39 protein-coding genes, 3 pseudogenes and 1 riboswitch (1 of these 43 running past the window's edge) are annotated in these 57,671 nt (G+C 28.8%); of the genes and pseudogenes, 31 read left to right on the top strand and 11 right to left on the bottom strand.

Annotated elements, in window-relative coordinates:
• On the bottom strand, positions 1–728 hold the 5' portion of the coding sequence (locus BLS77_RS07665; protein ID WP_175490817.1) for a class I SAM-dependent methyltransferase. It extends 142 nt beyond the left edge of the window; only the first 728 of its 870 coding nucleotides appear in the window; its start codon is at positions 726–728; its stop codon lies off the left edge, out of view.
• Positions 729–957: 229 nt separating this feature from the next.
• On the opposite strand from BLS77_RS07665, the gene BLS77_RS07660 reads away from it, so the two are divergent.
• On the top strand, positions 958–1,470 hold the full coding sequence (locus BLS77_RS07660) for a hypothetical protein (RefSeq protein WP_089967716.1): 513 nt from the start codon (positions 958–960) through the stop codon (positions 1,468–1,470).
• A gap of 191 nt (positions 1,471–1,661) precedes the next feature.
• Here BLS77_RS07660 and BLS77_RS07655 read toward each other — a convergent pair whose 3' ends face one another.
• Positions 1,662–2,441 carry a histidinol-phosphatase gene (locus BLS77_RS07655; RefSeq protein WP_089967714.1) on the bottom strand — a complete coding sequence of 260 codons (780 nt, stop codon included), beginning with the start codon at positions 2,439–2,441 and terminating at the stop codon, positions 1,662–1,664.
• 340 nt (positions 2,442–2,781) lie between these two features.
• A pseudogene (locus BLS77_RS07650) lies at positions 2,782–3,057 on the bottom strand (coenzyme F420-0:L-glutamate ligase); the annotation flags it as partial.
• A gap of 175 nt (positions 3,058–3,232) precedes the next feature.
• Between BLS77_RS07650 and BLS77_RS19495 the strand changes: the two are divergent.
• Positions 3,233–3,355: pseudogene (locus tag BLS77_RS19495) on the top strand (helix-turn-helix domain-containing protein); the annotation flags it as partial.
• 141 nt (positions 3,356–3,496) lie between these two features.
• Positions 3,497–4,210 carry a HEAT repeat domain-containing protein gene (locus tag BLS77_RS07645; protein WP_089967711.1) on the top strand — a complete coding sequence of 238 codons (714 nt, stop codon included), beginning with the start codon at positions 3,497–3,499 and terminating at the stop codon, positions 4,208–4,210.
• A gap of 545 nt (positions 4,211–4,755) precedes the next feature.
• Here BLS77_RS07645 and BLS77_RS19865 read toward each other — a convergent pair.
• Together BLS77_RS19865 and BLS77_RS20760 are read right to left on the bottom strand one after the other, a co-directional pair.
• Complete coding sequence (locus tag BLS77_RS19865; protein ID WP_207648684.1) at positions 4,756–5,382, bottom strand: hypothetical protein; 627 nt, start codon at positions 5,380–5,382, stop codon at positions 4,756–4,758.
• A 78-nt stretch (positions 5,383–5,460) separates the two neighbouring features.
• Positions 5,461–5,646 (bottom strand): annotated as a pseudogene (locus BLS77_RS20760) (IS1/IS1595 family N-terminal zinc-binding domain-containing protein); the annotation flags it as partial.
• 317 nt (positions 5,647–5,963) lie between these two features.
• Between BLS77_RS20760 and BLS77_RS07635 the strand changes: the two are divergent.
• Positions 5,964–8,051: an ABC transporter ATP-binding protein/permease gene (locus BLS77_RS07635; RefSeq protein WP_089967705.1), complete on the top strand. Its 2,088-nt coding sequence runs from the start codon at positions 5,964–5,966 to the stop codon at positions 8,049–8,051.
• 16 nt (positions 8,052–8,067) lie between these two features.
• Positions 8,068–10,140: an ABC transporter ATP-binding protein/permease gene (locus BLS77_RS07630; RefSeq protein ID WP_175490815.1), complete on the top strand. Its 2,073-nt coding sequence runs from the start codon at positions 8,068–8,070 to the stop codon at positions 10,138–10,140.
• Positions 10,141–10,296: 156 nt separating this feature from the next.
• Here the strand turns inward: BLS77_RS07630 and BLS77_RS07625 are convergent, their stop codons facing one another.
• The gene (locus BLS77_RS07625; RefSeq protein ID WP_089967699.1) at positions 10,297–11,274 is read right to left on the bottom strand and encodes a tocopherol cyclase family protein; all 978 of its coding nucleotides are present in this window, start codon (positions 11,272–11,274) and stop codon (positions 10,297–10,299) included.
• Positions 11,275–11,605: 331 nt separating this feature from the next.
• Between BLS77_RS07625 and BLS77_RS07620 the strand changes: the two genes are divergently transcribed.
• Together BLS77_RS07620 and BLS77_RS07615 are read left to right on the top strand one after the other, a co-directional pair.
• On the top strand, positions 11,606–13,705 hold the full coding sequence (locus BLS77_RS07620) for a sodium-translocating pyrophosphatase (protein WP_089967696.1): 2,100 nt from the start codon (positions 11,606–11,608) through the stop codon (positions 13,703–13,705).
• 234 nt (positions 13,706–13,939) lie between these two features.
• The gene (locus BLS77_RS07615) at positions 13,940–14,395 is read left to right on the top strand and encodes a hypothetical protein (protein WP_089967693.1); all 456 of its coding nucleotides are present in this window, start codon (positions 13,940–13,942) and stop codon (positions 14,393–14,395) included.
• A 102-nt stretch (positions 14,396–14,497) separates the two neighbouring features.
• Here the strand turns inward: BLS77_RS07615 and BLS77_RS07610 are convergent, their stop codons facing one another.
• The gene (locus BLS77_RS07610) at positions 14,498–16,192 is read right to left on the bottom strand and encodes an ABC transporter ATP-binding protein (protein ID WP_089967690.1); all 1,695 of its coding nucleotides are present in this window, start codon (positions 16,190–16,192) and stop codon (positions 14,498–14,500) included.
• Positions 16,193–16,692: 500 nt separating this feature from the next.
• Here BLS77_RS07610 and BLS77_RS07605 point away from each other — a divergent pair, with 500 nt between their 5' ends.
• Entirely contained in the window at positions 16,693–17,610 is a 918-nt protein-coding gene (locus BLS77_RS07605) for an aldo/keto reductase (protein WP_089967687.1), read from the top strand.
• Between the two features lie 236 nt (positions 17,611–17,846).
• Here the strand turns inward: BLS77_RS07605 and BLS77_RS07600 are convergent, their stop codons facing one another.
• Positions 17,847–20,024, bottom strand: coding sequence for a HelD family protein (locus BLS77_RS07600; protein ID WP_089967684.1), 2,178 nt, complete (start codon positions 20,022–20,024; stop codon positions 17,847–17,849).
• A gap of 286 nt (positions 20,025–20,310) precedes the next feature.
• On the opposite strand from BLS77_RS07600, the gene BLS77_RS07595 reads away from it, so the two are divergent.
• The 10 genes from BLS77_RS07595 (at position 20,311) to BLS77_RS07555 (ending at position 30,787) form a co-directional block, all read left to right on the top strand.
• Entirely contained in the window at positions 20,311–20,802 is a 492-nt protein-coding gene (locus tag BLS77_RS07595) for a DUF1097 domain-containing protein (protein WP_089967681.1), read from the top strand.
• Positions 20,803–21,020: 218 nt separating this feature from the next.
• Positions 21,021–22,196, top strand: a complete 1,176-nt coding sequence (locus BLS77_RS07590) for a glycoside hydrolase family 3 protein (RefSeq protein WP_175490814.1) — start codon at positions 21,021–21,023, stop codon at positions 22,194–22,196.
• A 16-nt stretch (positions 22,197–22,212) separates the two neighbouring features.
• A complete protein-coding gene (locus tag BLS77_RS07585) occupies positions 22,213–23,007 on the top strand; it encodes an EcsC family protein (RefSeq protein ID WP_089967674.1) in 795 nt (264 codons plus the stop codon).
• 73 nt (positions 23,008–23,080) lie between these two features.
• Positions 23,081–23,238: riboswitch (M-box (ykoK) riboswitch) on the top strand.
• Between the two features lie 92 nt (positions 23,239–23,330).
• Entirely contained in the window at positions 23,331–23,486 is a 156-nt protein-coding gene (locus tag BLS77_RS19860) for a hypothetical protein (RefSeq protein ID WP_167865572.1), read from the top strand.
• 128 nt (positions 23,487–23,614) lie between these two features.
• Complete coding sequence (gene mgtA, locus BLS77_RS07580; RefSeq protein ID WP_089967671.1) at positions 23,615–26,326, top strand: magnesium-translocating P-type ATPase; 2,712 nt, start codon at positions 23,615–23,617, stop codon at positions 26,324–26,326.
• A gap of 195 nt (positions 26,327–26,521) precedes the next feature.
• The gene (locus BLS77_RS07575; protein ID WP_089967668.1) at positions 26,522–27,277 is read left to right on the top strand and encodes a YoaP domain-containing protein; all 756 of its coding nucleotides are present in this window, start codon (positions 26,522–26,524) and stop codon (positions 27,275–27,277) included.
• Positions 27,278–27,365: 88 nt separating this feature from the next.
• Positions 27,366–28,121: a hypothetical protein gene (locus BLS77_RS07570; protein ID WP_089967665.1), complete on the top strand. Its 756-nt coding sequence runs from the start codon at positions 27,366–27,368 to the stop codon at positions 28,119–28,121.
• A 21-nt stretch (positions 28,122–28,142) separates the two neighbouring features.
• Positions 28,143–28,769, top strand: a complete 627-nt coding sequence (locus BLS77_RS07565) for a cyclase family protein (protein WP_089967662.1) — start codon at positions 28,143–28,145, stop codon at positions 28,767–28,769.
• Positions 28,770–28,917: 148 nt separating this feature from the next.
• On the top strand, positions 28,918–29,847 hold the full coding sequence (locus BLS77_RS07560) for a DMT family transporter (protein WP_089967659.1): 930 nt from the start codon (positions 28,918–28,920) through the stop codon (positions 29,845–29,847).
• 241 nt (positions 29,848–30,088) lie between these two features.
• On the top strand, positions 30,089–30,787 hold the full coding sequence (locus BLS77_RS07555; protein ID WP_089967656.1) for a TraX family protein: 699 nt from the start codon (positions 30,089–30,091) through the stop codon (positions 30,785–30,787).
• A gap of 677 nt (positions 30,788–31,464) precedes the next feature.
• Here BLS77_RS07555 and BLS77_RS07545 read toward each other — a convergent pair.
• Positions 31,465–32,073 carry a DUF1847 domain-containing protein gene (locus tag BLS77_RS07545; RefSeq protein WP_089967653.1) on the bottom strand — a complete coding sequence of 203 codons (609 nt, stop codon included), beginning with the start codon at positions 32,071–32,073 and terminating at the stop codon, positions 31,465–31,467.
• A 361-nt stretch (positions 32,074–32,434) separates the two neighbouring features.
• On the opposite strand from BLS77_RS07545, the gene BLS77_RS07540 reads away from it, so the two are divergent.
• The 11 genes from BLS77_RS07540 (at position 32,435) to BLS77_RS07490 (ending at position 54,631) form a co-directional block, all read left to right on the top strand.
• Positions 32,435–32,671, top strand: coding sequence for a PadR family transcriptional regulator (locus BLS77_RS07540; protein ID WP_423231028.1), 237 nt, complete (start codon positions 32,435–32,437; stop codon positions 32,669–32,671).
• Positions 32,655–33,053: a hypothetical protein gene (locus tag BLS77_RS07535; RefSeq protein WP_089967647.1), complete on the top strand. Its 399-nt coding sequence runs from the start codon at positions 32,655–32,657 to the stop codon at positions 33,051–33,053. The genes BLS77_RS07540 and BLS77_RS07535 overlap by 17 nt, the downstream gene beginning before the upstream one ends.
• 3 nt (positions 33,054–33,056) lie before the next feature.
• Positions 33,057–33,527, top strand: coding sequence for a GNAT family N-acetyltransferase (locus BLS77_RS07530; protein WP_089967644.1), 471 nt, complete (start codon positions 33,057–33,059; stop codon positions 33,525–33,527).
• A gap of 198 nt (positions 33,528–33,725) precedes the next feature.
• Complete coding sequence (locus BLS77_RS07525; protein WP_089967641.1) at positions 33,726–35,216, top strand: TIGR02677 family protein; 1,491 nt, start codon at positions 33,726–33,728, stop codon at positions 35,214–35,216.
• 30 nt (positions 35,217–35,246) lie between these two features.
• Positions 35,247–36,383: a TIGR02678 family protein gene (locus tag BLS77_RS07520; protein WP_089967638.1), complete on the top strand. Its 1,137-nt coding sequence runs from the start codon at positions 35,247–35,249 to the stop codon at positions 36,381–36,383.
• Positions 36,376–39,957 carry an SbcC/MukB-like Walker B domain-containing protein gene (locus BLS77_RS07515; protein ID WP_089967635.1) on the top strand — a complete coding sequence of 1,194 codons (3,582 nt, stop codon included), beginning with the start codon at positions 36,376–36,378 and terminating at the stop codon, positions 39,955–39,957. The genes BLS77_RS07520 and BLS77_RS07515 overlap by 8 nt, the downstream gene beginning before the upstream one ends.
• Positions 39,958–40,304: 347 nt before the next feature.
• Positions 40,305–45,836, top strand: coding sequence for a S8 family serine peptidase (locus tag BLS77_RS07510; protein ID WP_278336655.1), 5,532 nt, complete (start codon positions 40,305–40,307; stop codon positions 45,834–45,836).
• A gap of 361 nt (positions 45,837–46,197) precedes the next feature.
• Positions 46,198–47,943: a S8 family peptidase gene (locus BLS77_RS07505; RefSeq protein ID WP_089967628.1), complete on the top strand. Its 1,746-nt coding sequence runs from the start codon at positions 46,198–46,200 to the stop codon at positions 47,941–47,943.
• A gap of 151 nt (positions 47,944–48,094) precedes the next feature.
• Positions 48,095–53,284, top strand: coding sequence for a S8 family peptidase (locus BLS77_RS07500; RefSeq protein ID WP_139164829.1), 5,190 nt, complete (start codon positions 48,095–48,097; stop codon positions 53,282–53,284).
• Positions 53,285–53,563: 279 nt separating this feature from the next.
• Positions 53,564–53,899, top strand: a complete 336-nt coding sequence (locus tag BLS77_RS07495) for a PadR family transcriptional regulator (protein WP_089967625.1) — start codon at positions 53,564–53,566, stop codon at positions 53,897–53,899.
• Positions 53,900–53,902: 3 nt separating this feature from the next.
• Positions 53,903–54,631, top strand: coding sequence for a hypothetical protein (locus BLS77_RS07490; protein ID WP_139164828.1), 729 nt, complete (start codon positions 53,903–53,905; stop codon positions 54,629–54,631).
• A gap of 59 nt (positions 54,632–54,690) precedes the next feature.
• Here BLS77_RS07490 and BLS77_RS07485 read toward each other — a convergent pair whose 3' ends face one another.
• Complete coding sequence (locus BLS77_RS07485) at positions 54,691–55,770, bottom strand: sugar ABC transporter substrate-binding protein (protein WP_089967621.1); 1,080 nt, start codon at positions 55,768–55,770, stop codon at positions 54,691–54,693.
• A 191-nt stretch (positions 55,771–55,961) separates the two neighbouring features.
• Here BLS77_RS07485 and namA point away from each other — a divergent pair, with 191 nt between their 5' ends.
• Both namA and BLS77_RS07475 read left to right on the top strand, forming a co-directional pair.
• A complete protein-coding gene (namA, locus tag BLS77_RS07480; RefSeq protein WP_089967619.1) occupies positions 55,962–56,993 on the top strand; it encodes an NADPH dehydrogenase NamA in 1,032 nt (343 codons plus the stop codon).
• 65 nt (positions 56,994–57,058) lie between these two features.
• On the top strand, positions 57,059–57,262 hold the full coding sequence (locus BLS77_RS07475; RefSeq protein ID WP_242873960.1) for a DUF4177 domain-containing protein: 204 nt from the start codon (positions 57,059–57,061) through the stop codon (positions 57,260–57,262).
• A 217-nt stretch (positions 57,263–57,479) separates the two neighbouring features.
• Here the strand turns inward: BLS77_RS07475 and BLS77_RS07470 are convergent.
• Positions 57,480–57,671: IS3 family transposase (locus BLS77_RS07470; protein ID WP_139164827.1), on the bottom strand; the 192-nt coding region annotated here is incomplete at its 5' end.

Genomic DNA, 57,671 nt, shown 5'->3' with positions numbered 1-57,671 from the left:
GATGTACAAAGGAAATCGCATAGGATAGTCTTATTATTGAAATTAAGCATATGTGAGTCAGATTTTAAATTTATTCTATTAAATCTATTATCAACAAACATTTTTTCAAAGAAATATTCATTTCTAGAGTAAGGTAATTTAACAATAAGCTTATTTACTAAATCTTGATGATTAACAAGCAATTTAGGATAAAGTTTTTTAAGTTCAGGTAAAGTTCCTTTTAAATTATCAATTACTCCAAAGAAGCCACCATTTTTAAGAACTCGGCAACATTCTTTAATTATTTTTTTAGGACAGTTATAGCTAATGGCATAGGAACAAATTATTACATCCATAGAATTATCAGAACATTTATTTAAATAAGCTAACATATCACTTTCTACAAAAACACAGTTAAAATCACAATTTGATTTAGCGTTATTTAGCATGCCTTTGGAAATATCAACTAAGATATAGGTGCCGGTTTTTAATTTGCTATAAATATAGTTACTATTAAAACCAGTGGCACAACCAAGATCCAAAATATTCAAATCTTCTTTAGTATTGGATTGCAACTTATTTATTATTTCATCAAGCATAGGAGTACTAGAATTAATAATTTGTTTTAAATATATAGAATCATAATTATTACTTATCCTATCAAAAGATTTCCCAATATCTTTTGAGCTTATAATGTTATTAGTTAAATAATATATAATGAATTTAAAATAAAATTTTAAGTTTTTCATAATTTTCATCCTTTACTAGGCTGTAATATTACCTCATATTACTTATTAGTTTAACAATATTTTACCATAATATACTGTGTCTAGTTAGATTATAAAAATAAAAGAATAAAAAATATAATTTCCCTTTCTTTTTATTAAAAGATATGGCAAAATTATTATTATATAAAGTTTAAATTAAAGACTCAATTAGATGATATATTCAATAGTTTTAAGTAAAGGGAGATTTATTATGGAAAATGATATAGTTAAAAATACAAAAGAAATAAGTGTATGGTTTAAAATTAATCCGGAGGAAGAAGAATATTTAGGTGAAGAGTGGTTAGAAGAACTTAATTATTTCTTTTCAGAAGGAATAGTATCTTCAAAAGAAAAGGAAAATGTGCATGGAACAGGTTATGGAACTGGAGAAGAGTACATTAAATGTAATGATCATAAAAAGTTCTATGAATTCTTAAACTTCATAAATGATAATAGAGAAACGCTTACAGTAATAAAAGTTGTTTCATTAGATAAAGAAATAGGAAATATAACTTATATTGAAGATAAAAAATATGCAGAGTACATAGATATGAATTCTGTAGATGGAATTAAAATAGTTTCGCAATACTTTGGTAAAGATAAAAATTCACTAATAGAATTATATAAAGTTAATGAACTTGATGAATTGCAAAATGTAATTAAAGTAAATGAAGAAAACAATTATGAATTTATAGACTTTATAGATTCTTTAAAAGAAAGATAAGAATAGAAAAGAGCTTTTAAACCTATTAAAAGTTATTAACAATATAAATAATTAAAAGAGAGTAATTTAGTATTTTAAAGAATACTAAATTACTCTCTTAGTTTTTATGTAAAATACTAGAATTAGTAGCATAAGGGATATTTAAAAAATAACTAGTCAGATTAGATTATTATTTTTAGGTGTGGGTTGTCCTAAAATATTAGTCTATCTATTACTGATATTCCTAGAGATTTAGCAAATTTATGACCCATATCTAAATCATTCATTTCACTAGGGTTATGAGCATCAATCCCTATAATTATATCAACATCATATTCATTAGAAAGACTCCAGAAGTCTTTATGAGGATAGGGATGTCTTTCTCCTTTGTTATATAGAATTGTTGATCTTCTTAGTCCATTTATATTTATTTCTAAAGGGATATTAAGGTCTTGTGCTTTTTGCAAAATTCTTCTTGAAGCTTTTTCTGAATGCTCATCCCAATTCAAATATTGCATTCCAAAAAGATCTGGGTGAGCTAAGTAATTAAAATTACCAGAATCCATTGAGGTAATAACATAATTAACATAATCCTCTAATAATTCAGGGGTTAAATCTACTTTGCCTATATATGTCATTTCACCTTTATAAGGAAAAAAATGAGCTCCAAGTATCAAGTAATCTACTTTATATTTTTCTCTAAGTTCATCATAAAGCCATTGATATTCTTCGAAATATTCACATTCTATAGATTTTTTTATAGATATTTTATCACCATATATTTTAATTGCTTCATCTATATCATTAAAATAATTATTTAGATCATCATAGGACATTCTACTTTTTGAAGCAAAATCTTTACCAGGATGTGGTAAGTGATCAGATATACCTATTTCATCAAGGCCGGCATTAAGTGCTTCTAAAACATACTCCAAAACAGTACCTTTTGCATGATTACATCTATAGTTGTGAGTGTGATAATTAGTTTTCATTAATATTCCTCCATTTAACGCATTTGTAAAAAATAACAAGGCAAGGTGCAAAATAAACTAGCAGATTGAAGTGTTATTTTTTAAATATGCCTAAGCTAAGTATTTTCCTATGTTATATATTTAATTTCATTAATAATAAAATTAATAAATACTTAGTATATTATAACATGAGTATCTATAAATAGACTATTTTTGCAATATGTATAATACAACTAATAAAATTATGAACAATTAGTTTTTCAAAGAACCTTAATTAAAAAGCAATTTGATCAGAATGAACTATAAAAAATAAGCAGTCTAAATAATCATTTAGACTGCTTATTTAGTTTAAGTTATTTCAAATATTATTTTGTATAGCTAAGATAGTTTTTGGATTGTTTGAAAATATAACTTTACAATCAACACCATATTCTTTAATTAAAGATTTATAATCAACACATGTAAAAGTATGCTTTTCATATCCGAAATAATCACGAAATTGTTTTTCAGTTAAAACATCTGTTCAAGGATTAACACCTTTTTCATCAAGCATATCTATATCTACTAACTTATTACCAACTTCATCAGATGGATAGCTAAGCATTAAGACTATTTTTTTAGAAATGCCCTTTGCTATTATTTCCACAGTTTATAATTGGGAAACGAAGACCCCTAACACAGTTCAAACTAATCTTTACAATATAATATCTCCTTAATACTTTTAAAATTTATTGTCTATACTTGTAATATATACTAAATTAATTATATAAGTAAAATAAATAAATTGAATAATAGGTATAAGGAGAAGTTATATGATAACAAAACTAGACTTATATAAAGTATTTTGCAGGGTAGGTAAATGCAAGAGTTGTTCTAAAGTAGCAAAAGAGATTTATATGACACAACATTCAGTTAGCCAATCAATTATGAAACTGAATTAGGATTACAGGATTTATTATTAGAATTTGCGAAAATAAATTTAGGAATAGCCTGTGTTGTTAAAAAATAATAATTTCAATTTTAATAATGAATATATATAATCTAGGAATGTAGTAGGTATAAAGGCGGTAAGGTATATGAAAAGTAGCAAATATGATTTAAGAAACAGAGGGTATATAGAAGATATGGATATAGATAAATCTTGCTTAGTGGGAAATCCAGACTTGTTTGAAATAATAGAATCTAAAAAGGCTTATGTAAGGACCTTGGCTATAAGGCTTTTATCTAAGGATAATAATATTAATAAATTAGAATTTCATAAGTTAATATTAGATATATTAGTTAGAGAAAAGAGTCTATATACAAAGATAGAGATATGTAATGTATTAGATAGGGGAGGCGATGAGACTTTAATTGAAATGTTTAAGTATGTAGGTAGAATAGGCAAAAACCAGCATAAGGAATTACCAAAGGCAGTTTCAAAGAAAAATAGTTATCCATTGCCAAGAGATATTATAGCAAGAACTATTGGCAAAATGAATATTTCAGTATTATCTACATTATTAAAAGAACTTAATGAATGTGATGTAATAGAAGCTAGAGAATTAGTTGATGCCATAGGCTTTTTATGCTTTTATAATAAAGAAGCAGATAATGAAATAGCTATTAAGGAACTTATAAACTGTTATGAAAAGTATAAAGAAGATAATATTATTCGTTGGAAAATAGTAATGTCGTTTTCAGCTTTTAATAATAAAACTGTAATTTCAAAACTAAAAGAAATAATTAAAATTGAAAGCATAGATATTGTTAAAAAAGAAGCAGAGAGATCATTGAACTTGATAAAATAACCACTCTAAATGGAATAATATTGTTGAAATTAAGTTTAGAATTAATAAGGTTTATAAAAGTTAATATATGTAGGAATTTAATTGTAAAAATAGAATAATAACTATAGTAATAATAATAGTAATTGCGATAAGAGTTAATGCAACATATAAATAGAGGTAATATAGCTATTGGTAACTAATCGTAGTTATTAGCGATAAATGTTGTTAAATATAATAGTAAAATATCACCATTGATAATCAAAGGACAAGTTCGCAGTAATAATTAGTAGAATAAGTATTATTAATTATATTTAACTAAAAAAAGCTGATAGGGATTTACATAAATTTTAATGTGAGATATTAAAGTTTAAATATTTTATATTAGTATTTTATATTAGTTATTTTATATTAGTTATTTTATATAACAACATTTATAGCTAATAAATAAGAAACTGAAAAATAGTAAGAGTATAAATATATTAACAATATAGCGTAAATATATTTAGTATTCTCAAAATTTACGTTGCAATATAAGTTTATATAATATACTTGATTGATAGTGAATATCAATTAAGAGAAAGATTAAATGATTTGAAATCAATAAATCTAGTAAATGAATTTTCAAGAGTCAAATCAATAATAAACTTCATAAAGTTATTATAATATTTCTTGAAATTCAAAATATACCAAGTTAAATAAGAATTTAAGTATTTAGTTGCTATTCCTTTAAATCTATTAAGCCAAGGTGCTATGAATTTACTAAAAGACCTAACAAGTTCCTTATCCTTTGGATGAGGAGTTGTTAGGTTTTTATTATGAATTATTTCTATTGCTCTCAAGTGAGTATCTGCAGAAGATAGTAGATAAGCATCTTTAGGGATTTTTTTATAAATAGAATTTTTGATTATAGGTACGCTAATAGGGCCCACTGAAACTAGTTCTGATAAAATAGTATTATTTATATCAACAGCCGATATAAGCCAAATATATTTTCTTTCATCAGTAACTATATTTCTAGATCCTTTAAAATTTTCTTTGAAACGAAATTTATTTATTTCTATAAATTCTTTAAGAGGCTGAGGCTTAAAGAATAATTTCATTGCAACTAGAATTTTATGGCGCCAGTAAAATGCAGTTGTGTTATGTATATCTAAAGTGGTGGAGCATTCAATCAGTGTTTTGTTTTCAAACATTAGTTTAAAATAATCTTTCCATAAGTCGAAACTTTTCTTAGAATAACTCCATGGGGATTTAGTAGTTGCACAAAAGGTTTTATTACAGATTTTATTGCTACATTTAAAGCGTTGAAGAGTTTTATAATAGCCATGTTTAATAAAACTAGTGCAGTTGCAGTGAGGACAGGTTTTAATATTATTTTGGCGTTTATAAAGTAAGTCTAGAATATTTAGACTATCAAGATTTAGTGATATATTAGGTACAGTATTGTAAATATTCATTTTAATCACCTCTATTGAAGTATTGCCATAAATGGAAAATTTTAAAATTTTAATAGAATTTGTATTGTTAATTAGGATTTAATATACGTAGAAATGACAATAATAGGTAGTGATTGAGAGTTTAAGGGAGACATTTGTTTTATATGTTGACTAATAACAGCGAATAGATTATTATGAATTCATAATCATTATATATTTATAACAATAATGAGAAGTACTAATTAATAAAGAATAAAATTAGATAATCATTTAAGATAGACTAGAGTATTAACTAGCTATTTTTTTGTTACTAAGGTGGAATTAGAAAGGAGAAATTTATGCTTTTAAATTTAGATAAGATTACTAAAACATATTCTATACAAAAGAAAGAAACTTTTAATGCACTTAAAGAAGTGTCGCTTAATTTTGAAAAAGGTGAATTTGTTTCTATTTTAGGACCTTCAGGATGTGGTAAATCTACATTGTTAAATATTATTGCGGGGCTTGATCAGCCTACAACCGGCGATTTAATTGTTGAAGGTAAATCAACAATTAAATATAAAAAGAAAGATTGGGATTTATATCGTAAAAATAATATTGGGTTTGTGTTTCAATCTTTTAACTTAATTGAACATTTAACAGCATTAGAAAATATAGAAATGGTCATGAACTTAATTGGATTACCTAAAGCGATTCGTATTGAACGTGCAAAAATGCTTCTTGTAAAAGTTGGGCTTGAAAAACATATGAATCATAAACCAGGAGAATTATCTGGAGGACAAAAACAAAGGGTAGCAATTGCAAGAGCACTTGCAAATGATCCAGATATTATTTTAGCTGATGAGCCAACAGGAGCATTAGATAAAAAAACAGGAATACAAATAATGAATTTATTAAAGGAAGTTGCAAATGATAAACTAATTATTATGGTAACTCACAATAGAAAATTAGCTCATGAATATTCAACAAGAGTTGTGTCTATTTTAGATGGGGAGATTCAAAATGATGAGGTGATTATTAAAGCAGATACAAACCATTTGAAATCAAAACTTAAAAAGAAAAATGGAAGTATGTCTTTTGGAGATTCATTAAAACTATCATTTAGAAACATTAAGCAAAAAATTGGACGTATAGCTATAACAACTATTGCAGGTTCTATAGGAATTGGAGGGATACTACTGGTTGTCGGGCTTGGGAGTGGAGCTAATGATTATATTGATCGTCAAACCAATTCTTTTGTAAGTGCAAATGTGATACAAGTTGGAATGAAGTTTAAAGATGAAGAAAGACAACTTAAGGAATATCCAAAAGATATTAAAGAATTTGATAAGATTAAAGAAAATCCAAATGTAGTTGAGGTAAGAGAGGCTTTAAATATTAATAACATAACAACTTATGAAGTTAATAATGAAATTATAGAAGAGGCTTCATTTAATGCCTTAGCTGGTGAAAATAATTTAGCTAATATAACTCATGTGCTAGATGGTAGGTTGCCAAAAGAGAATGAGAATGAGTTACTAGTAAATAAAAATATGGCAAAAAAGATTATCAAAGAGTATGGAATGGATCCAGAAAAAGATGATTATAAAAAAGCTATAGATAAAGAGATAAATGTAATAATCCAAGAAACTAGTAAGAGTCCATTAACAGGAGAAGAAGTACTTGGAAATAAATATACTAAAGATTTTAGGATTGTTGGAGTTGCAAATGAAATTGCTCTAGATTCAGGATCTGTATATTATACATATGATTCAGTATATAGTTGGCTTAACGAAGAGGGATACTTTGCTTTAAAAGATAATGTGCAAGTAACCGCTGAAGTTGTAGTTAATGAAGTAAAAAATAATCACGAAGTATTAAATTGGATAAATAGTCAAGAGAATGGTGGTAGTGGGGATAAGTTAAATAGTGTAGATAAAGGATTTTATGCAACATCACAAGTCATTATGGTGAAGGATGCATTAAAAACACTAATTAATTTAGCTCAAGCAGTTATGATTGTATTTGTATCTGTAGCATTAGTAGTTTCATCTATTTTAATAGGAATTGTTGTATTCTCAAGTGTTCTTGAACGTAAAAAAGAAATTGGAATTTTAAAGGCAGTAGGTGCAAGAAATAAAGATATTGCACGTATATTTAAAACTGAATCTGCGTTAATAGGATTATTTGCAGGGGTAACAGGAATAGCAGTAGCATTCTTATTACAACCAATAGCAAATAAAGTAATAACTGATGTTCTTAAAGTTGATGCTGATAAGTTGATTAATATTCCAATATCCGGAATTCCATTTACAGATATTAAAGTTCCATTTGCAACAATTATAGGATTAATAGTTATAAGTGTATTTGTAGCAATTATGGCGGGGCATTTTCCATCAAAAAGAGCAACTAAAATTCAAGTTGTAGATGCTTTAAGAGATGAGTAGAGAGGAGGGAATAGGAATGTTACAAATTAAAAATTTAAAGAAAAGTTATAAAATTGGAGAACATGAAATTAAAGCATTAGATGATGTGACTTTTGAATTAGCAAGTGGTAAATTAGTAGCGATTGTTGGTCCTTCAGGATGTGGGAAAACAACTTTAATGAATATTTTAGGGGCATTAGATGGTGATTTTGAAGGTGATGTAATTATTAATGGTAAATCATTAAAGGAAGCTGGGACAAAGGATTTAGATTCCTATCGTAAAAATACAATAGGATTTATATTTCAACAGTTTAACTTACTTAATTCACAAACATCTAAGCAAAATGTTGAATTAGCCTTAGATTTATCAGGAATTTCTAAAAAAGATAGATCAGAAAAAGTAAAATATTTATTAGAGCGAGTAGGTCTTTTGGATCAAATAAAAAAACGAGTAAATTTATTATCCGGGGGACAACGCCAACGTGTGGCAATTGCAAGAGCACTTGCAAATGATCCGGATATCATTTTAGCAGATGAACCAACAGGAGCATTAGATGCAAAAACTGGTGAAAAAGTTATGGATTTACTTAAAGAGATATCAAAGGAAAGATTGATTTTAATGGTAACTCATTCGCCAGAAATCGCAGAGGCCTATGCGGATTTAATTATAAATATGGAAGATGGAAAGATAATTTCCATAGATGAAAATTTAGCTAAGGGTAGGGAAATGGAAATTATTCCAATTAAAAAAGAAGAAACGAAATCTAAAATGTCTGTATTAACTGCATTAAAACTATCACTCAGAAATGCTTGGATTAAAAAGGGACGTACACTGGCAACAGCTATTGGAACATCAATTGGAATAGCGGGAATAGCTCTTGCAATTGCAATTACATCTGGAACAACTAATTCGGTTAATACACAGGTTAGAGGGGTTTTTCCTACGAACTCGGTGATGGTTGGATATAAAGAAAATATAGATAAAAATCCAAATGATATTAAAAAATTAGGATATGAAGATATAGAAGAAATTAATTCATTAGATAATGAATTTTATGCTTATCAATTTCCACTTAAAGGTGAGGACATACCAATGATGTCATTTTACTCTTTAGAAGAAGATTTATTAAAGGCGGAAGACTTCTTTAATAAATTATCAGAAGAGGATACAATAAAAAGATTAATTGATATGATGTCACCAGGAATAATTGAAGATGTTAAGGATGATATTCAATATGGAACAGTACCAAATGAAGGTGAATTAAATGAATTTGTAATTTCACTTTCAACTGCAAAAAATATAATAAAAGATGACGAAAAATTAGAAGATCTAATAGGGAAAAATATATATGTTTCTTTTGTGAAACAAACAAGTCATTCAGATAAGATGAGGGGTCAAGGAAAACCTCCAGAAATAATAGTAAAGCCTCTTAAAATATCTGGGATTGCAAATACAACAACGCTTATGAATACATATTATGTTTCAAGTGATTGGAATATTAAATATTATGAAAAGGAATTTAATTTAGATAAGAAAAAAATGGAAGCTTCTAGCATGATAGTTTATGGTAAAAGTGCAGAATCTATTGAAGCAAGTGTAGAGAGATTAGATGGAAATCAAGATAAATATCAATTTGAAATGGCAGGTAAAACTATAACAAAGCAAATTGAGAGTACAATGAAACAAGTAAGAATGGGTTTAATGGGGTTTGCAGGAGTGTCTATTGTAGTTGCGGTATTAATGATATCAATAGTTATATATATTTCAGTTCTTGAAAGAACTAATGAAATAGGTATACTGCGTGCAATTGGAGCCCGTAGCAAAGATATAATGAATATATTTGTTGCAGAATCATTTATTATAGGAATACTATCTGCAATAATAGGAATAGGAATTTCTATAGGAATTTCTAATGTAATTAATAATTTAGTTTATAAATTCTTAGGAACCTTTGCAAACAATGCTCCATATATGGAAGTAGCTAAATTACCGCTTAAAGATGCAGGGTTAATATTATTATTCTGTGCGACATTAAGTATTATTTCAGGATTATATCCATCATTAAAAGCATCAAAAATGGATCCAATAGATGCATTAAAACGTAGATAATCAAATTATTATTAGATTTGGTTGAAATGTAAATAATGTTTAAAGAACTTTATGTGAAAGGTAATTAAATATTAGCATTTGTAAAAGTAATTGAGTTCCACTAAGTAGATACAGTTTAAATACTGTTAAAGGCTGCTTAGTGGAGCTCTTTTATAATTAATTATCTATTATATTTAATAATTCACCACCATACTCAATTCCTGCACTTTCTCCAATTCCCTTATATATTATAGCGTTAGTTTTAGTATCTTCTAAAATCATTAAAACTTTACCACATAAGGTTTCATTAACTAAGGGAATCATTTTACCATTAAGGGGACCTTTGCAAAGCATATATGTATCTTTATAACTAAAAGTTTTTAATGTGAGTTTTAGATTCTTATTATAAACAGTTATTTCTACATCGGTGCCACATTGTTTAAGGTTTAGTTTGCTTCTATTAATAGTAGTAAAACTATAAAAATAATCATCTATAGTTACTCCAATTAAAAATCCACGAAAATCTTTTATTGGAAATGGGATTGTAGCTAAAGAACATGTAACACTGGCTCTATTATCACTAAAGCTATTACTTTGAATCCATACCCATGATTTTGGAAAACTATTTCCCCAGTTTTTTTCAATATAAACGGTGCCCCCAGTAAAATCTATTAATTCACCATTTACACATAAGACTCCCTCAATATCCCCATCTAAAACACAAACTTGGGCATAACATTTCATAAACCATAAGTAATTATAAAAGCCCATACTGCCAGGATTTATATTAGAATCAGGCCATTTTATAGTGTTGTTAAATTTTAGATTACCTTTTAATGATTTATTATTGCAAGAGATATCTAATTTTAAACGATCTAAGGCAAAAAGACTTTTATCTATGTTAATTTTAAAATTATCATTATTATAACGGAAGCACTTTTCATTATATTTATAATATGTATAATTACGATTTTCACTATTTAATACTTGGATAAAAGAATGGTTATGTTTCGCTTTAATGCTTTTGGAAATACCTGGAATAAAAGCAAGTTGATTTTCATTATTCTTATCTACAATTTTGAAATACCAACCTTCAAAAAAATTCTTTTTTTTATGTTTACCATGATATAAATCAGGGTTAATAAGCTTCTTCATATAAGCTCCTCCTAATGCATCTTCAAAAAAATGCTACTTTAGACTAATATTTTTAAGACTCCTTATATATGTATATTTTCTATAATAAATATAAAATATACACATTTATTATAAATATAAAAACTAATTAGTAGTAATTAAAATAATAAACATTAGGATAAGTGAGATGAAAGAAAATATACAATAATAGGACTAGCTACTTTTTGAAGGTATAAATCCATTAAGATTAGAAATATAGAAGATATAATAACAAAATTAGATTCATAGTATATAAAGAGTGAAAATTATAAAGGCAGAACACTAAAATAAATATAAAGAGGGAGGAATCATAATGGATTTAATTGTTTTTGTTCCAATTGGTGCTACACTTGCATTATTATTTGCAGCCTATTTAACATTTACTATTTTTAAGTTAGATGAAGGTGATGATGCTATGAAGCGTATAGCTGAAAGTATCAGAGAAGGTGCTAATGCATATTTAATTCGTCAATATAAAGGTGTTTCAATATTCTTTTTAGGGATGTTTATAATATTTTTTATATTAAGTAGGATGGGGTACGTATCTATATTTGTACCTTTTGCATTTATTACAGGAGGATTTTTTTCGGGGCTTAGTGGTTTTTTAGGAATGAAAGTTTCAACCAATTCTAATGCTAGAACTACTAATGCAGCTAAGAAAAGTTTAAACGGTGCTTTGAAAGTAGCTTTTGCAAGTGGCTCTGTAATGGGCCTTGTTGTTGTTGGCCTTGCACTTCTAGATTTAGGAATATGGTACTATATTCTAGATTGGTATTATAATGCACTACCAGAAATAGAACGTATAGCTCAAATAACATCAAATATGCTAACTTTTGGTATGGGAGCTTCATCTATGGCACTATTTGCTAGAGTTGGAGGGGGAATATTTACAAAGGCTGCAGATGTAGGGGCAGATTTAGTTGGGAAAATTGAAATTGGGATTCCAGAAGATGATCCAAGGAATCCAGCAGTTATTGCAGATAATGTAGGAGATAATGTAGGAGATGTTGCAGGGCTTGGAGCAGATCTTTATGAATCTTATGTAGGATCATTAGTATCATCAAGTGCACTGGCAGTTGCAGCAGGTCTTGGAATTAAAGGTGTTACAATACCATTACTTGTAGCATCACTTGGGGTAATTGCATCTATAATAGCTACATTTTTTGTAAAAGCTAAAGAGGATGCTACTCAAAAAAATCTATTAAGGGCACTTAGAAGAGGGATATATGTATCATCTATAATTGTCGCAATTGGAGCTTTCTTTATTGTTAGAAATGTACTAGGATCTAATTATATGGGAGTGTATTACAGTATATTATCAGGACTTATAGCAGGTGTTTTAATTGGATTCTTTACAGAATATTATACAAGTGATAACTATAAACCAACAAAGAAGCTTGCAGAATCTACAAAAACAGGAGCAGCAACAACTATAATAAGTGGGCTATCTCTTGGAATGGCATCAACTGCAATGCCAGTAATTATAGTAGGAATTTCTATTTTTGTTAGCTTTACATTATCAGGAGGACAAAATGATTTTAGTTTAGGCCTGTATGGAATAGCAATATCAGCAGTTGGTATGTTATCAACACTTGGAATAACTCTTGCAACAGATGCCTATGGACCAGTAGCGGATAACGCAGGCGGCATAGCAGAAATGTCAAACCAAGATCCAATAGTAAGAAAAAGAACTGATGCGTTAGATTCACTAGGAAATACAACAGCAGCAACAGGAAAGGGGTTTGCTATAGGATCAGCAGCATTAACGGCACTAGCATTTATTGCAGCATACAAAGACTCAATTGAAACATTAGTTAAAAATGGAGGAAGAGCTTTTGAATTTAACTTATCAGTACTTAATCCCCAAGTGCTAATAGGATTATTTCTCGGAGGAATGGTTACATTTTTATTTGCATCAAGAACTATGGATGCTGTTGGACGGGCAGCAGGTAAAATAGTTGTAGAAGTAAGAAGACAATTCAAAGAAATAAAAGGGCTCATGGAAGGAACAGAAGAACCAGATTATGCAGCTTGTGTAGATATATGTACAAAATCATCTCAAAAAGAATTAATAGGAATAGCATTAATAGCAATACTAACACCAATTATAGTTGGGTTGCTACTTGGACCAAATGGAGTGGCAGGATTACTTGTAGGAGCTACAGTAACCGGGTTTGTGTTAGCTATTATGATGGCTAATTCAGGAGGTGCTTGGGATAATGCTAAAAAATACATTGAATCTGGAGTGCTAGGTGGAAAAGGATCAGAGGCACATAAAGCAGCAGTAGTTGGAGATACAGTTGGAGATCCATTTAAGGACACAACAGGACCATCACTAAATATACTAATAAAACTAATGTCAATGGTATCAATAGTATTTGCAACGCTTATATTAACATTTGGAATACTATAAAAAATGAATTAAAACCTCTCATGGTAGTAAATCCACTATGAGAGGTTTTTGTAATATGAAAGTAATCACATATTAAATTTTAATACATAAAATAGAAGTATAAGAAAAAAATCCTTAATATAAAATAGTATTTTTGTGAAGATGAATAAAATTTAGAAAATAAATTAGAATTTATATTTAGAACTTATATATAGGAAGCAGGCTACTTAATAATTTTAAGGAGGTAACATAGAGTTGAGAATTGAAAGGAGGTATAAAAGAAGATTTAGAAGAGGGTTTAGAAGAAATTTAATGCCAAGTTATAGACATTATAGAAAACCACCAATTAGAATTAATAATTTAACAAGTTTAATAGGATCAATTATAGTATTAATAGGAATTCTTATAGTATTTAAAAATACAATGATATATTCGGGACTTGGATTTTCAAAAGGAATAACACTAGGAACACCTTGTGGAGTAGCTTTTATTTTATTAATGATAGGAATTATAATTATACTATGTAATAAAAATTCATTTGCTGGATGGGCATTAGTTTCAATCGGGATTATATGGTTCTTTATAGGTATATTAATGAACTTTAGAATGGTATTTATGCCTATTAATCTACTTAAAGCTATTATGTTATTTGGATTTACTGCAGTAGGAATAGCTATAATAATTAGAGGAATATTTTGCAAGAGAAGGTAGACTAAAAAGCTGTTGAATGATATCAATCCATTTAAATAATGCAATGTAATTTATAAATTACATTGCATTATAAAATATCCAAGCTAATGCAATAATCAAAATCTATCTTTGATTTTCCATTGTCGCATTCCATAACTGTCCGAAATATTCATTATGATATAATAGTTCATTAAAGTCACTCATACCAACAATTTCACCATCTTTAAATACATAGATTTTATCAACATTTTTTATTGTATTCAGACGATGAGCAATAGTGATAATTGTTTTGTTTTTTAAGAATTGCATAATATTTTTCATTACCAATTCTTCAGTAATATTATCCATGGCTGAAGTAGCTTCATCCAATATAACAATTTTTGCATCCCCAAAGAACACTCTGGCTAATGCCAATCTTTGACGTTCTCCACCTGAAAGAATGACACCTCTTTCACCAACTTCTGTATCAAGTCCTTTTGGTAAAGAAGAATAAAATGATGTTAGGCTAACACGTTCTAATACTTCAATAATTATATGGTCTGAAATATCCTTGTCGAAAACAATATTCTCTCGTAAGGTTCCATCAAAAATAGGGGATTCCTGTGAAGTATAAGAAACGTGATTGTAAAAATGAGTTAAGTTAAGCTCTGATAAATCATTTCTATCAATATAAATATTTCCTGCATCTGGTTTAACCAAACCCATGATTTGCTTAACAATTGTTGATTTTCCTGAACCACTTTCTCCCACAAATGCAACTGAACTCCCAGCAGGAATATCAAAGGATAAATCCTTAAAGATGTTCTTCTCATCATAGGAAAAGCACACGTTCTTAAAATATATATTACCCTCTATGGAATTTACTATCTTTCCAGAATTCAATTTAAGATCATCTGGCATATCCAATAAATCCGTATATCGCCTAAAGGCACTCTTATCCAATTTACATTGTACAAACAATACATTAAATATAGCAATTGGCGAATATGCCTTATCAATCAAGGTAAGTAACGCAACTACTGAACCTACGGACAATGCATTGTTTTTCCAACTAATGAATATAATAATTACTTTTATAAGTGTAATAAACAATCCGAAAATTGCAAAAAATGCTTCATGAATCATCTTCATTTTAGTCTTTGATTTTATAATTTCTTCAGATGCATTTGATGTTTTGCTTATCTCATGCTCAAATTTTTTATTAGTTCTAAATATAATCAATTCCATAAAGCAACGAACTACATATTTATTAAAGATTTCTTCATTATTTAAAATATGTGCTTTAATTTTATATAAGTATTTCAGCAAAATATTGGTTACCGCAAAGACAAGTACATAACCAATTGCAATAAAAATCATAATATGCTTGTCAATATTGGCAATAAAAATCAAACTGAAAACTATACTTGGAATTAATTCACTAAATAATCTAAAGTAAAAATCAAATAATATGCTTTTACCTGCATTAGCTCCGTTTTCTATTTTTTGAACCAAATTACCGGTGCCTAATGATCGATAGTGTCGATAATCTATGGTACTCATTTTTTTCAATGCCTTTAATTTAAAATCCAAGTATATACTTTGGGACAATTTGCAACTTGGATATTCATTGAAATAGTTAAAGCCACAGATGAGTACTAAAATAAATGCATAAATACATATTGTCGTGAAAGAAAGGGCCTTATCTCCAAAATCATCTAATACCTTTTGAAAATAGCGGGCACTAAAAGCATTAAGCAAAGCCAATACTATTCCCAATAATATATAACCAATAACCAGTAATTTCTTCTTGTTTAAAATATCTAAATAGTGTTTCATAACTGTACTCCTTTTAATTTTTAATATGAAATCAAAAATTAGTACAGTTGATACTGTTAGCAAATAAATTTAACCTCAGCACAATCTGCTTACAGATTATTTCAACTGTACCGAGTAGTTAATTCGTTCAATTCTCATTAAGAGGACACTTCCTTTCAATATTTTGTAAATAAGTAATAATGTACTTCTTAATCTCGCTTTACAAGATAATTAAAATAATTTTACTTTGTATAAATACTACAATTATGTAGTGATTTAACATAATAATTATAACATAAAACTTATGTACAATATAATTATTTATAGCTAGCATAATCTTATATTAAAACAAAATCTTCAAGTGATTAAGAAAACATAGGTGATTTATATCTGTGTTCCATTACTTGAATAGTAAATTAGTAACCTGAAAAATAATTATAAATTGCAAATAGTAATAAAGTATAGCTATTAAATATATTTAGTATATAATTAAGATAACGTTTAAAAAGGTGGCGATTAAAATGAAAAATATTAATATTGGCAATGGTGCAATAAAGGCTTCAGAAATATCTTTAGGGTGTATGAGGATGGCAGATATTTCTAAAGAAAAGGCATCAAAATTAATTAATACTGCTTTAGATGAAGGCATTAATTTCTTTGATCATGCCGATATTTATGGAGCAGGGAAATCTGAAGAGATTTTTGCTGAGGCAATAGATATGAATCCTACTATAAGAGAAAAAATGATTATTCAAAGCAAATGTGGAATAAGACCAGGCTTTTTTGATTTTTCAAAGGAGCATATTATAAATTCAGTAGATGCTAGTTTAAAAAGATTAAAAACTGATTATCTTGATACTTTTTTATTACATAGACCAGATACACTTATGGAGCCAGAAGAAGTTTCAGAAGCTTTTGCAGAGCTCTATGCAAGTGGTAAAGTTAGACACTTTGGTGTAAGCAATCAAAATCCAATGCAAATTGAACTTTTAAATAAGTATTTAAATAATAAAATTATTATTAATCAATTACAATTAAGTATAATGAATACTGGTATGATTGATTCAGGCTTAAATGTTAATATGAAAATAAATTCATCTATTGATAGAGATGGAAGTATATTAGAATATTGTCGTCTAAAAGATATTACAATTCAAGCATGGTCACCTTTCCAATATGGAATGTTTGAAGGTGTATTTTTAGATAATGATAAGTTCCCAGAAGTAAATGCAAAAATTAATGAAATTGCAGCGCTTAAAGGTGTATCTAACACGGTAATAGCAACGGCTTGGATATTAAGACATCCAGCAAAAATTCAAACAATAGTTGGAACAACTAATGCTGCTCGTCTTAAAGATATTTGCAAAGCTTCAGATGTGAATCTAACAAGACAAGAATGGTATGAAATATATAGAGCAGCTGGAAATAAATTACCTTAGAATTAAGATTTTATAAAATATCAATATTACAAGTATCAGTATGAATAAGGGAGCTGAAAGAAAATAGACTAGAATCTGACTAGTTATTTTTTTGAAGTTCACTAACATAAATAAAAGGTATTAGAAGTTAATTTATGCTTCCAATACCTCTTTTTAATTGATAATATATATTTTTAAAATAACTAATTAAACTGTAGAACATTGGATTATTATTTTTAAAAGTTCCTAAGTTTAAATTAATAAGTTAATAATGAATATAAGCTTTTATCTTTAGGAAGAACAGGATCTAATGGTTTAGTAGAGAATACATGAAGTTCATGTAAAGCTCTTGTACAAACTGTATAGAATAAGTTCTTATCTAAATCAAATAAATAATTTTCTCCATCAGCTACAATAACACCATCAAATTCTAGTCCTTTTGCTAAATAGGAAGATATAACATTAATTCCAAGTTTGAATTCAGAAGCGTCGCTATCTATAATATTAACAGAAGGATCCTTCGCTTTTAGCTTGTTATATATAAATTCACAATTAGCTTTGTTTTTACAAATTACAGCTATTGATGTATAATTCTTAGCTTTCATTTCATTAATAATATTTGTGATATTTAACTCTAAGTTATCAGTTGTAATGTGAATAGTTGGGTTGTCACCTTTTCTATCAACTGCTTCAATAGGTTCATGAGTATCTAAAATATCTTTTGTAAAATTAGTTATATTATATGTAGAACGATAACACTTAGTTAAAGCTACTGTTTTAATATTTGGGAATACACCTAATATATCCTCTTTATTGTTAACATTAGAATGCTTATCAATTCTTTGGTTAAGGTCTCCCATAATTGTAATTGATGCATTTGAAAATGATTTTTTAATTATTTCATAAAAAAGAGGACTATAATCTTGTGCCTCATCAATAAGTATATGTCTTACATTACTGTAATTTCTAAAGCCTTCCATTGATGCTCGTATATAAATTATTGGAGTAATATCTTCATATTTTACTTTTCCACAATTTAAATATTCTAATGTAATATCTTTTACAGATATTAAATCTTTATTTGTGAACTTTTTAATATTATCCCAAAGTATTTTATAAATTTCTACATGATTTAATGTCTTAATCATTTCATCTACTTGAATATCAACCTGCTCTTTGCAATAATCGTAAAAATTCCTTTTATCTTCTACATAGTCAAAGTGAGAATTATCATCTGATGATAAATATTTAGTTTCGACTTGAGAAAATAAACTTTGTTTAACAACTTCAATTCTACTTAAGAAAGGAATATTATTAAACCTCTCTAAGAAAGCTTTAGAGACATTTTGCTTGCTTACTATTTGTTTATCATCTATAAATATAGGCTTAAAGTCAGTTATAAGTTCAGGTATACTTGGAGCAAATTTATTTAATACTGTCATAAATTCATTAGTATTCTTATATTCCATAGATTTAGCCTCTAAATTTAATAAATCTATATCTTCACATTTTGAATAAATATAATCTAAATGCTCATTTTTACTTTCATATATATAATTTGAAGGTAAGAATGTTTTTGAATATAACTCAAATGTAGTTTGAAGAATATTAGTTTCGCCAAGTTCAGGTAATACATCAGAAATATATTCCGAAAACACTTGGTTTGGACTAAAGATTAAAATATTATCAGCTTTAAGATCTTTTCTATGTTTATATAAAAGATAAGCAGATCTATGCAATGCAATAGATGTTTTACCAGAACCTGCAGCCCCTTGAATAAATAATATTCTACTATCATCATTTCTAATAATATCATTTTGTTCTTTTTGGATAGTAGCTACTATATTTTTCATTTTATCAGTAGCATTTCCTCCAAGCATTGAGGTTAATGAGTCATCGCATAATGATTCATTAGAGCTATGCATAAATACTATTTCACCATTTTTTATATTAAATTGTCTGCTAAATTCAATTTCACCATTTATTCGTCTACCAGGAGCCTCATAAAAAGCAGGGCCAACTTCAAAATCATAAAACATAGTTGAAACTGGTGAACGCCAATCAAATACTAAAAAGTTATAGTCTTTTTCATCTTCAACACTTGATAAACCAATATAGAAACTTTCTATATCTTCTCCATTTTGTCTGAAATCTAATCTAGAGAAATAAGGTGACTTAAGTTGTTTTTCAAGAGTTCTCATTCTAGTTATTTTATTAGAATACATTTGTTCTTGAAGGGCTACTTGGCCACAGTTTTCATTAATTTCAATTTCATCTAGTTCGCTTCTATTATCCCAAAGAAATTTTCTATGTTTAATTATTTCCTTGTCTTGCACTTCGCTTGAATCAACATATTTATTTAACAATTCTTTAACAGTATCAATAGTTGATTCTAAGTATTTTTCTTCATCTAAAATGTCTTTACCAATAAGCATGTTTATACCTCACTTTTATAATCGTCATTAGATTTTAAAGTTTATAATTTAATATGTCAAGAAAAAAGAGTTATACTAGTTAATATTAGTACTTATAATTATAGACGTTGTTAAAAGCAAGTGATATAATATCTATTGTAAACGAAATCAAAAAATATAGTATAAAGTTATTATATTTACTATAGAGTAAGGGAACTAAAAGAAAATAGATCAAAATCTGATTAGTTATTTTTTTGGAGCTACCTAAATACAATTGTATTATTATAAGATTTAAGAGGAGAATATAATGAGCAGATCAACTATTACAGCTATTAGTGTAGGTATATTTTCAGGTATTTGGGCATGGATAAGTAATTCTACAGGTTTAATTACTTGGATAGGATTTATAGGGTGTACAAGCTATTTTGCTTCTGGTGGAAGCTTAAGTGGATTTAAAAAATCAATTTATTCTAATATTAGTGGGATAATATGGGCTATGGCAATTATAATATGTTCATCTTATTTTAAGGGCTCGCAATGGTCTTATTTATTTACTGGATTTTTTTCTTTTATAATGTGCATACAAGCAAAGTTTAAAACATTAGAATTTATACCAGGCGCTTTTTGTGGGTGCTGTTGTATATTTGCTACATCGGGAAACTGGAGGGCGGTGTTGCCTGCCTTAATATGTGGCGGAATATTGGGATTCGTATCAGATAGAGGCGGCTTCCACTTACATAATTTATTAGATAAAAGATATGTTAGGGAAATAAAAAAAAATACACCAAAATCTTATTAGTTATTTTGTTGAAAATGTCTTAATAATTAAACTAATGCTAAGCATCTTTTATAGGTGCTTATTTTAGTTGAAAAGAATATATTAAAAGTCTAAGGTCATTGAGATAAATAGATTCTATTAGTAAAATTATATTAGGTGAAAGCTTGAAGTTAAAGCTTGAAAAAGAATTTTTAGGGAATACTAATACTAAGAATATGATAGTAAAGGAAGTATTATATATGAATAAAAGAAACATCCTATTATTAGCAACTTTAGTATTAGTTTTATGTTTTGGTGGATTTATGATTATGGATGTAGTAGCATGGGAATCAAGTACAAAAAAAGAAGATGCACAAATATTATTAGATAGTATGTCATTAGAAGAAAAATTAGAACAAATGATTATTATTGATATTCCATATATTTATGAAGATAATAACCAAGTTAATTTTACAAAGGTTACTGAAAGTGTTAAAGAATTCTTTAAGACAAGAAAACCAGGTGGAATTATTCTATCTAAAAACAATATGATAAATAAAGAGCAAACAACTATGATGATAAGTGAAATTCAAAATATGAAGGATAAAGTTCCATTCTTTATTACAGTAGATGAAGAGGGTGGAAGGGTTTCAAGAATACCAATAAAATTGAATATACAAGCAGCAACTGAAATAGGGAATACAGGAAATCCTAAAAAAGCATTTGAAGCTGCACAAACTATTGGAAAAGCATTAAAACAGCTTGGATTTAATGTGGATTATGCTCCAGTTATGGATGTTAACACTAATCCTAATAATCCAATTATAGGGGATAGAGCTTTTAGCTCGGATCCAAAGATAGTTAGTCAATTTGGAGTAGAATTTATTAATGGTTTAAGAAAGGAAGGGATTTTATCTACAGCTAAACATTTTCCAGGTCACGGAGATACATCAGCGGATTCTCATAAAGGGTTTGTGGAAGTGTCTCATGATATAAATAGAATAAGAAATGTAGAATTACTTCCTTTTAGAGAAGCAATAAAAAATAATGTGGATTTTGTTATGGTAGGGCATATATCAGTGCCAGCTTTAGATAGTAGTAGAACTCCAGCATCTTTATCAAAACCAATAGTAACAGATTTATTAAAAAATGAGATGGGATTTAAAGGGGTAGTTATAACAGATGCATTAGACATGGGGGCTATAACTCAAAATTATGATAAATACGAATCAGTAAAATTAGCTATAAATAGTGGAAATGATATTGCACTTATGCCTGATATTACAATAACTCCAGGAAAAGATATTTCACAATATGATGAATTAATTAAATATCTAAAAGATGAAGTTAATAAAGGAAACATAAAACAAGAAAGAATAGATGATGCAGTAATGAGAATATTAAAGGCTAAAGAAAAGGTTAAAGGTAATATTTAAGAAGGGAGAAGTGAATATGAAAAAGTTACTAAATAAGCAATTGCTTAAAATAGAAAAAAAAGAACAAAAAATATTAAATAAGAAGACAAATAAGCTAATAAAAGAAAATTTAACTCCGTTTAAGAATAAAATTGAAGCGAAAATACCTGATAAACTAAAGAAAACTATGGATATTGCATTTTATAAAGGATTTCAAGTTGTATTTGAAAAAGGTACGAAATATATTGAAAAAACTTATAACAAAGAAGAAATTAACATACAACATGATGTTAATAACTATTATATAGATAGAAATACTAGTAAAAAAAGTATAAGAACTATGGATATAAAACCAAATAAAAGTAGGATAGTGAACAAATCAATAGCAACAATTGAGGGCGCAGGACTTGGGTTATTAGGACTTGGTCTGCCAGATATACCCTTGCTTATTTCTGTGATTTTAAAAACCATATATGAGATTTCTTTAAGTTATGGTTTTAATTATGAAAGTAATAATGAAAAAATATATATTTTTAATCTTATTTCAGCAGCAGTTACAACTGAAGAAGTACAAGGTAGATATAATACAAAAGTAGATGAATTAGCTGGCAATATAGATTTTAATGGTATTGTTAATGAAAATTTAGATGATGAAATGAAAGAAACTTCCCACAATTTATTTGAAGTAATGGTAACATCGAAGTTTATTCAGGGAATTCCTATTATTGGTGTTGTAGGAAGTATAACAAATTACAACGTAGTTAATAAGATAGGGAAATATGCATCACTTAAATATAAAAAACGTTACTTAAATACAAAAAATAAAAGGTAGAGATAAGAATTGGAATAAATTTACCGTTGCTTATTTGGATGAATAGGCATATAATATAGTAGAGATAAAACTAAATAATTTTCGGTAGGTGAGGTTACCTTAGGGATACAGGTTGCTACCGCGAAATAATGGAGACATTATTAGTAGGTTAGCAGGATACGTCGAATACAAGGCGTATTTTAATGCAATTATATTGCCCTAAGATGCTAAAGCTTGAACGGGTATATTATTAAATAAAGACAATTAATAATTTGTTTTTTCGTCCTCGTTGAGCTTAGCCAATGAGGATTTTTAATTTAAAAAAATAAGTGAGGTGAAAACAAGTGGAATCAGAAAGTAGTAGTGATATGGGAACAGATGGATTTGACTTAAAAAGGTTATATTTTCATAAGAAATCAAAGACAATAAAAGTAGAGATGGGAAAAAATAATAGTTTCCTAAAATTATTACTTACTACTTTGCTTGTTTACGATGCCTAAAAATATATACCTATAAGAGTTTTTCAATTATGCTACCTGTTTGCTATATAAATTTATAGTAAACAGGTTTTTTTTATTGTCATTTGTTCCTATATACTCAAAAATTAAATTTTGAGGAGGGAATAATAATGAAATTATTATTAAAAAAAAATAAGAATATTAACTCAATACAAGAAAAGGAAATTAAGAGAAAGAAACTAGAAGCTAAATTAATAGAGTATGCAACAATAAACAAAAATGATTTGTTTAAAAACTTAAAATCAAGAGATGAAGGATTAACTTATAATGAAGTAGAGATCAAGCTTGATGAATATGGAAATAATGAAATAAGTTATGGTAATGAAAATTCTTGGTATAAAAGAGCAATAGATGCTTTTATAAATCCATTTACAGTAGTACTTTTTCTATTATCACTAGTATCTTTCATAACTGATTATGTAATGTCATTACCAGAGGATAAAAATTTAACAACAGTAATTATAATAGCTATTATGGTTACAATCAGTGGAGCATTGAGATTTATACAAGAGGGAAAATCAAATAATGCAGGTAAAAAGCTTAAGGCTATGATAAAAACAACAGCAACCGTAGCACGTAATAACATTGATATAGAAATAGCAATTGAAGATATTGTGCCAGGAGATATTATAAAATTAAATGCAGGAGATATGATACCAGCAGATGCTAGAATTATATTTGCAAAGGATTTGTTTGTAAGCCAATCAGCTATGACAGGAGAATCTGAAGCAGTTGAAAAATTTGCAAACCAAAAATATAATGAAATTAAATCATATAAATCTAGCTATCTTGAATATGAAAACTTAGCATATATGGGAACTAATATAATAAGTGGAACTGCTATAGCTATAGTTTTATTAACCGGAAATGATACTTGTCTCGGAAGTATAGCAGATGCAGTAACCCAAAAAAGGGAATCAACAAGTTTTGATAAAGGAGTTAATTCAGTAAGCTTTTTATTAATTAAGTTTATGGCTATAATGGTTCCAATTGTGTTTGTAATTAATGGTATTACAAAGGGAAATTGGGCTAATGCATTTTTATTTGGAATATCAATTGCAGTTGGGCTAACTCCAGAAATGTTGCCGATGATAGTTACTACAAACCTTGCTAAAGGCGCTGTAGCAATGGCTAAATGCAAAACAATAGTAAAAAATTTAAATTCAATACAAAATTTAGGAGCTATGGATATTTTATGTACCGATAAAACAGGTACTCTTACAGAGGATAAAATTGTTTTGGAACGTCATTTAGATATACATGGAAATGAAGATATTAAAGTATTAAAACAGGGATATTTAGTAAGCTATTTTCAAACTGGACTTAATAATTTACTTGATGTTGCTATTTTAGAGCATGGTGAAAAAGAAGGATTTAAAGACTATCATAAAATATATGAAAAAATAGATGAAATACCATTTGATTTTACTCGTCGTAGAATGTCAGTGGTTTTAAATGATAAAAATAGTAAAACACAGTTAATTACAAAGGGTGCAGTTGAAGAGATGCTTGATATTTGTAGCTTTGCAGAATACAAAGGTGAAGTTAAATTGCTAACTAAAGAGGTTAAAAAAGAAATTCTTAAAACTGTAGATGAATTAAATGAAAGTGGAATGAGAGTTATAGCAGTGGCACGAAAAAACAAAATATCAACACAAGAAGTGTTTTCTGTTAAGGATGAATGCAATATGGTGCTTATGGGATATATCGGGTTCTTAGATCCACCAAAATCTTCAGCAAAAGAAGCAATAGCAGCGTTGAAGGAATATGGTGTAAGTGTAAAAGTACTCACAGGAGATAATGAAAAAGTAACAAAATATGTATGCGAAAGTGTTGGAATCCGTCCTCAAAGCATACTTTTAGGTTCTAAAGTTGAGTTGTTAACAGATCAAGAACTAAAAGTTGAAGTAGAAAAAATAAATATATTTGCAAAATTATCACCTGAACAAAAAGCAAGAGTAGTATCAATGTTAAGAGATAATGGACATGTTGTTGGCTTTATGGGAGACGGAATAAATGACGCCCCAGCAATGAAAAAAGCCGATGTTGGAATTTCAGTTGATACAGCCGTAGATATTGCAAAAGAATCTGCAGATATTATATTGTTAGAAAAAGATTTAATGGTTCTTGAAAAAGGAATTGTTGAAGGTCGTAAGACCTTTGCTAATATTATTAAATATATTAAAATGACAGCAAGTTCTAATTTTGGAAATATGTTTAGCGTTTTAGTTGCAAGTGCAGTACTTCCGTTTTTACCTATGATACCTGTACAATTATTAGTATTAAATCTTATTTATGATATATCTTGCATATCAATTCCTTGGGGTAATGTAGATGAAGAATTTCTTAAAGTCCCTAGAAAGTGGGATTCATCATCAATAGGGAGCTTTATGTTATGGATAGGACCAACTAGTTCAGTTTTCGATATTACTACATATATATTAATGTTCTTTGTTATTTGCCCAATAGTTTGTGGTGGTAGCTATGGAAATGTAAATGTTGATAAAACATTATTTATGATGGTATTTAACGCAGGATGGTTTGTTGAATCATTATGGACACAAACATTAGTTATTCATATGATTAGAAGTACCAAAAAGCCATTTATACAAAGCAGAGCATCAATGCCAGTAATAGTATTAACAAGTATTTCAATTCTAATAGGTACAATTATTCCATACACAGCTTTTGGGAAAACTTTAGGAATGTACCCTATGCCAGGGATATATTTCTTAATGTTATTTGCTACTATATTTGCCTATATGATTTTAGTTACGGTTGTTAAGAACAAATATGTGGAAAAGTATGGAGATTTATTATAGATAAATAAAATTATTAAGTGAGATAATATAAGTGTTTAGAGTTAATCCTAGTTATTAGCGATAAATGTTGGTATTATAAAATAACAACATTTATCGCTAATAAATAAGAAACTAGTAAACAGGTAATATTAATCCTAAAATTAAAAAAAATTATTACTAAGCAAAGACTATTTATATAACATTGGGGGGAGAAAAATGAATATTATAACAGTTACAAAGGAAAATTTGGAGCAAGAACATATTTGCTGTGCTATTTCTAATAATAGTGATTGCCAAGTGAATGCAAAAAAATCCTGGTTAGCAGAACGTTTTGATGATGGTCTTGTTTTTAAAAAAGGAGATGTTCGTGGGAAATGTTTTATAGAGTACATACCTGCGGAAAAAGCATGGTACCCAATTGAGGCTGATGGATATATGTTTATTAACTGCTTATGGATTTCAGGACAGTTTAAAGGCATGGGATATTCTAATATGTTTTTAGAGGAATGTGTGAAAGACAGCAAAGAAAAGGGCAAAGTAGGACTTGTGATGTTATCATCAAAAAAGAAAATGCCTTATTTATCGGACTCGAAGTATTTGAAATATAAAAACTTTGAAGTAGTTGATACTGTAGGTCCATACTATGAGTTAATGTGCTTATCTTTTGATAAAAATGCAAAAAAGCCATACTTTAAGGAAACTGTAAAAACGCTTAAAATTAGTGAGATGGGCTTTGTTCTATATTATGCATATCAATGTCCCTTTACTGCCAAATATGTTCCTCTTATTGATAAAATAGCAAAATCTAAAGGGATTCCTTTTAGAGCCATTAGGTTTGAGACCACAGGCCAGGCACAAAATGCTCCTGCACCTTTTACTTCTTATAGCTTGTTCTATAATGGAGAATTTGTAACACATGAAATTCTTTCAGAAAAAAAATTCAATAAAATAATTACTGAAAAAGGAATGTAATTACATGATATATTCATAAATTATATTAAGGTGCTTAAAAATGGTTTGTTATTTTTGAAAGTGCTTAATAAGAAGGGGTGGGGTATAAATGAATGTGAAAAAAACAATATTCGCAGTAATGTTAGCATCTTCAATGACTGTAGGGCTAATGGGGTGTTCTACTATTAATGACTTTGTTAATAATATTGAAAAGAAAAATGAGAAGACAGATAAGATAGACGAGAATGATAAAGACACTAATAAAGGCACTGCCAAAGAGGAAAAGAAAAATGCAGATGATAATAAACCTGTAGCGGATAGTACTAAGGTTAGTAATAAAACTTTAAATATAGGGATGTTTGTACCAAATGGGAATTATGAAGTTAAGTGTGAAGGCAGTGATGTTATATCAAATGATAACTTTATAAAAGGTGATGGCACATCATATCAAGTAGTTGGGACAACTGGGAAAGGACCTGTTATAAATGTTTATAGTATAAAAAATGGAGGTCTAAATAAGGTTTTCACAGGTGATTTAACAGATAAAGAAATGAAAGATATAGGAAAAATAAATTATTTAAGTAAAAATGATAAATCACAGGAATTATTGATTTTAAATGAGCCATTAAAAGTTGGAACTAAATGGGATAATAAAGAAATTGTTGAAGTAGGGGAAAATTTAAAATTAGATAAGGAAACATTAAAAGGTGCTTATATAAAAACATGGGAACAGGTAAAGAGTAATGGTAAAAAAACAGTAAAAGTATATTATTATTCAGAAGGTTTAGGTTGTGTTAAATATGATGTTTTATTAGATGGAGTATCTGTAGAAAAATCAACAGTAACATCAGTTACTAAAAAATAAAAGATAAAAAAGGTGGATTTTATGGTTATTGATTTTACACACACTATAGATAATGGAATAACTTCATATACAGAGGATACAAAACCTAAAATAGAGCAAATATCTACTATAGATAAAGATCATTATGAAGAAAGAAGTATAAATATTTTTACCCATACAGGAACACATATAGATTCACAAAGACATATGCTTAAAGAAGGTAAATATATTGATGAATATAAATTAGAAGATTTAATGGGACCAGCAGTTATCTTAGATTTTAGTAATATAAATGAAAAAGAAATAACTAAAAAAGACCTGCTTATACACATTGAAGAAATAAAAAAAGCAGAGTTTGTATTAATAAAGACGGGATGGCAAAAATATTGGTGCAGTGAAAAATACCTAACTAATTATCCCACATTAACAATTGAGGCAGCAGAATATTTATCAAGCTTTAACCTAAAAGGGGTTGGGGTAGATTGTATTTCTATTGGGAAATCAGAAGATGAAATGACTCTTCATAAAATATTTTTAGAAAAAGAAATTTTAATAATAGAAAACTTAAATTTAGAAAAAATAATTAATGGACTGTTTAAGCTTATTGTAGCGCCATTAAAAATAAAAAATAGTGATGGGGTACCAGTAAGAACATTTGGATTTATATAACTTTTGTTCATATTAAAAAAAACAACAAGCCAATATACATCCTACATTGGCTTGTTGTTTTTAATTTAAACATAATATTATTTCATTTGATAAATTTGATTAGGATTTTGTAAACTTAATTAAAAAATAACTAATAGGAGAAAGTGATATGGATAGAGAAAAATTTTATACTAATAGAAAAAACATTATGTTATTAGCAATATTATGCTGTGCTTTATGGGGGAGTGCGTATCCTTCAATAAAGGTTGGATATTCATTATTTAATATACCTTCAGATGATATCGCAACAAAATTAATATTTGCAGGATATAGATTTCTAATTGCGGGGATTTTTGTATTAATAGTTCAGGTAGTTGGAAAGAAAAAAATATTCGAGTTATCTAAAAAGCAAGCTTTGCAAGTAACCATATTAGGACTTGGGCAAACTACTCTTCAATATATATTTTTCTATATTGGTTTATCGTACACAACAGGAGTAAGAGGATCAATAATAAATGGAACATCAACATTTTTTAGTATAATAATAGCCCATTTTCTTTATAAGAATGATAAACTTAATTTCAATAAAATATTAGGATGCATTATAGGATTTCTTGGAGTTATAATTGTTAATTTTAATGGACAATCATTGCTAGATAGTTCTTTTAGCTTTCAGGGAGAAGGATTTATAATGATTGCAGCATTCCTACTTTCAAGTTCTGCTATATACGGTAAAGGAATTACTCAAAGGATAGATCCATCAATAGCGACAGGATACCAATTAACTATTGGTGGATCTGTTTTAACTATTTTAGGATTTGTCTTAGGTGGACAACTAGTAGGGTTCACATTAACATCATCAATTTTATTAATTTACATGGCACTTTTATCATCAGTTGCTTTTGTAATTTGGGCACAACTGCTTAAATATAATAAAGTAGGGATAATAACAATATTTAATTTCTCAATACCAATCTTTGGAACATTACTATCAGCAATAATTTTAGGAGAAAATATATTTGATATTAAGATTTTAATAGCATTAATACTAGTATGTATTGGGATATTCCTTGTTTATAGAGTTAAAGATAATAAATAGAACTAAAGTTGAATCAGGAATATTATTTATTTTATGATAACTTAAAGATATTTGATAAAATTCAATAAAGAATCAGGTTAGAATAAAAAAAAATTATGGTATTATTACAAAAATGTAATCTAACTGAAAGGTAAATAGATATGTGTTTTTAATGTAATAGAATAAAATTAGCATTGTAATAAGGTTATAGGAATAATAAAATTCCAAATGATCAATATGTTAATAGAGGAGAAGTTAAAAAATGAAAAAATTAAATTCATTTACGTTAAAAATAATAGCTATGATAACTATGTTATTAGATCATGTTTACACATATATAGGGCAATCAGGCATAGATGTACCTATTTGGTTTGGATATTTAGGAAAAATTGCAGCACCTATATTTTTCTATTTAATAGTAGAAGGATTTTTCCATACTAAAAGTAAAGTGAAATATTTATCAAGATTAGCTAGCTTTGGAGTTGTTATGATAGGGATAGATAAGATTATAGGAATTCACAATAATATATTCTTATCACTTACTTTGTCAGTAATTATGTTAATGGTTATAGATTATGCTAAAAAATCTAAAAAATCATATATATACATACTTGCAACCTTAGCTGTAGTTGCAATAGGTGCGGCATATATGTTTACAGAAGCGTCTATGTTTGGCTTAGGTATGACACTTATATTCTATTTCTTTAGAGATAAAAAAATAATAATGGCAATAGTTTATTGTTTATTTAGTTTAATGCCAGTATTCACATGTATAGGAATACCAGATGCTTATCAGCAACTGTTCCTATCTGATTATCAATGGATGATGGTGTTTGCATTACCATTAATACTTATGTATAACGGTAAATTAGGCTTGAAAAATACAATTACCAAATGGATGTTTTATATATTCTATCCAGCACATCTTATAGCATTAGCATTAATAGGACGACTTTTATAGAAAATAATTATGAGAAATTGTTAAGGTCTATTTAATATTTTTTCTTTCTTTATATTTACCTGCCAACTTTATTGCAAATAGTTGGGGGATTAAATTTAACAAACTAACCAATATTAGTAATTGATATGGCATTAGTGGTTTAAAATAAGTGTTCCATTGTTCATTAATTATATTGCAAATAAAGAAATATGAAATAATTGCAGATAGTATATTTCCTATTATTAAGAACAAATACATTATTAAAACATTTAACTTCAAAGGCTATAATTGAAGTTATTATTATTATTATTAAATAACCAATCATTGAACCGTTGGTAAAATCTGTATATATAGAGAAGTATACAAACGGAAAACAGTATAAACAAAGTGTTAGAAAATTAAGGCCTATTTTTTTCATTATTTCACCAACTAAATTTATATGAATATTTAGTATTAATTAAAATATTTACTTATAGTTCCCTTTATTAATCCTGTACAAAAAAAAGGAACATACGCCCGAATAAATACAGAATAGAAATGTAAGTAAGGCAAATGGATAGAGTGGGTATGCAAGCAATGCTAATGCCTCGATGAATAATCCTATAGTTAATGATAACATTATCCCAAAACAAACTCCTATTTTATTTTTCAAATTTAATCCTCCTTAAAATTAATATAACTATTATAGTAGATACTTATCACTTTTTTTTAGGAAATAATTTATCTTTATAGTAAGCGTCTGCTTGATAAATTGCTGCTAAAGGGTTGTGACATAAAACTCTATCTTTTACGGCAAAGACAGTTACAGGTGCTACTGAATATTTTATAAATAAAGAATCATGACCAACACACAAACCTAAAATTATATTCAATTCTGTTTTAGTCTCATTTAAAAAGATAGCTTGTCCTATAGGATTGCACATTGGTACAGTTGATTCGTTAATATCAATAAATTCTTTAGGTATGCTCCCGTTTTTGCATATAACTGAGTTTATATTAAATCCATTATATGAAAAAACCTTGCTTAAGGTTTTAGCTTCATTAGCTAATCCTATACAAAATGCAAGTCCTATATTTTTAAATCCACATTTATTTGCAAAATCCATTGTTTCTTCTAATCTTGTCTTTTGACAATACCCTTCACTTACTACTAAAGCTGATGCTCGAGCAATATTTAAATTACCTTTTTCATTATATAATTCTTTAATTTCCTCCGTTTTTTCATTAACACAAGGACAATTTCTAGGAAATCTATCAATATCACCACTATTACAAGCGTGTACAGAACATAAAGCACAATTAAACATAATAATCCCTTCTTTCGTTTGTAATTTATAGAATAATACAATTTATATTACCTTACATGTTAAAATAATACAATGAAATAAGTATAAAAGAAGCTGGCATAGGTGTAAAGAAAATATCTTAAACTTTGATTTTATACTTCAATATTGGATTACATATTTATTAAGTGAGTGCTTTATTCATGATAAAAAATACATTCACTACTTGACATATCTAAGTAGTGAATGTAAAATAATGTTACTACTATGAAGAGCAAAGTAGGAGGGGATTATTATAGATGAATCACAACTGTTAAAGGGTATTTTAGAGGGATGCGTATTAAGTATTATTTCACATGAGGAGACTTATGGATATGAAATCTTAGTGGTATTAGAGAAGTATGGATTTAAAGATATTTATGAAGGTACATTATATCCCTTATTAAGTAGGATGGAAAAAAAGAACTTAATAAGTTGTCGCATAGGTAAATCACCTTTAGGGCCAAAGCGTAAATACTATTCTATAACAGAGGACGGACAAAAATATTATGAAGATTTTAAAAGTGTTTTTCAAGAGATGACAATTAATACTAATAAGATAATTAATGCTAAAGAACTATAATTTTAGGGAGGGGTTTATATGGGGGATACTAGTAGAAAGTTTTAATAAATCAAAATTAGAACAAGAAGCAGAGCAACTTAAATATGAAGAAGCAATAAAAAATAGGTATTTAAAACATAAAGTAAAATATGAAAAGAAAAATAAAGAACCGCTAATATGGCATGCGTTTTTAAAAAAGAAAACATGGAATAATAAAATTTTTAAAATTATATTTTCCATATATGTAGTTATAATTTTAGCATTAATAATATTGATGGGAAGAGGTATGATAATAAATAACAATATAGATATAATAGGAATCATATTATTAATAGTAATGTCATTTATAGAAGTATTGTTAATTGGAGTTGTAATGAAATCACCAACAAAAATGGAGGAGTAATATATGATAATAAGAGAAATACAGCAAAAAGATAATAAAGAAGTAGAGTTACTTATTAGAACATGTTTAATAGAATTTGGAGGTGATAAACCAGGGTGTGCTTGGACTGATCCAAATTTAGGCAGATTTTATGAGCTTTATAAAAATAAAGGATCAAAATACTTTGTTGTTGAAGAAAATAATAAAATAATAGCTGGCTGTGGAATTGGGCCACTAGAAAATTTAGAAAACATATGTGAACTACAGAAAATGTATTCATTAAAAGAAGTAAGAGGAAGAGGTATTGCAAATGAACTAATGGAAATTTCCTTAGAATTTGCAAAAAAACATTATAGTAAATGTTATTTAGAAACTTTTAGCAATATGATTGGAGCAAATAAGTTTTATAAAAAAAATGGATTTATAAAACTAGAAAAACCTTTAATTGAAACAGAACATTTTGCTTGTGATGTGTGGTACATTAAAACATTATAAGTTAAAGATAGAATAGATTTTATAGCCAGTGTAATTATTGAATTACGCTGGCTATTTTTAATAAAATCTAGGATGATTCATATTTAGATATAGACATTTTATATTTAGATATGAATCATTCTATATAATTTAAAATTGAAAAATATGTTATAATTAGATTAAATTAGATTAATTACAGAGTGGTTAAAGGAGCAACTAATGATTAGTACAAATGTTAGAAAAAGGGTAACAGAAGTAAACTATTTAAATACGGATAACACTTGGAGATATAGAAATATTATTAGAATAGCTTATATTAATTATGAAAAGATGAAGTATTGGCTATATGCTGAAGAAATATATGATGAAATAATAAATGTACAGGGTTTTAACAGCTACACATTGGATAATTTAAAAGGGGATTTAGAAGCATTAAAATCCTGGGGAAACTTTGCTGCAATTCAAGATACAAAAAGAACAACAACTATTGAAGAGTTTAAAAATAGGAAATTTAGATATCAAATTTCTTATGCAACAATAGAACTTGAAAGAACATTAATAAAGATTGAAGCTGCAAGTGATGGTATGAGAGGTTCTTTAGAAATATCCTTAATAGAAAGGTTTAGAGATACATTGAAAAAATTAGAAAAAATAGAAATTAATAATAATGGCAAAGATTTATTTAGTCTTTGGGAAATGTTAAATAGAGATTTTAAACATCTTAATGAAAATTATCAAGATTATATAAGTAAGTTTTTTAATCCTAAAACAGAGGAGTTATTAAAAACAACAGAATTTTTAATATATAAAGAGAGTTTTATAAAGTATTTAAGAGAATTTATAAAGGGAATACAAATTAACGTACCACAAATACAAAAAAGTATAGAAATATTAGAAGAAGATACAGAAAGATTAGATTTATGTATAAAAAAAATTGTTAAATATGAAAAAAATACAATAGCTTTAAATGCTGATTACAATGAAAATGCAAGGTATGAAATTAATGCGGGAAGATATATGAGTATGAAGGAATGGTTTGTAGCTATAAAAGGAAGAACTCCAATGGGAGAACAAATTTTAGAAAGTACAAACGGAATAATAAGAAAAATAACAAGATATGCTCTTCAAATAACTGAAATAAACTATGGGGGAGGAAATAGGCTAGTAGATTATAGAAAACTTGCGCAGATATTTAATAATACAAAGAATATTGAAGAGGCTCATAAACTCTCATCACTAGTATTTGGTGTTTTTAATACTCGTCATATAGTTTGTAACACAGAGAGAGAAACAGAGAGCATCAATAGTAGTATATTTGAGGAAAATCCAACAGTTGTGACTATTACGCCAAGCCGTAGAGATTATGGTAGAAAAACAGCAAGTACAGCTATAGTTAAAAATAAATCAGAAGAAAAAAATAAAAAGGGAATAGAGGTATTAGAAAAAAGAAAAAAAGAGGAAGAGTTAATAGAAAGTTATATAAAAGATAATAAATTAATTTTCAGAAATTTAGCAGGAATTTCTAAAGAAGAAAGAATAATATTTTTAACATGGTTATCTAAATCAATAAATGATAAATCAAATAGTTGGATAAGAAATGAATATGGAAAGTCATATAAAATAGTAAATTTAAAACCTAAAGATAATATAAAAATTAACTGTGAAGATGGAGATTTTACAATGCCAGATTACGAAATAGTTTTTAAATAGTTTTTTAATAGTTTTTTAATAGGAGTGAAGATGTTGGAGCTTATTGATTTAATAGAAAATTATATGATTATAAAAGAAAAAGATAGAGATTTATATTACTCTATAAAGGATAATGTAAGCTCATATAAAGATTTTATAAGTAATAACTTAGGTTATGATTTAATAATAAAAGATGAATTTATAAAACTAGAGAAAATCCCATCTTCACCAGAAAGTTGGATGGGAATTAGTGACTTTACGGATAAAAAAGAGTATATATTTTTTCTGAATATACTTATGTTCCTTGAGGATAAAAATAAAGAAGAGCAATTTATATTGTCAAACCTTACAGAGTATATAGAAAGCGCCTATGTGGATGAAAAAATTGATTGGACAGTGTTTTCAAATAGAAAATCACTTATAAAAGTAATGAAATTTTCATTAGATCTTGGATTAATTAAAAATAATGATGGGAATGAAGATGACTTTAGTAAAAGTAAGGCTGCAGAAGTTTTATATGAAAGTACAGGTATATCAAGGTACATGGTAAGGCGATTTTCTAAAGACTTAGATGAAATGGAAAATTATGAAGATTTACTTAATGAAACTTTTGGAGAATTATATAATGAAAGAGGGGTAATGAGAAAAAATAGAGTGTATAGAAAACTATTACTTTCACCAATAGTTTACAATAATATAGAAGAAGATAGTGATTATGAATATATTAAAAACTATAGAGCTCCAATTTGTAATGCATTTGAAAAAAACTTAGACTGGAATTTACATGTTCACAGAAATGGAGCAATGGTTGCACTTGGTGAATCATCGGGAGTAAATGACGTGTTTCCAAGTAAAAATGGAGATGGAGTAGTAACGCTATTTGTAAATAAAGAAATCAGAAGTTTAATAGAAGAAAAAAAATTAAATGTAACTATAGAGGACATAGTTATTATTTCAGTAGATGAATTTAAAGATTTAATAATAAATACAAGAAATAAATATGGAGATGGTTTTACTAAAGAATTTAGAGATTACAGTGAAGAAATAATAGTAAGTAAAATAAAAAAGTTTATGAAAAACTTTTCTATGATTAAAGAAGAAAAGGATAAGATTATACTATTGCCTTTAATAGCAAAAGTTATAGGGGAGTACCCAAAAGATTATAGGGAGAGGAAGAGTAATGAGTAGTAGATGGGTTGCAAATAAGTTCGGATTATTCAATTTTTGGTATTATGATGATCAAGAATATAAACTTGAAAATGGTAAGGTAATATTTAAAGGAACAAATGGAAGTGGAAAATCAGTAACAACTCAAAGCTTTATTCCTTTATTATTAGATGGAGATAAAAGACCTAACAGAATAGATCCATTTGGTACAAAATCGAGAAGAATAGAAGATTATATACTTATGGAAGATGGTGAAGAGGATAGAATTTCATATCTTTATATGGAGTTTAAAAAACCAGAATCAAAAACTTATATAACTATAGGAATTGGATTTAGAGCAAGAAAAGGGAAAAAATTAGAAAGCTGGCATTTTATATTAAAAGATGGTAGAAGAATAAATAAAGATTTTAAATTATATGAATTCTCAGGAGAAAAGATTCCATTAAATCAAAAGAAGTTTGAAAATAGATTAGGTGAAGGTAACGTATTTACCTTAAGTCAAAAAGAATATATGAATAAGGTAAATGAACATCTTTTTGGATATTCTGATATTGAAAATTATAAAGAACTATTAAATCTTTTAATAGAGCTAAGGAGCCCTAAGCTATCAAAGGATTTTAAACCAACTAAGATATATGGAATATTAAATAAATCACTAAATACCCTTTCAGAGGATGATCTTAGAGATATATCAGAAGCTATGGACAATATGGACAGCCTAAATAATAATCTAGAAGAATTAGATAAAAGTTTAAGAAGTGCGGAAAAAATTTATAATGCATTTTCAAAGTATAATAAAACAATTATATATAAAAAAGGACTAGATTATAATAGATGCAGATTAAGAGTGAAAAATGAAGCTGATAGTATTGATAAATTATATAAAGAAAATAGTGCGGCAGAAATTTTAAAAGAAGTTAGTAAAGAAGAGATTAAAGAATTAAAGTTAATATTACAGGATGCAAAGATAAAGAGAAAAGCATTAGAAAATCATAAAGGATTTAAAATATCTGAAAAATTAGTCGAATTAAAAAATGAAAATAATGAAGTTATTAATTTGTTAGAAAATAAGAAAAAAATTGAAGAGGATAAGTTAGATAAAAAAAGAAAAAATAAAGGTGAAATAGAGGGAAAAGAACTTAAAATATATAATATAGATAAGGCTATAAAGGGTTTATTAGATGATGAAGAATACTATAGAGAAAAAAGTTATTATGAGTCTATAGTAAATATTAAAAATGAAATAAGCCTTAAAGAAGATTGTAGTTTGGATTTAGTATTAGAAAATGCAAGATCTTATGAACAATTAATAGGTAGTATATATAAGCTAATTATAAAACTTAGCGAAGCTAAAAAAGAATTAGATAAAATATTTTTACTAGAACATAAAAATAAAAGAGAAGTTAAGGAACTAGATAGAAAATTAAATGAGGGCATAGAGCTGTTAACAACTTCTAAAATAGAGTATATAGAAAAAATAAATAGATATTTGGACAAGTGTAAAGAACTAAAAATAAAGGATAAGGAGCTAAATGAATTATTTAGAACTATACATAAAGTAGAAGAAATTTATGAAGCAAATAAAATAGAGTTTATTATAAAGGGACTAGCTGAAGAAAAATTAATGAAATTAAAAGATGAAAATATAAAGTTAGATAATAAAAATGAAAGTAAAGATAATGAGATAAAAGAATTAGAAAATGAAATTATAAAACTTGAAAATAATAAAGAATCTATTGAAGAAGAGGAAAATGTAAAAAATCTTAAAAAAGAGAAACTGTTAATAACTCAAAGTATAACTCATATAGAACTATCTATTTTTACAATAACAAATGAAATTGATAATTTTCCAAAAGTGAATGATATAGAAACAAGTATAACATTAATTGATGAAGCTAAAAGAAAGTTAAAAGATGGAGAAAGTTTGTTGAAAATTATAAGAGATCAATTATTTGAAAAAGAAAGAGATAAAGAAAAATTAGATAGTAGGATAATTGAAGAAGGCGAATATATTAAGATTCCTAAAAATTTAGAGGCTTTTGAAGAAGCGGTAGAGTCAATTAAATTATATATAGAAGCAATAAATAATTTAAAACATAACCATAATAATAAAAGCCATATAGAAAAAGAAATTAAAAGTACTAAAGATATTATAGAAGATATAAATTTTGATATAGATATTATTATTAGTGAAATACATGGATTAAAGGGAAAAAGAGAAAAAATAAGTGCAGAAATACAATCTTTAGAAGAAATACTTAAAAGCTTAAATTTAGGTAAGACTAAAGAAGAATTAAATAGTGTTATACACATAACCGAAAACTATCCAGATGCAATAGAGGTTTCGAGAGAATCATATATAAGAAATAAAGCTAAAATAGAGGTTATACAAAAAGATATAATTAAATCTAAGGATAAGCTTGAAAAAGAAAAAAATATATTTAAATATTATAAAAAGATTTTAAATGATGAGATATCTCTAGGGTATATTGAAGAAATAAGAGATTTAAATGAAGAAGAGGCTGCAATTAAGATTTTAGAATCTGAGGGACAAGGACTTATAGAAAAGAAAGATCGTATAGTATCTAAACTATTTGAAACTATATCACAATATGGTTCGGAATTAGTTGAATATAATTTGAAAAAGGAAGACATATTTTTAGATTATACTAAAACAGAAGATGAAGAAATAAATGAAATCTTAAGTGGTGGAATAAGAATAGATTTAATGTTTAAGATAAACAGAAGAAATATTAAGTTAATAGATTTAATAAATCATTTAGTTAGGTCAATAGAAGACCAAAAATTATTAATAAGCGATAAAGAAAGAGAAATTTTTGAAGATACGCTTATAAATACATTAAGCTCTAAAATAAGTGCTAAAATTTATAATGCTAATAAGTGGGTAAAGCAAATAAATACATTAATGAGCTCTATGGATACATCTAATGGGTTAAAGCTTGATTTAAAATGGATAGCAAAAAAATCAGAAAACATAGGGGAACTAGGTTCAAAGGAATTAACTAAGATAATAGGTAACCCACAATTTATGGATGCAGATGAAAGAGAAAAGTTATCTAATCATTTCAAGGAAAGTCTTAAAAAGGCAAAAAAGTTAGCAAATGATGAGGATATAAATAAGAGCTATCAAGCTATTATTAAGGAAGTTTTAGATTATAGAGAATGGTATGAATTTAGATTGTCATATAGTAACAATAAAAGTTCTAAATTAAATGAGTTAACAGATAATGAATTTTTCAAATTATCAGGTGGAGAAAAAGCTATGGCAATGTATATCCCATTATTTGCAGCAATAAATGCAAGATATAATGCTGCTGATAAAAAGGATTGTCCAAGAATTATAGCTTTAGATGAAGCATTTGCAGGGGTTGATGAACAAAACATAAATACTATGTTTACACTTTTAGAAGGGTTAGATTTAGATTATGTATTAAACTCTCAAGTTTTATGGGGAACATATGAAAGTGTAAAATCTCTGATTATTTATGAACTTATAAGGCAAGGGGATGATGTTATACTACCAATAAAATACAAATGGAATGGGAAAGTTAAAAGTATAGAAGGCATAGAATGAAATATCTAATACAACCACAATTTATGGGCTTAAGGCATATAAAGAAATAAAAAATTGTATTATTGAGGAAAAATATTCAGCTTATCAAGAGTTATTAATAAAAGATTATATAGATTTTATAATAATAAATATGTAAAAGATATAATTGAAAAATAATAGAAGTCATGTAGAAATACATGGCTTTATTTTTTTACTTAATTTTTGATTTAGTGGTATGTGATTAATATTTAATTAAGAATTGAGAAATAAATTTTAAAAAATTAACAAATTATAAATTTAAATGGTTTTTATTAAAGAATATTTGAATAACCTATTATATAGCAATAGATTTTCAGGGGGAGATTAACATAGAAAGTAACAAGTTTGACGCTAAATTGAACTTATTAAATAAAATACCAGAACAGTTACTATATAAGGTGGTTCCTTTATCACAAAATGAAAAGATTAATAAAGGAAATATAGAAATAGTAGTTTTGTTTGGAAACAATTTAGATAAAGTTACAAGGTCTGTTGAGGCAATAGGTGGAACATTTGAAAATTTAGGTTATGGATTTGGTATTGTTACTGTAAAGTCTGAAGATATTCGTAAAATATCAGAGCTACAAGGAGTACAGTATGTAGAGTTACCTAAGGTTTTATTTACTTCTGATCTTGAAAGTAATAAGGCTAGTTGCGTTACAAATGCTTGGGACAGGTATGGTCTTACTGGAGAGGGCGTATTAGTTGGATTTATTGATACTGGTATAGATTATACCCATCCTGCATTTAGAGATGAGAATGGAAATACAAGAATTGATTTTATTTATGATTTGGCTGAGGATAGAAAGATTTATGATAAGGCTCAAATAAATGAAGCTTTAAAAGCACCAGACCCATATGCAATTGTAAATGTAAGAGACCCACTAGATCATGGGACACATGTAGCTGGAATAGCTTGCGCAGGTGGGAACATACCTAAGCAAAATTATGGAGTAGCTTTTAAAAGTTCTATTGCAATGGTAAAGACTACTAGATACGGTTTTTTGAATTTTGCTTTAAGTACTCAGATTATGAGAGGAATAAAGTTTTTAGTAGATAAGTCAAATGAAATGAATAAACCACTTGCTATAAACATTAGTTTAAGTACTAATGATGGGGCACATAATGGTACAAGTCTTTTAGAACAATATATAGAAACTATATGTAGGCTTGAGAGAGTGGCAATAGTTATTGCAGCAGGTAATGAAGGTGACGCAGCTCACCATGTAGGTGGTGAATTAAGCGATATTAATGTGATTCCTTTAAGTGTATCTGATTCTGAAATGGCACTATCGCTTCAATTATATAAACCTCTTTTAGTTGATATATCCATTGAGATAGAAAATCCCTTAGGCGAAAAAAGTGGAGAAATAGTAATACGTAATGGATACAGAGAACTTAACATAGGTGTTGATAAATGTCTTATTTATAATACAGGGCCTAAGCCCTTTGACATAAATGGTGAAATATCTATAAGTCTTTTGCCTGGATTACAGTACTTACCAAGTGGTGAATGGAAAGTAACTTTAAAAGTTCTTAATAAATATAGGGGAATATATGATATATGGCTTCCTATTACAGAAGCAATTAATGAAAAAACAAGGTTTCTTAAACCTGATGTATATAATACCTTAGGAATACCAGCTACAGTACAAAGCGCAATTTCAGTGGGTAGTTATAATAATATGACAAATACTTTTTCCTCATTTTCAGGAAGGGGGAAGATCTATAGAACTTCCTTTGAAAAACCAGATATAGTAGCTCCAGGAGAAGATATATTATCAACAGTCTCAAATAGGGGGTTTGATACTAAAACAGGAACTTCAATGGCATCGCCTAATGTAGCAGGAATATGTGCATTACTTCTAGAGTGGGGAATAGTTAAGGGGAATGATCCTTTCCTTTATGGAGAGCGACTTAAGTATTATCTTTCAAAAGGTGCAAAAAGAGATAGGTTAGAGATACCCTATCCAGATCCTAGATGGGGATATGGAACTGTTTGTGCATATGATTCATTAAATTTACTACAATTAGCTAATGTTAGAGGTCAAAGTAGATTAGAAGAAAATATGACAGATGAGGAGTTTTTTACATTAATAGATACGGTATTTAGTCCTATAGAATATATAGGAGATATTGCCGGTGCTGTAAGTAAAATTCCAAATGCCCGTATTTTTATTGCAGATAAAACTCGTGCAATATTAGCAGTTAGGGGAGATGTACAGGAAGTAATTGATAAACTTTTTGATGTAATTGTTTATGTAAATCCTAGTGGATTGTATACTTTGTGTGATATTTCACCAGTGGAGGCCTCTGGGGCAACCACATTTCATAACAGTACTTACTTACCATTGGATGGACTAGGAGTTACGGTAGGTATAATTGACACTGGTATAGACTATTTAAATGAGGAGTTTATTAATGAAGATAACACATCAAGAATTTTAACTATTTGGGATCAAACTATTCCTAGTGCAAAAAGACGAGAAGATTTGTTTGGAGGCAGTGAGTATACTAGGGAAGAAATAAATAGTGCTATTAAAGCTAAGATGGATGGACAGGATCCTTATGCAATAATACCATCAAAGGATGAAGTAGGGCATGGTACTAGTATGGCAGGAATTGTAGGGGCCAGAGGTGTAAATCCTGAAGTTATAGGAGTAGCACCAAGATGCAATTTTGCTATTGTAAAGTTAGGACCTAGACCAGAGGTTTTAAATGATTATTTCGGTGTTTATGGCGATGCACCTACCTTCTCAACTTCGGTTGTATTTTTAGGTATTAAGTATTTATACGATTTAGCACGCAGGTTAAAAATACCTATGGTAATACTGGTACCCTTAGGTGCAAGTAGAGGTGGTCGAAACGGACTATCACTTACTGAGAGATATATAGATGAAATTTCAAGAGCTGTAGGAATAACTGTAGTTGTGCCAATAGGGAATGAAGGAGATTCAGATAATCATTCCTCTGGAACCATGGTTAACGAAGATGATACTCAGAATATTGAACTTAAAATAGATAAAAACCAAAAAAATATAAATTTTGAAATATGGATTAGTAAACCAGATAAATTTGCACTATCAATTATTTCTCCTTCTGGAGAAATAATTGATAGGATACCACCTAGCGTTAATAAAATAACAGAAATTAAATTTATATATGAAGGTACTATAATATATGTAGAATACTTTATACCCGAAGTATTAACTGGTGATGAGAAAATTACAATTAATGCTAGAAATATAAAGGAAGGAATATGGATATTTAAGCTTATAGGAGAATTGGTCGTAACAGGCAGGTATGATGCTTATTTAATTCAAAGAGATTTACTAGCTCCTGGTACAAGATTTTTAAATCCAGATCCATATGTAACACTAACTATTCCAGCATCCTCCTCATATGCTATATCTGTTGGATATTATAATCAAAATAATAATTCTAATGTAAGAGAATCAAGTAGAGGATATACAAGAGATAATAGAGTTAAACCAGATGTAGTAGCAGGCGGAGTAAATGCTTTAGTGACTGCGGTAGGCTCTGGAACACAAGTTGTCAGTGGGTCTAGTGTGGCAGCTGCGGTTGTAGCTGGATGCTCAGCACTTATATTTCAGTGGGGAATTATTGATGGAAATGACACAAGTTTATATTCCACAAAAGTTAAAACCTATTTGATAGGAGGAACATCAAAAAGGGAAGGTGACATATATCCTAATCCACAGTGGGGATATGGAGCAGTTGATATGAAGGGTGTCTTTAATAATATTAGATTAAAACCATCTAAGGGTAGAAGTGATTGGAGATTAGAAGAAAATGTAGAAAATATTCCAGGCGCGGAGGTTTTTGAAATACCGAAAAATATTTCTGCAACAATAGAATATCAAGGAGATATTGAAAGCGCTATAAAAAAAGTTCCAAATGCCCGTGTTTTTATTATTGATGAAAAGCGTGCAATAGTAGTAGCTGAAGAAAATCTACAGGAAGTACTTGATAAACTTTCTGATGTAATTGTTCAGGTAATTCCGGATCTTACAGATAAAGAGTTTGTTGTATTACCAGAGAGTACTTTTGCTACAATAGAATATCAAAAAGATATTGTGAGCGCTGTAAAAGAAATTGCAAATGCCCGTGTTGTTATTGTTGATAAAAAGCGCGCAATATTAGTAGTTATAGGAAGTATACAGGATATACAGGAAGTACTTGATAAACTTTCTGATGTAATTATTTATGCAGTTCCTACTGTATTGCATACGTTATGTGATATTTCACCATTAGATGCATCGGGAGCAAGTACGTTTCATAATAGTATTTACCTGCCACTAGACGGATTGGGAGTTACTGTAGGAATAGTTGATAGTGGAATAGATTATTTAAATGAGGAGTTTATTAATGAGGATGGTACCTCAAGAATTTTATCTATTTGGGATGAGGAGATTAGTACAGGTAAAAGCCCAGAAGGACAGTTCGGAGGTAGTGAGTACACTAGAGAAGAAATAAATAACGCAATTAAAGCTAAAAGTGAGGGGAAGGATCCTTATGAGATAGTACCATCGAAGGATATAATTGGACATGGTACTAGTATGGCATCGGTTATAGGAGCGAGAGGTGCAAAGCCAGAAGTTATAGGAGTAGCACCAAAATGTAATTTTGCTATTGTAAAGTTAATATCTGCACCATTAACAGTAAGAGATGATTTTGGGATGTACGGAAATGTAACTACTTATTCAACTTCAGCTGTATTTTCAGGTATTAAGTATTTATACGATTTAGCACGCAGGTTAAAAATACCTATGGTAATTCTTGTACCTCTAGGTTCAAATATGGGTCCCCATAATGGATTATCCTTTATTGAGAGATATATAGACGAGATTTCAAAGGTAAGTGGAATAACTGTAGTTGTGCCAATCGGAAATCAAGGCGATTCAGATACTCATACCTCTGGAACCATAGCTAAGGTAGGAAATACTATGGATATTGAGCTTAAAATAGATGAGAATCAAAAAAATATAAAATTTGAAATATGGGTTAGTAAACCGGATAAATTTGCACTATCAATTATTTCTCCTTCTGGAGAAATAATACAAAGAATACCATCTACAACTGAAAAAATAACAGAAATTAAATTTCTATATGAAAGCACTATAATATATGTACAATACTTTATGCCAGAAGTATCAACAGGTGAGGAACTAATTACAATTAAAGCTAGAAATATAAAGGAAGGAATTTGGGTATTTAAGCTTATAGGAGAATTGGTTATAACAGGAAGGTATGATGCTTATTTAATTCAAAGAGAATTACTAGCTCCTGGCACAAGATTTTTAAGACCAGATCCGTATGTAACCTTAACTATTCCATCATCATCATCATATGCTATATCTGTTGGATATTATAATCAAAATAATAATTCTAATGTAATAGAATCAGGTAGAGGATATACAAGAGATGATAGAGTTAAACCAGATGTAGTAGCAGGAGGAGTAAATGCCTTAGTAACTACGGTAGGTTCTGGAACACAAGTTATCAGCGGATCTAGTGTAGCGGCGGCAGTGGTAGCTGGATGCTGTGCACTTATATTTCAGTGGGGAATTATTGAGGGAAATGATACAAGTTTATATTCCACAAAAGTTAAAACTTATTTGATAGGAGGGACATCAAAAAGGGAAGGTGACATATATCCAAATCCACAGTGGGGATATGGAGCAGTTGATATGAAGGGTGTCTTTAATAATATTAGATTAAAAACTAATGAGCTTAGTGAACACGATATATTTATGAAAAAATCAATAGATGAAAATGAATATTATGTTGGTAATTTATTCATAAGATTACCTATAGGATACTTAAAAATATTTAATTGAAGGAGGGACTGATATAAAAAATAATAAAATTAATATAAAACCATCTAATGGGAGACAGGATTGGAGATTAGAAGAGAATATAAAAAAAATTCCGGAGACGGAGGCTTTTGAAATACCTCAAAATATTTCTGCGACTATAGAATATAAAGGAGATATTAGAAATGCTATAAAACAAGTTCCAAATGCCCGTGTTTTTATTATTGATGAAAAGCGTGCAATAGTAGTAGCTGAAGAAAATCTACAGGAAGCACTTGGTAAACTTTCTGATGTAATTGTTCAGGTAATTCCAAACCTTACAGATGAAGAGTTTGTTGTATTACCAGAGAGTACTTTTGCTACAATAGAATATCAAAAAGATATTGTGAGCGCTGTAAAAGAAATTCCCAATGTCCGTGTTGTTATTGTTGATAAAAAGCGTGCAATATTAATAATTGTAGGAAGTATACAGGATATACAGGAAGTACTTGATAAACTTTCTGATGTAATTATTTATGCAGTCCCTACTGCATTACATACATTATGTGATATTTCACCATTAGATGCATCGGGAGCAAATACATTTCATAACAGTATTTATCTGCCACTAGATGGATTGGGTGTTACTGTAGGAATAGTTGATACTGGCATAGATTATTTAAATGAAGAGTTTATTAATGAAGATGGTACATCAAGAATTTTATCTATTTGGGATCAAGCGATTAGTAGTAAAAAAGTTATAGAAGGACAGTTCGGAGGCAGCGAGTATACTAGAGAAGAAATAAATAACGCAATTAAAGCTAAGAATGATGGGCAGGATCCTTATAAAATAGTACCCTCAAAGGATGAAATTGGACATGGTACTAGTATGGCATCAGTTATAGGAGCAAGAGGTACAAACCCAGAAGTTATAGGCGTAGCACCAAAATGTAATTTTGCTATTGTAAAGTTATACTCTACACCATTAACAGTAATAGATGATTTTGGGGTGTACGGAAATGAAACTACTTATTCAACTTCAATTGTATTTTCAGGTATTAAGTATTTATATGATTTAGCCCGCAGGTTAAAAATACCAATGATAATACTTGTACCTCTAGGTTCAAATATGGGCGGTCATAATGGATTATCCTTTATTGCGAGATATATAGACGAGATTTCAAAGGTAAGTGGAATAACTGTAGTTGTTCCAACAGGAAATCAAGGAGATTCAGATACTCATACTTCTGGAACAATAGCTAAGGTAGGAAATACTATGGATATTGAGCTTAAAATAGATGAAAATCAAAAAAATATAAAATTTGAAATATGGGTTAGTAAACCAGATAAATTTGCACTGTCAATTGTCTCACCTTCTGGAGAAATAATTCAAAGAATACCACCTACAACTGATAAAATAACAGAAATTAAATTTCTATATGAAAGCACTATAATATATGTACAATACTCTATGCCGGAAGTGTCAACAGGTGACGAGCTAATTACAATTAAAGCTAGAAATATAAAGGAAGGAATTTGGGTGTTTAAGCTTATAGGAGAATTGGTTGTAACAGGTAGGTATGATGCTTATTTAATTCAAAGAGAATTACTAGCTCCGGGTACAAGATTTTTAAAACCAGATCCGTATGTAACATTAACTATTCCATCATCATCAGCATATGCTATATCTGTTGGATATTATAATCAAAATAATAATTCTAATGTAAGAGAATCAGGTAGAGGATATACAAGAGATGATAGAGTTAAACCAGATGTAGTAGCAGGAGGAGTAAATGCTTTAGTAACTACGGTAGGTTCTGGAACACAAGTTGTTAGTGGATCTAGTGTAGCAGCGGCAGTGGTAGCTGGATGCTGTGCACTTATATTTCAGTGGGGAATTATTGATGGAAATGACACAAGTTTATATTCAACAAAAGTTAAAACATATTTAATAGGAGGGACATCAAAAAGGGAAGGTGACATATATCCAAATCCACAGTGGGGATATGGAGCAGTTGATATGAAGGGTGTCTTTAATAATATTAGATTAAAATCTAATATTATTAGCAGTGTGAATGATATATTTATTAAAAAACCAATAGATAAGAATGAATATTATGTGGGGAATTTATTCATAAGATTACCTATATGATGGGGGTGTTAGTATAAAAAATAATAATATTAATATAAAAGATCATAGACAGGTTACAGAGGATATTTTAATAGATGAAAATGCAAGTTATGCAATAATAGAATACACTGGAGATATTGTTAGTGCTATAAGTAAATTAACAAATGCAACGGTGTTTGTACTTGATGAAAACCGTGCATTGTTATCAGTTGTAGATATGGATATAGATGAGGTAGTTAGTAAATTTCCTGATGTAATTATTTATAAAAATCCTGTAGGGATCTATACATTGACTTATACTTCACCAGTTGCGGCATCTGGAGCTGAGCAGTTTCATAACAATCTTTACTTACCCTTAGATGGAGAAGGAGTTATTGTAGGTATAGTTGATACTGGAATAGATTATTTAAATGAGGAGTTCATTAATCCAGAGGGTACCTCAAGAATTTTATCAATTTGGGATCAAACTATTAATACGGGGAAAAGGCCTGATGGGCAGCCTATAGGAAGTGAGTATACTAGAGATGATATAAATAATGCAATTAACGCTAAGAATCAGGGTGCTGATCCATATGATATAGTGCCTTCAAGGGATGAAATAGGGCATGGTACAAATATGGCAGGAATTGTAGGTGGTAGAGGTGTACGAACGGAATTTGTAGGAACAGCACCAAAATGTGATTTCGCTGTTGTAAAGCTACTTCCTGCAAGTAAGAGAGTTAGAGAGGAATTCTATGTATATGGAAATACACCTACTTATTCAAGTGTTGCAATATATTTAGGAATAAAGTATCTATATGAGCTTGCACTTAAGTTAGAAAAACCAATCGTAATATTAATACCATTAGGTTACGGTATGGGGTCTCATGATGGATTGGCACTTAATGAAAGATATATAGATGAAATTTCAAGAATCAGAGGAATAGCTGTTGTTGTACCAAATGGAAATGAAGGAGATTCAGATACTCATACATCGGGATTAGTAGCTAAAGAAGGTGACGTTGGTAACATTGAGCTTATAGTAGATAATAATCAAAAAAATTTAAGATTTGAAATATGGATTTCTAAACCAGATAAATTAACATTATCAATTACATCTCCTTCTGGAGAAATAATTGATAGAATACCTCCTAGAAACAAAGCAGTCACAGAGATTAATTTTATATATGAAAAAACTAAAATGTTTATTCAATACCTTAAACCAGAAGAAATAACAGGTGATGAAAAAATTACAATTGTAGCTACAAATATAACTGGAGGTATATGGAACTTTAAGATTGTAGGAGAACTTGTATCTGTAGGTATATATAATGCGTATCTACCACAGCAGGAAATACTTGCGCCTAACACAAAATTTTTAAGGCCCGATCCAAACGGAACATTAATGATTCCATCAACATCAAGATATGCTATATCCGTTGGGTTTTATGATCAAACAAATAATGCTATTGAAGTACAATCGGGTAGAGGATATACAAGAGATGGTAGAATAAAACCAGAAATAGTAGCTGGAGGAGTTAATGCATTAACAACATCAGTAGGTGGGGGACCTGAAATTATTACTGGGTCAAGTGTGGCGGCAGCAGTAGTAGCCGGGTGCTGCGCACTTATATTTCAGTGGGGAATTATTGATGGTAAGGATAAAGGTATGTATTCAATAAAACTTAAAACATATCTAATAAGAGGAGCACAAAAAAGGCAAGGAGATGAGTATCCTAATCCACAGTGGGGGTTTGGATCCATAAGTATGAAGGGTGTTTTTGATAATATTAGAGGATTAGGAGAACAAGAAAGTAGAGAAACTCCCCCAAAAATTAATTATTTTTTTGATATGAATAATAGGAGTGACTTAATTGAATATAAGGGAGATATAGTTAATGCTTTAAAGAGGTTTCCAAATACGGATGTATATATAATAGATGAAAAACGTGCAGTAATAACAGTACCATATGAGATTTATAGTGATGTGTTAAGGCTAACGCCTGAAATAGTCTATGCAGATCCAAATGCACCTTTTACAACTTGTGATATTTCACCAGTAGAAGCATCGGGAGCCACCGTATTTCATAATAATGTTTATTTACCATTAGATGGGTCAGGGGTAATTGTAGGTATAATTGATACAGGAATAGATTACTTAAATGAAGAGTTTATAAATGAGGATGGAACTTCTAGAATTTTAGTAATTGTAGATAGAACTATTGAAGAGAGAATTATTGAAGGGAAGCTAATAGAATCGCAGGGTCCTATAGGAATTGTATATACACAGGAGGATATAAATAGGGCAATAGAAGCCAAGAAAAATGGTGGAGATCCTTATGTAATTGTACCCTCTAAGGATGAAATAGGTCATGGAACAAATATGGCGGGAATAGTAGCAGCAAGAGGAGCTAACCCTGATATCGTAGGAGTAGCTCCTAGGTGTAACTTAGCTATAATAAAGCTTAGCCCTGTAAATGAGGCTTTTAGAAAATATTATGGAATTTATGGAAGTCAGAGTGCATACCAAAAATCAGGGATATTACTTGGTATAAGACATCTGTATAATTTGGCAGTTCAGCTAAAGAAACCTATTGTAATATATATTCCACTGGGTTCCAATACGGGTCCTCACAATGGAGACGCATTTATTGAAAAGTATATAAGTGAAATTTCTAGATATAATGGGGTAGCAGTTGTTGTTCCCACTGGCAATCAAGGAAATACAGATACCCATACTTCAGGAATAATAGAAAATAAGGGAGACACAGCTACTATAGAGATTGAGATAGGAAGAAATCAGAAGGATATACGTATTGAAATATGGATTTCAAAGCCAGATAAAGTAGCTTTATCAATAACCTCTCCTACAGGTGAAGTTATTAGGAAAATATCTCCAAAACTTAAATCAATCACAGATATTACTTTTGTTTATGAGGAAACTAAAATGACAATAGAATATTTTATACCTGAGGAATTAAGTGGAGATCAAAAAATAATTATATCTGCAAGAAATATTAAAGAAGGTATATGGCAATTTGAACTTATAGGTGAGTTGATTATAGTGGGAAAATATGATGCGTGGATAATACAAAGAGAACTTTTAGCACCAAATACAAAATTTCTAAGTTCTACTTCAAATACTACATTAACTAATCCAGGAACTTCCAATGGGGCAATCACTGTAGCATTTTATAATCAAAATAATAACTCAATTGTTCCTGAATCTGGAAAGGGATATACAAGGGATAATAGGATTAAGCCGGATATTGCAGCTGGTGGAATTAATGCTATTACAACTGCTGCAAATGGAGGAACTCAAATTGTTAGTGGTTCAAGTGTAGCAGGGGCTGTGACAGCGGGAGCCTGTGCGCTATTATTTCAATGGGGGATTATTGATGGTAATGATACCACAATGTATGCTACAAAAGTGAAAACTTATTTGATAAGAGGTGCAAGCAAAAGAGCAGGTGATATTTATCCTAATCCGCAGTGGGGATATGGTATGCTAAATATAAAAGGTATATTTGATAATATTAGAGGCTTAGAAAATAAGGAAAGCAGACAAGTTCCTATAAATAAAAAAGTAAACTATTTCTTGAAAGAAAGTAATATGAACATCATGCTTGAATATAGGGGAGATATAGTTAATGCGATAAAGAAGTTCCCAGACTCGGATGTATATGTAATAGATGAAAGACGTGCAGTTATAACAATTCCATATGAACTAGTAAATAAAGTGTTAAATACAACTCCTGAAATAGTTTATGCAGATCCAGGATCAGCCCTTACATTATGTGATATATCTCCGGTAGTAGCATCAGAGGCACCTCTATTTTATAATAATGAATATTTACCTTTGGATGGCTCAGGTGTAATTGTAGGTATAATTGATACAGGAATAGATTATTTAAATGAAGAATTTATAAATAAGGATGGAACTTCTCGGATTATATCAATTTATGACCAAAATATTGAAGGTGATACTCTACCTTCAGAAATTTTAGCAGGTAGTATATACACACAAGAAGATATAAATAAGGCTATACAAGCAAAGAGGAATGGTGAGGACCCCTATGCAATTGTACCATCTAAAGATGAAATAGGCCACGGAACAAATATGGCAGGAATTATAGGTGCAAGAGGTGCTAATCCAGAACTTATAGGAGTAGCTCCAAACTGTAGTATAGCAGTTGTAAAGATGAGACCTGGTAATAAGGCTTTTAGAGATTTTTATGCACTTTATGGAGATGAAGTATCATATAAAAATACAGCTTTATTTTTAGCTCAGAGATATTTATATATGTTAGCATCTAAATTAAATAAGCCTATTGTAATATATAGTGGAACAGGGACAAACAATGGTTCACATACTGGAGAATCATTTACTGAAAGGTATTCAGATGAAATTACCTCATTTATTGGAGTAGCGGTAGTTTATCCAACGGGTAATCAAGGAAATACTGCCACTCATACTTCTGGAACAATAAAAAAGACAGGAGATATGAGTATTATAGAACTTAAGATAGGAGAAAATCAGAAGGATATACGTATTGAAATATGGATTTCTAAGCCGGATAAAGTATCACTAACAATAACTTCTCCTACAGGCGAGGTTATTAAGAGAATACCTCCAAAGCTTAAGGAAATTACAGATATTACTTTTGTGTATGAAGAAACTAGAATGACAATAGAATATTTTATACCAGAGGAAATAAGTGGAGACCAAAAAATAGTTATTACTGCGAGAAATATTAGAGATGGTATATGGCAATTTAAGCTTATAGGAGAGTTAATTGTAGTAGGAAAATATGATTCTTGGATATCACAAAGAGAACTTTTAGCACCCGGTACAAGATTTCTTAGACCTAATCCGTATACTACATTGACTCTCCCAGGAACCGCTATTAATGCAATAACTGTAGCATATTATAATCAAAATAATAACTCAATTATGCCACAGTCTGGAAGGGGATATACAAGAAATGATATGGTTAAGCCTGATATTGCAGCTGGTGGCATTAATGCTAAGACAACAGCAGTAGGAGGAACCACTAAAATTATTAGTGGTTCAAGTGTAGCCGGAGCTGTTGTGGCAGGAGCATGTGCACTACTTTTTCAATGGGGAATTATTGATGGTAATGATCCCACTATGTATGCTACAAAATTAAAAACGTATTTAATAAGAGGTGCTGAAAAACGACCAGGAGACGTATATCCTAATCCACAGTGGGGATATGGAATGCTTAATTTGAAAGGTGTTTTTGATAATGTTAGAGGGGGAAAAAATAATAAATATACTGATGATGATAGAATGATAGAAAGCCCAATGAATGAATATTATGTAGGGAATTTATTTATAAGGTTACCTGAGGATTTTTAAATTATTTATTAAAATATATGAAAATTCTCATATTATATTATAGGTTAAATATAACAAAAGACTTAGATACCAAATAAAAGGTAGTTAAGTCTTTTTGTTATAGAGGAATTTTGGAATAACATTTTTAATATATAAATTATTATTGACAAATAATTATAGTAATAATATTATGGTACTATGTAAAACATAATACCTATAAAAATAACTAACTATCATATTTTATAAAGTAAGTATATTTTTTAGAAAAGCTATTATGTATTGCATAGTAAGGAGGCTAATATGCAAAATAAATCACAATTGTTAAAAGGAGTACTCGAAGGCTGCATTTTAAAAATAGTTAAGCATAAGGGTGAAACTTATGGATATGAAGTTGTTACAGAGATTAGAAACTTTGGTTTTGGCAAATGTACAGAAGGCACTATTTATCCACTTCTTACTAGATTAGAAAAACGAAAAAGTCTGAAGTCTGAGAAAAAAGAATCTCCTTTTGGACCACAGAGAAAATATTATTCACTTACACAGCAGGGAGAAGAAGAACTTAGTGAATTTGAAAATACATGGATTGAGTTCAAGTATTTTGTAGATGGTATTTTAAAAAATTATAAAGGGGTGTAAATGATGAGTAAGACTAGTAAAGAAATAAAAAATAATTATAAGAATATGATGAAGATAGATGATAAATATGAGGATTTAGTAACAAATATTGTATGTTATATTAGAGTGGAGTTAACGGCTTATGATGCTGAAGAAGCAATAAATGATATTAATGAAATACTTCTAGGGGCGCAGGATAGAGGCGAAAATTTATTTGAGATTATAGGTGATTATAAGGAGTTTTGTAAAGAAGTTATAGCCTCCTACAAGGATAGTGTAAAGAATTATAAGCTTAAAATGCTTATAGACCACATTCCAAATATGATTTATGCAATAGTGTTCTTTTTTGCATTAGATATAGTAATTTTAGTTTTAAGTAGTAAGCCAAATGAATTAAGTGATTTAATCAATATAAAATATACAATCACACTAGCACCAATTATGAATAGCATAATAGCTTTAATAGTTGCAATTGGGGTTTTAAAGTTTATTGCTAAAAGTTCAAGTGAAAAGGTTGATAATAAAAAATCAGCAATACTATTTTTCATTGCGTATGTTTTAATAACCATATCTTTTGTGATAATAGGGTTATTAGGAAGAAAAGTTCAATTAATAACTTTAGATAATATTTCAATTCCTATAATAATAGCATTTCTAATTGTAATAGTTTCTTTAGTAAGTATGGTTAAAATACCATTAGATGCAACAAGAGGAATGAAAAAAAGTAGAAATAGAAGAGGCATAAATAATTAAATTTATGCTTCAAGGTTATTATTGTTACGTTAATATATTTTAATTTTAATAGAGACATACTATAATAGTTGCTCTGTTTGATTGGGCTTCTTATAAACATCTTTTTTATTTAAATAGCCACTGTCTATAAGAATTTTATCTAGATTATACTTATTTACAATTACTGGTGACATAAGTATTGCAGGTACATTAATTTTACCGTTATATACAGTATTATTTATATCTATAGCTTCCCCATTAGCAATTTTTATTGCAGCATCTATAGCCGCCTTACCTAATTGTCTAGTGTCTTTAAATACTGTAATTGGTTGAGTTCCTTCAACTATTCTTTGCGCCGCTGCTAATTCTGCATCTTGTCCTGTTATGGGAACCTTACCTGCTAAACCTTTTTCTGACAATGCTTCAATTGCAGCTCCTGCTATGGCATCATTTGGTGCTAATATCGCATCAATTTTATTGTTATTAGCAATTAAAGAATCCCTTACTATAATAAAAGCATTTTTGGGGTCCCAGTTATCTACTGCTTGATCTGTAACTATTTTTATATCTCCTTTATTAACTAAGGGGTTTATATATTTCATTGCACCTTCTTTTAACAACTTAGCATTATTATCATCAGCATCTCCTGACAGAATAATATAGTTCCCTTTTGGAGCATTCTCAATAAGGAATCTTCCTTGAAGCTCTCCGACCCTTAGACTATCAAAAGTTATAAATAAATCTATATCACTGTTTTTTATAAGTCTATCATAGGATATTACCTTGATTCCCGCTTTGTGGGCCTTTTCAACCATATCTGCTGCAGCATCCGAATCTGTAGGTGCCAAAATCAATACATCTATTCCGTCTAATATTAGTTCATCTACTTGTGAAGCTTGCTGTGCTAAATCAGTATCAGAAACCTTAATATTTACAGGAATCCCTTTTCCTTGTGAATATCCTTCCATAACGTCCCTATCCCTAACCCAGCGTTCTTCTCTTTGAGTAGGTAAAGATATACCAATTACTATATCCTTTCTATTTGCAAAATAAATATTACCATTACGTTGTTGTAATATTACTGTTTCTTTAATATAGAAAATATCTTCTTTATCATAACAAATTGGTACCAAAAAAGCATCTGGTATTGATAGATACATATTTACCTCCAAATTACTTATTATCTATAATTAACTTATTCCTATTTTATGCACATGTTACCATTTACTTCATATTATAATATTTTTATTTTTATAATCTATTTTAATTGTCTTTAAGATATAATAAAGAAAGAAGAGATTGAACTTGAAAAATATGTTTAAATATATAAAAAGCATTGAAAGGAGTAATTATGAAGGGGATTTTTAAAGAGCTTAAAGTTAAGAACCTAATATTTAGAAATAGAATAGTTATGGCACCTATGTGTATGTACTGTGCAGATAGTGAAGGTTATGCAAATGATTTTCATGAAATTCATTATACAGCTAGGGCAATAGGCGGAGTAGGCGCTATTATTATTGAAGCTACAGGCGTAGAAACAAGAGGTAGAATTTCTAATAGAGATCTTGGTATATGGGATGATTCTCATATAGAAGGTTTAAGAAAAATATCAGATAGTATAAAGAAATATGGAGCAGTTTCAGGAATTCAACTTGGGCATGCAGGTAGAAAGTGCTCTGTTTTAAGTGAAGATGTTATTGGACCATCTGCAATTCATTTCAATGAAGAAGAAAAAACTTTAAAAACACCAAGGGAAATGACAAAGAAAGATATTGCAGAAGTTGCAGAAAAATTTAAAAATGCAGCTAAAAGGGCAGATGATGCAGGATTTGATTTTATAGAAATACATGGGGCTCATGGATATTTAATATCAGAATTCTTATCACCATTATCTAATAAAAGAAATGATGAATATGGTGGAAATATTGAAAATAGAGTAAGATTCTTAAAAGAAGTTATTCTAAAAGTAAAAGAAGTTTGGCCAAATGATAAAGCTATAATGCTTAGAGTTTCAGCAGAAGATTATGAAAAGGGTGGAAACACAAAAGAAGATATGGCTAAAATTATTTTGTTAGTTAAAGATTTAGGTATAGATATAGTAGATATAAGTACTGGAGCCGTGGTGCCAGCAAAAATAAATATTTACCCAGGTTATCAAATACCAGCAGGGGAATATATAAAAAATAATGCTAATATAAAAGTTATAGTAGGTGGACTTATAACTACAGGTAATGAAGGAACAGAAATTATTGAAAGTAAAAGGGGAGATTTAGTTTATATAGGAAGAGAACTATTAAGAGATCCAAATTGGGTTCTAAACCAAGCTAAAAATACTGGTATAAAATTAGAATATTTACCTAAGCAATATGAAAGAGGTTTTTAAATAACCCTGTAAAAGTTTATCATTTAGAAAGATTAGTTAAACAAGAAATATATATGAATTGAGAGGTGATAGTCTTGGAAAAATGGGAATATGTAAGTATTAAAGTTGAAACTAAAGGATTTCAAGGTGGCATATTAGAAATAGAGGATTTTGACAGTAAAATTAATAAGCTTGGAGAAGAAGGATGGGAATTGGTATCGTGTTTTTCAACTAATAAGGGATATGGTGAAAGTAGAGAAATAATATCAGTTTTTAAGAGAAGAAAATAACTAGTCAAGGATTTAACATCTTCAATATAAAGCAATTAAACTGCAATATAGCTGAAAATAAAGTGGTCCCTATGTCAAGGACAGTTAGAAAAAAACGCCTAAAAAATGAATTGGAATATTTTTTATGGAAGATGTATGACAAGAAAGCACTGGTATTATACCGTTTGTAGGTATTTACCAGTGCTTTAAATTATATTAATATATAAAATTAGTTTAGCTAGATTTTAATCGGATATTCACCGGTTTCTAGATATTCGTAGTATTTATTTGGTGATAGCTTGGCCAAATTCCATTGATATCTATTGTTATTGTAATAATCAATATAATTATCAGTTTCTTGTTTCAGTAGATTAAATGTGTTGCATTTTCCAAGGTGAATTTCATCTTTCATATGTCCGAAGAAGGATTC

Source organism: Clostridium gasigenes (assembly GCF_900104115.1).
GTDB classification, from domain to species: Bacteria; Bacillota; Clostridia; order Clostridiales; family Clostridiaceae; genus Clostridium; species Clostridium gasigenes.
Note: the sequence above shows the minus strand (reverse complement) of the source record. Positions and strands in the feature narration are given on the sequence as shown.

What these genes read in the sequence shown, in the direction of transcription:
- BLS77_RS19865 (WP_207648684.1), bottom strand. Translation starts at nt 5,382, where the DNA reads ATGTTTGAAAACAAAACACTGATTGAATGCTCCACCACTTTAGATATA.
- BLS77_RS07515 (WP_089967635.1), top strand. Translation starts at nt 36,376, where the DNA reads ATGAGTAGTAGATGGGTTGCAAATAAGTTCGGATTATTCAATTTTTGG.
- namA (WP_089967619.1), top strand. Translation starts at nt 55,962, where the DNA reads ATGAAGGGGATTTTTAAAGAGCTTAAAGTTAAGAACCTAATATTTAGA.
- BLS77_RS07620 (WP_089967696.1), top strand. Translation starts at nt 11,606, where the DNA reads ATGGATTTAATTGTTTTTGTTCCAATTGGTGCTACACTTGCATTATTA.
- BLS77_RS07585 (WP_089967674.1), top strand. Translation starts at nt 22,213, where the DNA reads ATGAAAAAGTTACTAAATAAGCAATTGCTTAAAATAGAAAAAAAAGAA.
- BLS77_RS07655 (WP_089967714.1), bottom strand. Translation starts at nt 2,441, where the DNA reads ATGAAAACTAATTATCACACTCACAACTATAGATGTAATCATGCAAAA.
- BLS77_RS07590 (WP_175490814.1), top strand. Translation starts at nt 21,021, where the DNA reads ATGAATAAAAGAAACATCCTATTATTAGCAACTTTAGTATTAGTTTTA.
- BLS77_RS07545 (WP_089967653.1), bottom strand. Translation starts at nt 32,073, where the DNA reads ATGTTTAATTGTGCTTTATGTTCTGTACACGCTTGTAATAGTGGTGAT.
- BLS77_RS07565 (WP_089967662.1), top strand. Translation starts at nt 28,143, where the DNA reads ATGGTTATTGATTTTACACACACTATAGATAATGGAATAACTTCATAT.
- BLS77_RS07595 (WP_089967681.1), top strand. Translation starts at nt 20,311, where the DNA reads ATGAGCAGATCAACTATTACAGCTATTAGTGTAGGTATATTTTCAGGT.
- BLS77_RS07610 (WP_089967690.1), bottom strand. Translation starts at nt 16,192, where the DNA reads ATGAAACACTATTTAGATATTTTAAACAAGAAGAAATTACTGGTTATT.
- BLS77_RS07530 (WP_089967644.1), top strand. Translation starts at nt 33,057, where the DNA reads ATGATAATAAGAGAAATACAGCAAAAAGATAATAAAGAAGTAGAGTTA.
- BLS77_RS07555 (WP_089967656.1), top strand. Translation starts at nt 30,089, where the DNA reads ATGAAAAAATTAAATTCATTTACGTTAAAAATAATAGCTATGATAACT.
- BLS77_RS07535 (WP_089967647.1), top strand. Translation starts at nt 32,655, where the DNA reads ATGCTAAAGAACTATAATTTTAGGGAGGGGTTTATATGGGGGATACTA.
- BLS77_RS07660 (WP_089967716.1), top strand. Translation starts at nt 958, where the DNA reads ATGGAAAATGATATAGTTAAAAATACAAAAGAAATAAGTGTATGGTTT.
- BLS77_RS07485 (WP_089967621.1), bottom strand. Translation starts at nt 55,770, where the DNA reads ATGTATCTATCAATACCAGATGCTTTTTTGGTACCAATTTGTTATGAT.
- BLS77_RS07560 (WP_089967659.1), top strand. Translation starts at nt 28,918, where the DNA reads ATGGATAGAGAAAAATTTTATACTAATAGAAAAAACATTATGTTATTA.
- BLS77_RS07490 (WP_139164828.1), top strand. Translation starts at nt 53,903, where the DNA reads ATGAGTAAGACTAGTAAAGAAATAAAAAATAATTATAAGAATATGATG.
- BLS77_RS07635 (WP_089967705.1), top strand. Translation starts at nt 5,964, where the DNA reads ATGCTTTTAAATTTAGATAAGATTACTAAAACATATTCTATACAAAAG.
- BLS77_RS07495 (WP_089967625.1), top strand. Translation starts at nt 53,564, where the DNA reads ATGCAAAATAAATCACAATTGTTAAAAGGAGTACTCGAAGGCTGCATT.
- BLS77_RS07625 (WP_089967699.1), bottom strand. Translation starts at nt 11,274, where the DNA reads ATGAAGAAGCTTATTAACCCTGATTTATATCATGGTAAACATAAAAAA.
- BLS77_RS07520 (WP_089967638.1), top strand. Translation starts at nt 35,247, where the DNA reads ATGTTGGAGCTTATTGATTTAATAGAAAATTATATGATTATAAAAGAA.
- BLS77_RS07600 (WP_089967684.1), bottom strand. Translation starts at nt 20,024, where the DNA reads ATGCTTATTGGTAAAGACATTTTAGATGAAGAAAAATACTTAGAATCA.
- BLS77_RS07575 (WP_089967668.1), top strand. Translation starts at nt 26,522, where the DNA reads ATGAATATTATAACAGTTACAAAGGAAAATTTGGAGCAAGAACATATT.
- BLS77_RS07645 (WP_089967711.1), top strand. Translation starts at nt 3,497, where the DNA reads ATGAAAAGTAGCAAATATGATTTAAGAAACAGAGGGTATATAGAAGAT.
- BLS77_RS07630 (WP_175490815.1), top strand. Translation starts at nt 8,068, where the DNA reads ATGTTACAAATTAAAAATTTAAAGAAAAGTTATAAAATTGGAGAACAT.
- mgtA (WP_089967671.1), top strand. Translation starts at nt 23,615, where the DNA reads ATGAAATTATTATTAAAAAAAAATAAGAATATTAACTCAATACAAGAA.
- BLS77_RS07605 (WP_089967687.1), top strand. Translation starts at nt 16,693, where the DNA reads ATGAAAAATATTAATATTGGCAATGGTGCAATAAAGGCTTCAGAAATA.
- BLS77_RS07525 (WP_089967641.1), top strand. Translation starts at nt 33,726, where the DNA reads ATGATTAGTACAAATGTTAGAAAAAGGGTAACAGAAGTAAACTATTTA.
- BLS77_RS07570 (WP_089967665.1), top strand. Translation starts at nt 27,366, where the DNA reads ATGAATGTGAAAAAAACAATATTCGCAGTAATGTTAGCATCTTCAATG.